Origin of the sequence: Corallococcus sp. CA049B (assembly GCF_003611685.1) — a bacterium.
Classification (GTDB): Bacteria; Myxococcota; Myxococcia; order Myxococcales; family Myxococcaceae; genus Corallococcus; species Corallococcus coralloides.
On sequence record NZ_RAWC01000017.1, the window covers coordinates 1 to 56,954 of the forward strand.

Genomic DNA, 56,954 nt, shown 5'->3' on the forward strand with positions numbered 1-56,954 from the left:
CGGGGGCGAATCTCGCCGGCCTCTATGCCCTCGTCGCCACCTGCGAGGCCAACGGCGTCAATCCCGAGGAGTACCTGGCCGACATGCTGCTGCGCGTGCAGACGCACCCGCACTCGCGCATCGGTGAGCTGCTACCTCACGAGTGGAAGCGGCGACGCGCTGCTGACCCGCCCGAGTCACCCCTCCAGCCCAGTCCCTGAACAGCTGACTCCTCGCGGCGCTCGCCGAGCACGGTCCGTGTCTGTCATCAAGCCTCCCGGCACGTCATTGGCCGGACGGTTACTAACAGAGCGGCATCCCATTCCAAGGCGGGGGTAGAGACCTGAGCAATCTCTCATTTGAAGTTTCCCCTCGGAGAACCCGTGAGCGGCCGAGCAGGCGAACTCAGAGGGAGAACTGAAAATGAGGGGATGCATCAGCCAGTGGGTGGCTATGACTACATCATGCTAATAGTAAGATTACGGGACGCCTACGGCGTGGCGGCAACTTCCGCTCGCATGGTCGGAGTGAACAATTATCAGTGCTGACGCTCGCCTACGTGCAGGCGTACTCCCGCACGGTGACGCAGTAGTCCAGTCCCGTGTAGGCGCCGAAGTTTGTGACGTCGAACCGCACCGAATTGTTCCAACTGTCGAGGTTCAGGTACGAGTTGTCGACGTACATGGTCTCAGCAAGGGTCTGGGAATTGACCTCAAGCTCGCCCCAGGGCTGCTGGCCGACGAACTGATTGTTGACGAAGACGCTCGCCATACTATCGGCGTGCACCTCGATCTTGAGCCGAATGGTGCGAATCCTGATCGTCCAACTCGCGACGTAGAAGGAGTCGAAGTAACTCACCGCAAGTGCTCGGTGTACCCGTCAGCGGGTGACCAGTCGCCGAATGTACTTCCCAAAGCGCACCGCATCGTACGATGATAAACCCCTACGCATTACCTCCCGGCGATACTGGAGGCGAAAGACTTCGGCGCGAGCCGCTTGCAGCTTGCCCTCAAGCTGACTGATGGCCTTATGTGCAACTGAGGAGGTTGCATCCATCTCCGTCTTGGCTTGAGCGAATTCAGGCGCGAATCGATCCCGCACTGCCAATTCGGCGGTTTTCAAACTCCCTTCGGCTTGGAGTTCGAGCACAGCAAGGCGTTCTCGCTCGCGCGTTACCTGAACTCGAACATCATTGACCTCATCCGCGTTCTGTTGCCACATACGGTCAAGCTCAAGCTCCAAATCGACATGGATCTTGGCGTACTTGCTGCGGATGTTCTGGGTGGTGCTCCCATCTAGCTTCGTGGGCATCATGGAGCGAGCCTGTCGCTCGACTTCTTGGCGCCAAACCCAGAGCGCATGCGCTCTGGCGGGACCGATCCCGTGCACGTGCTGCACCGCGTGCGGCGACGAAATGCTTGCCGCCGTGTAGAACCCCGCCATGTCCAACTTGTACTTCAGTGCCGCCTTGACGCCCGGGATGTCTGCGTTTCCGAGCGTTGCTCGATGTAGTGCAGTGGAAATGAACTGCTTTTGCAGAGCCCGCAGCGCATCGTCCATTTCTGATTGTTCGCTGAACGTTACTTCCGCGATCCGCTGCTGCAGGCCAGAGATGCGGGCGCCTGAGTCCCTTTGGATTATCCCGAGTCGGTCACTCTCAAAAAGGTCGGCGGCTCGCTGTTTCTGCGTAATCTGCGCTCGCTCCGACTGGTACTTTGCATTATGTCGCTCCAGTTCCTTGGCTTTCCTCTTCTGGATTGCCTCCTCGACCTTGCGATATTGCTCGCACAGTGCTGCGAGCTCACTCTTCACGTGCCTCAACTCATTCGCGAGCGACGCAATGAGTGACTCGCCTTTATGCGCCTCTTTCTCCGCTGCCTGAAGACTGCGCCGTGCCTGTGCACGAGCTTGGACGGCTGGCTCCCGACAATGCTGAAGGAGAAGAAAAAGCACAACAAGGAGCGCGACAAATGGAACGAAGAAGAGCGTCAGTGCAGGTAGCGCCGCACCAAAGACTCCGACTCCTATCACGATCGCAAAAATAACGCTGTAGGCCGTTATCACTTGCTCACGAGCCTTGCTCCCAACGAATTGAGCTGACGCTTTCGTGGGGGGCTCAACGAAGTCAAGGACCCAAGAAGCAGGAGCGCCGACCGGGGCTTGCGATGAGGGAGCAGTTGGAAACCTTGGTGCATGGGTGGACTTATGATCACCCACCCAACTTGGAATGGCGCTCAACTGAGATGTTGGCGTTGCGGTCTGAAGCAGATTGCCGTCAAGCGGGGGAACCTGACCAGCAGGGAGAGAGAGCAACGTCTTGAAGAGCGCGGTGAGCGATCGAACACCTTGCTCTCTGGAGTTCAGGAGCGTGAGCAGTACCTTCGATTTCTCAGGCTCGGCAAAGTCGCGCTTACGAAAGAGCAGGCAGTCGTCGCCGCACTTGAATTGTCCCCAGAGCTGCGGCTGGCTTGCGAGTGCCAAGATGGAAATGAGGACGACCCATGCGGAGAAGTTGTCGAGGTCCGGGCCAAAGAGGTCGCCTCGCTTAGGGTGTTGGTAGTTGTCGTGTCCACGCTCGTAACTCGTGGAGCCTGCCAACGAAGGCACGAACATACCGTCATAGTCGATAAGACGCAGTTCATCGCCGACGATGAGGACGTTCCCGTGTTGAAGGTCTCCGTGGGCGATTCCGGACTGGCGCAGCGCCCGCATCATTTCGACCCACTTGGTCGCCAGTGCAAGCAACGCCTTCGGGGAGCGCAGGTTCCGTTCAATGTGCGAGCCAAGAGACTCGCCGTTGAGCCACTCCATCTTCAGGATGGGCAACCACTGGCCCCGCACCTGAATGCCCTTTTCAATGAATGTGAAGCCCACCGCGTAGCGCAGCTTGGTGACTTCGAGATGCCTGCTTATTTCCGCGTAACGCCGCTTCTGGTCGTGGTGGATCGAACGTGTGAAGCAGCGTACTGCCCATGACTGCGTGCCGCAGTTCAGCCGGTATACTGTCGCAAAGTTCCCAGACCTTGCTTTGGGGAATGGAAGTGCCGGACTGGTGAGTTCGGGCTGCCCGGACTTCAAGTCCGAGTCGCTGAATACCTGGCTTGGGTTCTGCACCGCCTCTTGGTACTCGCTATCGGTAGGAAGGGACATTGACGAGCCTTTAGAAAACGTCAATCCGCATCAAGGTCGAGTCGTCGTTCTTGAGCGTGCCATCCCTGCGCAGTCGCGCAATCATTGCGTCAAAGGCCTCGGCTTGGTCCGTCGTGTTCAGGTCTCGGAGGACACGCCAAGGAGCGCGTCCTGCTTCATCTTCTGCCATGAACCAACAAGCAAGGGCGTCGGTCATCAGGTACAGCGTATCGCCGGGCTCGCAGGTGCCTTCTGCGATGCGGAGGTGCGCTTCGAGAGCTACCGAGTCGCCCAGATTGCTCGAAAGCAAGAAGGGTGATGAGCCGAACTCAGATGAATGCTCCAGTGGGAAGCGACACATGATGCGTTCAGCTCGCACTTGCACGAGACAAGAGTCTCCGACTGCTTGGGCGCGCCATGCCGAGTGCTCTTGCCCATCGCGACCATTCCGAAGGTGCAGGCTTAGAAACGACGCGAACGCCCCATCCTGGGCCTTGACTGCCGCGTACCATGGAAGCTCTTTCCGCCCGACCTCGGCGGCCCATAGAGGGCGTGCGCTAGCCAGTAGGCTTGGCACATCCATGGTGTCATTGGACTCGGAGAACAACGATACGAGCAGTCGTGCCCACACGCCCGAAAACGAACTCTCAGTGGCTCCGTCAGAGATTGCGAAGCGAAACGACTCGCCGGTTTTGCGCGCCGGTGCCTTCGAAGAAAACGAGTCCTCGTACTCGGCAACCGAGCTTCCGGCCTTCTGCACCCAAAAGACTTCTTCGTTGATCTCCACTCCCATGCGTCACCTACCGCAGGTTGCTGGGGCGCGTGCCAATGTTCAGGAACTTGATGACGGCCACCATGTCCGCGTTGAAGACGAAGCCGCGAGTCCCCTCGGATGTCTTGATACCCTCCTGCTCGGCGGTGGCGCGCATTCCCGGCGTGAGTTGGCTCGACATCTGAAAGAGCAGCTTGGCGAACTGGTCAGGAAGCACCACCTCGGTGTCCGGGAATTCGATCGGCGTGCTCCTTTTCGAGGAGAGATGCACGTTAAGGAAGAGAACCTCTCCGTCGCTGCTGCGGAGCTTTCGAAGAGCTTCGGCGACGGCGGTGGGGTCACCGTCGGTTGCTTCCCCGTCGGTGATGTTCACAACGATGGGAGGAAATGCATCGGGGTGTTGGCGCAGCCATCCTTCCAGAATTTCCTTGGCGCGCGTGATTGCATGACACATCGGCGTGCCGCCATTCGCGACTGGCTCAAACCAGATCGGGAACCGGATCTTCTCCTTCAGAATGCCGCCCGCGCCATCATCGCGCTCGCGGGTGCGCTCGTCGATCCGAGCGGGCGAGTTTCCGACCTCACTGATAAGCACCGTGTCACGACCCGCGAGCGAACCGCTGAACGCGGGACCGACGCTGGCTCCGTAACCGAGGACGCCGACGTGAAAGTAGTCACGGATGCCCTCCTCCTTTGCGCACTTGATGACCAGGTTCTGAAGGAGTCGGTTCGTTGCATCCGCAACGCCATCAGCCTTCTTCTTTTGCGATTCACCGCTGCCACCGAACGGGTCAGCCATTGATCCCGACTGGTCTACCAAGAACAGCAAGCACGTCGGGTTGCTTCTGCTGATTTCTGCCGAGTAGGCCACGACGACCCCCATGAAGGTTTACCGCCGAGACGGCTGCGGTCTGGTGAATTTCCCATCAATCAATGGAGCCCTCAAGAGCCGAATGGACGCCGATGGGTTCTGTCCGTCTGGGCCCAGCTCCGAACCTCACCCCGGCAGTACAGGAGATGAAGCGCATCGGCTAAACCCTCTCACACGGTCGGGTCGGGGGCCGGCGCGGTGGTGTGCAGGCTGCTCTTGGCTGTTTCCGCCGTTTCCAGCTTCGTGCCCGTGTAGAGCGGGCCATCACTCCGTCTCCAGTCCCCGCCACGTCGAACCGGACAGGCGGGTTTCCCGCATCCGGCTCACCGCGAAGGCGTCATCTCACCAGGGTTATGGTTCCGCTCGGCGGGAGGCCTGCTTTCAGGACGGCGTAGTACCTCACCCGGTAGTCATCGAAGAGCCCCCAGGCGCCGTACACGACGTCCTTACTCCACCGCTTCCAACCGAATCCCCCTCGCTTCGCTCTCTTCGCCGCGAACCGCCTCACCTTGAGCTCAACGTGGTGCTTCACCCTGTCGAGCGCTTGGTACGAGTTGCCCCACCGGAAGTAGTTCACCCAACCGCGCACGATGGCATTCACCTCCGCCACGGCTGCCTGCACCGCGAGTGCTCGGCTGTCCCGCAGGACGTAGCGCACGCGGCGTAGGACTTCGGTGACCTTCTTTCGTCGAGGATTCGTATTCGGGTACCACGTCCCCGTCTTCGGGCTCCGCTTCCATCGGAAGTCGAAGCCCAGGAACGCGAAGGAGGCGCCACGGTCGGTCATTGTCACCGTCCGCGTCTTCTCCGTATTGAGCGACACGCCGAGTGCCTCCGCCTCTCGGCGGATGCGCTCCAGCGCCCGGGATGCCCACCTCCGTCCTTTCTCGGAGTTGGGGGCGAGCACCACCATGTCGTCCAAGTACCGCGCATAGCTGAGGAAGCCTCGTCCTCGGTCCAGGGCATGGTCAAGGCCGTTCAGCGCGATGTTGGCCAGCAACGGAGACAGGGGCGAGCCCTGCGGGATTCCCCTGTCCCCCGTGCTCTTCAGGAACTGGTTCACGAGCGCCAATACCTCGCCGTCCTGGACTCTTCGGGCCACCCGCTCCAGCAGCGGCGCGTGCCGGATGCTGTCGAAGTAGGCCTTCAAGTCCACATCCACGACGTGGTGCCTGCGCCGTCGCAGCCCCTGCCGCACGGTGTCGATGGCTTCATGCGCCGAGCGCCCCGGCCTTGCCCCAAAGGAGCTGCCCGAGAAGTCGGCCTCGAAGATTGGCTCCAATACCAGCCGGAGGGCCCCTTGGACGACGCGGTCTCGAATCGCTGGAATCGAGATGACACGCACCTTGCCGCCCTCCTTCGGAATCTCTCTTCGTCGGTACGGTCTGGGGCGGTAGGTGCCGGTGCGGAGTTCCTCGGCAACCGCACCGAGAAACCCTGCCCGTCCCTCCTCCTCGATGTGCTCGAAGCTGATGCCGTCTTGCCCGGGAGCCCCGCCGTTGCGCTTGGCTTCCAGGTAGGCGGCTTCGAGAAGCTCGGGTTTGAGGACGTGGACGTACAATCCCCAGAAGCGATGCTTCGGGGCGGATTTCGCCCGATGGCCTATCCTCGCGCGGAGTTCCTGCGGACTGATGGTGGGCTTTGTCATCCCGCTCTCGCCTCGCTCCTCTGCTCGGAGTGCCTCCGGTAGGGGTCCTTCGCTCCACGGGCATTACCCCGCTTCCGCGCTACTACGACCCCATCCGCCGGGCTCTCGCCTTCGCCGGGCTTCGCCTCGTCGGCTCGCCGCGGCTACCTTGCTTCCGCGGGCTTTCTCCGCGGGGCGAGGAGCCCCTCCCTGTTTCCACTCATGTCCTTGTGCACGTGCCGTCGCCCTCTACCCCGCCGGGTGGTGCGCCCCCTCGGTCGTTCTGCGGGGACGCCCTGCTGCCTTCGCCGTAGTTGTGGCGGCTCGGCACCCGGTGGCATCAATTGACGGGGCCTCGACTGGGCGTTCACGCGTCGTTACGGCCCGCGCACTCGCTCACCCCGCTGAGACGGGGCTTTGTCGGTGGGCTTCACCGCAGGGATCTCCCCTGTCGGCGCCACCCCAGCTATGCGGCCTTGACCTGTTGCCGCCTCGGGACTTTCACCCTACGGGTCCATGAGTTCCTCCAGGCATCACACAACTGCCTTGACGCACACCGCACTCACACCAAGGCCGCGCTGTACGACGCGTCCATCAACCACGGCTTCGACGGCATGAAGGACCTCATCCGCAAGGCGAACACGGCCCTGGGCAACAGCGGACAGGTGGCGCCGGTGATTGGCTACAACGGCATCACGGAGTCAGCCTGGCTCCAGAAGTTCCTGGAGAAGCGCCGCGACGTGCTGGCGGCGGACTCCACCTGGGTGGAGGCGGTGGACCGCGTGGCCGCGTACGAGAAGCAGCGCCGCGTGGGCAACTGGGACCTGGGCACCGCCCTGCGCAACGACGTGCGCGCCCGCGACTGCTGGGGAACCACCTACCCGGCGAGCGGCTACACCGTGCGCAACATCAACCCGGACGGCACCTGGAGCACGCCGTCCTCGTACACCTATTCCTGCCAGTAGCAGGACGGTCCGGCACACGGGCCGTGACGGCGGGCGCCCCGGGATGGCATGACCTCAAGCCATGGCCCGTGACGTTTCGTTCTTCGACAAGCTCGGCTCGCTGCTCGCCCAGGAGCGCGAGGCCGAGAAGGCCCGCATTACCTCGCTCGCGCAAGGGCTCACCCTGCGCGAGCGTGAGGAGCAGGGCCTGTCCGTGCTGGACCTGGAGACCGTCGAGGAGGAGGTGGGCCTGGGTGGCCGCATCCTCCTCACGCTCGCCCGCGCGGACCGGGGGAAGCTGCCCACGCGCGTGTCCAACGGCGACCTGGTGGCGGTGCTGCCCCGCCGCGCGGAGGTGAAGGACCCGGCGAAGGCGCTCGTGTCGCGCGCCACCTCCACCCGCATCCAGCTGGCCTTCGACCGCGAGCCGCCCGCCTACCTGTCCGAAGGCCTGCTGCGCCTGGACGTCGTCCCCAACGACGTCACATATGAGCGCGTGCGCGCGGGGCTCCAGCGCGTGAAGGCGATGGACAAGGGCCAGGAGCGCCACAAGCGCGAGGTGCTGCTGGGCAACGAGCCCCCACGCTTCGACACCACCAAGGACTTCACCCCCACCCGCCCGCTCAACCCGGAGCAGCAGGACGCCGCGAAGCGCGCGCTCGCCGCGGAGGACTTCTTCCTGGTCCACGGCCCGCCCGGCACCGGCAAGTCCACCGTGCTGGCGGAGGTCGCGGCCCAGGCCGTCGCGCGCGGCGAGCGCCTGCTGTGCACGGCGGCCAGCAACGCCGCGGTGGACCACCTGCTGGAGCTGTGCCTGGAGCAGGGCCTGCGCGCCATCCGCGTGGGCCACCCCGCGCGCGTCGCCGCCCGCTTGCAGGAGCACACGCTGGACATCGTGGTGGAGGAGCACCCGGACCGCGTCGTCAGCCGCGACCTGTTCGACGAGGCCTTCGACCTCTTCGGCTACGCGCGCAGGCAGCGCAGCCAGGGCCGCAGCCGCGAGCGCTTCTCCAACGCCCGCTCCTCCACGGCCGAGGCCAAGGACCTGATGGACGAGGCGCGCAAGCTGGAGAAGAAGGCCGTGAAGGCCGTGCTCGCCCGCGCGGACGTGGTGTGCGTGACGCTCGCGAGCCTGGGCTCCGGCGTGCTCGCGGGCGAGGAGTTCGACCGCGCCCTGTTGGACGAGGCCACCCAGGCCACCGAGCCGCTGGCCCTCTTGGGCTTCCTGCGCGCGCCCAAGGTGGTGCTCGCCGGAGACCCTCAGCAGCTGCCGCCCACCGTGCTGTCGCAGGAGGCCTCCAAGGCGGGCCTGGGCGTAAGCCTCTTCGAGCGCCTGCTCAAGGACCACGGCGACGACGTGAAGCGCATGCTGCGCGAGCAGTACCGGATGAACGCCGCCATCATGGCCTTCCCCTCCCAGGAGATGTACGGCGGCGAGCTGCGCGCCCACCCGTCCGTGGCGGACCGCACCCTGAGCAGCGTGCTCGACTCCGGCTCGGGCGCGGAGGTGGACGCGCCGCCGGTGCTCTACCTGGACACCGCGGGCAAGGGCTTCGACGAAGAGGTGGAGCCCACCACGCACTCCCTCCTCAACCCGGGCGAGGCCACCTACGTCATCGCCCGCGTGCGTCAGCTCCTCTCCCTGGGACTGGCTCCACGCGAGGTCGCCGTCATCGCCCCGTACAGCGCCCAGGCCCGCCACCTGCGCGAGGCCCTGGAGGCCGTGCACCCGGAGGTGGAGGTGGACACCGTGGACGCGTTCCAGGGCCGGGAGAAGGACGCCATCCTGGTGAGCATGACCCGCTCCAACAGTGAGGGGCAGCTGGGCTTCCTCAACGACCTGCGCCGCATGAACGTGGCCCTCACCCGCGCCCGCCGGCACCTGTTCGTCGTGGGCGACTCCGCCACCCTCAGCAGCCACCCCTTCTACGCGCGCTTCATCGAAGGCACCCAGACGGACGGCGGCTACCGCTCGGCGTGGGAGTGGCCGGACCCCGCTGAACAATGATTGTCATTCCAACGACTCAGGGCTGCCCCGGAGGACTACGCAAGGAGTGCGACCCGGGCGCCCGAAATTTGTCGCCCCGCTGAACGAATTTTGTCACCTGCCTGGCCGCCGGGCGTGGGAGACGGCCGGAAATCAGGCATTTGGCTCCTTCCGCGAGGTCGGCACGAAGGATGCTTTCTCTTCTGGACACGGAGGGAATGCATGTCTCAAGCGCCTGTGGTGACCAAGGAGAATGACGTCTGGGTGATTCGGATCGACCGGCCCAACGGCAAGACCCAGGAGTACCGCTGCGCCACGGAGAGCCAGGCCCGGCAGCTGGCCCTGGTGCTCGGCAAGCCGGACACCGGCGGTCCGCCGCGCCCGGCGGCGGCGTCGACCAGCACCGTCGCGTAGGGTCGCCAGCACCCGGGGGGCCGGAGTAAGCCGGAGGGCACGAGGAGACACCCGTGCCCGCCGCCGCATTCGAATCCCTCACCGTCGACGCAGAAGGGCTGCCGCTGCACGTGCGGCAGCGTGGCCCCCAGGGCGCCCCCGCCGTGCTGCTGCTCCACGGGTGGCTGGACCATTCCCACAGCTTTGATCCGCTCTGCGAGCACCTGCCCGAAGCCTGGCGCACGGTGCTGCTCGACTTTCGAGGCATGGGCGAGAGCGGCCACGCGGGCCCCGGCGCCGCGTACCACTTCAGCGACCACCTGCTGGACGTGGAGGCCACCCTGGACGGGCTGGCCCTGCCCCCCGTGCACCTGGTGGGGCACTCGCTGGGCGGCATCGTCGCGCTCGCGTACGCCGCCGCGCGCCCGGAGCGCGTCCAGAGCCTGACCCTCATCGAGAGCCTGGGGCCTTCGGGTGGCCCGCCCACGGGCGCCGTGCAGCGGCTGCGCGGCTTCCTGGACGACGCGCGCCGGCCCCCCAACCGCAAGCGCTACCCCACCGTGGAGGCCGCCGCGGAGCGCCTGCGGCAGGCGAACCCCACCCTCTCCCCGGACGCGGCGCGGCTCTTCGCGCGCCATGGCACCCGGCGCACGCCGGAGGGCGACTTCGCCTTCACCTTCGATCCGCGCCACCGCCGCCGCTTCGGCCAGGGCTTCGACGAGGCCCAGTGGCTGGCGCTGGAGGCCGCCGTCACCTGCCCCGTGCAGCTCTTGCGCGGCACGGAAGGCCTGTCCCCCGCCCCGGAGCTGCTGGAGGCGCGGCTGGCCGCCCTGCGAACGCTGGCCGCCCCGCCCCGCTTCTTCGAAGGCGGCCACCATGTGCACCTGGAGCAGCCGGCCGCCATCGCCGCCGCGATCGCGGCCTTCGTGGCGAGCCATACCAGCGGCCCGGCGGCAGAAGCGTCCAGTTCATGACCTGAAAAGTTGGGGGTGCGGGTTGGCAAAAGGTCGGGAAAAACCTTTCACCCTCCAGGGCACCCCGGTTCCCTCCAGCGCTCACTTGGTCGCTGAAGTGTCCGCCAAGTCCTTGATTTCCGGTGGATGCGGCTCGGCGCCCCTGTCCGGCACGGGTCTTGATTAGGGGGAGCCCGAGTTGGATCACGTGTCCCGGGCATCCGTGTGCGTGTGGTGGGGAAGGGTGGGGAGCGGACAATGGTGATGGGGTGGAGGGGTCGGTTCGTCCTGCTGGCGTCGTTGGTGGCAGGGACGATGGCGTGTCACGAGGAGGACCAGACGCGCGGGGTGCAGGCCACGGCGGTGCTGGACGTGGACGCGCTCGACTTCGGCGAGGTGCCGGTGGGCGAGTGGCGTGAGAAGGAGGTCCGCATCCGCAACGTCGGCTACGTGCCCTTCTCCGCGCTGGAGGCGCTGGGGATTGGCAACAACCCGTCGTACCAGGTGGAGCTGACGGACGGCGGAGGCCGCGTGCCGCCGGGCGAGTCCCACGTCGTCAAGGTGCGCTTCCACCCGCTGGCCGAGGGGCCGGTGGAGGAGACGCTGCGCGTGACGACGGACGCCAACGTGGGCGCCCTGCAGCAGCTGCCCGTGCAGGGCCTGGGCACGCCCACGCGCATCGGCGTGAACCCGCCGGTGCTGGACTACGAGACGCTGGAGGTGGACAGCGACCGCACGCTGGAGGTCACCGTCACCAACCCGGTGGACCTGCCGCTGACCCTGAGGGTCGCGGGCGAGAGCGCGGATCCGTTCACCGCGGACACCATCACCGTGCCGCCCAACAGCACGCAGGTGGTGAAGACGAAGTACCTGCCCCGCGCGCTGGGGCAGATGGGCGCGCGGCTGGAGGTCGTCTCCTGCGAGACGTGCACCCCGTCCGTGGTGGACCTGAAGGGCAACTCCGTGGCGAGCGCCTTCGTGTTCGACCCGGCGCCCGTGCCCTTCGACGAGATTCCGGTGCACGAGCGCACCGAGTCCTTCACCCGCGCGCGCAACGTCACCTGGCGCCCGGTGACCATCTCCACGCTGGCCACCAGCGACCGGGCCTTCTCGCCGCTGTCCAAGCCGGAGGGCGCCACGGTGCAGCCGGGCGAGGTGGTGGAGATGCGCATGGAGTTCGCCGCGCGCTTCTCCGGCCCCAACGTAGGCAACCTCACCGTGGCGTACGCGTCCGACAAGGCGCGTGAGTCGCGCGTGATGCTGGATGCGCGCGGTGGCCGGCCCACGCTGGCCGTGGCCCCGGTGGCGCTGGACTTCGGCGAGCTGCCGGTGGGCGGCAAGGTGGAGCAGGTCATCCGCATCACCAACGCGGGCAGCAACGGCCCGCTCACCTTCACCGGCGTGCGCGCGGACGGCGACGCGGTGCAGTTCGACGTGGCCACGCCCACGCGCGGCACGCAGAACTACCCCTGGAAGGGCGGCACCTGGCCCACGCTGGAGGCCAACGGCCTTCAAATCAACCCGGGCGACGACGCGCTGGAGCTGAAGGTCTACTTCGAGCCCAGGAACGAGGGCACCTTCACCGCCACGCTCTACGTGCAGTCCAACGACCTGTTCACGCCCGAGCGGGCCATCACCCTGACGGGCCGCGCCCGCACGTCCGGCCCCTGCGTGTACGAGCTGTTGCCGCAGCCGTCGCTGGAGTTCGCCAACGTGGTGCCGGGCCGCGGCGCGGTGCTGGGCTTCTACTTCCGCAACCCGGGCCGGGCCGAGTGCGCCATCAAGAACGTGCACCTGTCCAATGACGGCGGCGGCGTGTTCACCATGCCGGGCGGTCCCATCACGGGCGGCGTGGTGCTCTACGACACGGCCTTCAGCTCCATGATTGCCTTCCGCGCGCCCACCACGGGCGGCGAGTTCAACGGCGAGCTGATGCTCACCGTCAACAACCCGGCCCACCCCACGGTGACGCTGCCCATCCACGCGGTGTCCAACCCGTCGTGCCTGGTGGCCACGCCGTCCTTCGTGGACTTCGGGCCCATCCGCTACGACTGCCCGGCGAAGCCGCGCAAGACGTTCCTGTCCAACCGCTGCAGCGCGCCGCTCACCGTGGGGGACGCCACCATCGGCAACGGCACGTCCAAGCAGTTCTCCCTGCTCACGCCGGTGACGGCGCCCATCACGCTCCAGCCCGGCGAGGGCTTCGAGATGGAGGTGGACTACGCCCGCAACGTGCTGGGCCAGCACTACAGCCCGCTGTACTTCCAGACGAGCACGGAGGCGAACCGCTTCCTCGTCCCGCTCCTGGCGGAGACCAACCACGAGGGCATCCAGGTGGACCGCTTCACGCAGGGCACCGACAGCCAGTTGGACGTGCTCTTCGTGGTCTCCAACACCACCACCATGGAGCCCTACCAGCAGCGCCTGCGCAACGCGATTCCCGGTTGGCTCGCGCGCGCCAAGGAGCTGAACGTGGACGTGCGCGTGGGCGTCACCAGCACGGGCCTGGTGCAGCGCCCGGGGCTGTGCGGCGGCGGCGCCAACGGCGGTGAGGCCGGCCGGCTCTTCCCCGTGGACGGCAGCCGCGCCCGCGTGGTGTCCGGCAACAGCGCCAACGCGGCGGCCACCATCCAGTCCAACCTGGACGTGGGCCTCTGCCACAACCTGGTGCAGGGCCTGGAGACGATGCGCCAGGGCCTGTCCGCCCCGCTGTCCGAGCAGGCCGATGACGTCCGCACCCCGCAGCCCAACGACGGCAACCTGGGCTTCACCCGCGCCGCGGCCCGCATGGCGGTGGTGGTGCTGGCGGACGAGGACGACCACTCCGGCTTCGAGCCCGACAGCTACATCCAGTTCCTCCAGACGCTGAAGGGCACGGGCATGTCCCAGCGCAGCAACCTGCACGCGCTCGTCCCCTCCGGGACGTCCTGCTCCACCGCCGGGTCCAGCGCGGACCGCTTCACCTCCGTGGCCCGGGGCACGGGCGGCTCCGTGGGCTCCATCTGCGAGGGGGACTACCGCGGGTTCCTGGACCCCATCATCCAGCAGGCCGGTGAGCCGCAGGCGGACTTCCACCTCACCGCGACGCCGGACGGCACCGCGGAGATGAGCGTGCGCGTGAATGGCCGCACGCTGGGTGCGGACCAGTGGACCTACGACGCGGGCCGCAACGCGGTCATCTTCGCGGCGGGCTCCGTGCCCACCCCGGGCCAGGCCGTGGAGATCCGCTACCGCAGCATCTGCGCCGCGACGCCGTAGCTTGGGAGCCGGAGCCGATACAGGTTCGTGACGCAGCGCGGCCGGGCCGGTCCCAGAGGGGGGCCGGCCCGGTTCACGTTTTTGCGGAAGCCCGGGCTTTTGAGATCCGCGCTGACGCGGCTATCGTCACGGCCGGAGTGGAAACGTTCGGCCGCTATGAATTGCTGCGCAAGCTGGCCACCGGCGGCATGGGGGCTGTCTACCTTGCACGGCAGAAGGGGCCCGTAGGGTTCCAGAAGCTGCTGGTGGTGAAGCGGCTGTTGCCCCACCTGTCGGAGGACGACGAGTTCCTCCAGATGTTCCTGGATGAGGCGCGCATCGCGGCGCTGCTCAACCACCCCAACATCGCGCAGATCTACGAGATGGGGGACGTGGACGGGCAGTACTACATCGCGATGGAGTACGTGCACGGCGAGCCGCTGGGTTCGCTGGTGCCGCGCGCGTCGGCGCACCCGGGCGGGTTCCCCCTGGGCCTGCGGTGCCGGATCATCGCGGAGGCGGCGGCGGGGCTGGATGCGGCGCACAACGCGCGCAGCCCGTCTGGCCGGAAGCTGTCGCTCATCCACCGGGACGTGTCTCCGCAGAACGTGCTGGTGGGCTTCAACGGCGGCGTGAAGCTCATCGACTTCGGCGTGGCGAAGGCGCAGGGGAAGCTGTCGCAGACGGTGGTGGGCACCATCAAGGGCAAGCACGCGTACATGTCCCCGGAGCAGGCGCGGGGCGAGCCGCTGGATGCGCGCTCGGACGTGTTCGGCCTGGGGACGGTGTTCTACGAGCTGCTGACGGGCGGGCGCCTGTTCAAGCGCGAGACGGAGATGGCCACGCTCAAGGCCGTCGTGGGTCATAAAATCGTCCCGCCGTCGGAGGCGGTGCCCGGGATCCCGAAGTCGTTGGACCCCATCGTCTTCAAGGCGCTGGCGCGCAAGCGCGACGACCGGTTCTCCACCGCGGGCGAGCTGCAGCTGGCGCTGGAGGAGTTCCTCCAGCAGGAGAAGCTGTCCGGCACCAGCGCGCACCTGGCCGCGTTCATGCGGGACGTGTACGCGGACGAGCTGGAGGAGGAGCGCTTCGCGGCCGAGCCGACGATGATCTACTTCGACCCGCGCCTGATGGCCCGGCCGGGCAGTGCCGCATCCGCGAAGGCCCCGGCCTCCGGGACGACGCAGTCCTCGGCCAAGGCGCAGGCTCCGGCGAAGACGCCGCCCCGTGCGCCGGAGCCGTCGGTGAGCCAGTCGTCGACGAAGGCCGCCGCGCGCCCGGAGGACTCGGGCGTGGGGCCTGCCGCGGAGCGGACCTCGCGCACGAAGGAGAACTCCGGCCTGAGCCGCCCGGAGGCCCGGCCCGTGAGGACGCGGGAGAACACGGGCGTGAGCCTGGCGGACACGCGTCCCCTGCACGACGAGGACTCGGGCCGGCCCACCTCGAAGCACGAGGCCATGCGCGGCGAGGCGCGTGCCTCCACCGGGAAGTTCGATGCCGTGCGCGGCGAGGACGCGGGGCCGGCGCGCGCCTCCACCGGGAAACACGAAGCCGTGCGCGGTGAAGACACGGGCCCGGCTCGCGCCTCCACCGCGAAGCATGAAGCCGTGCGCGCGGAGGCCGGCCGCTCGTCCACCGCCCAGTTCGGCGCCGTGCGCGCGGAGGGCTCGAAGCCGTCCCGTCCGCCCGAGGCCTCCACGGGAAGCCGTTCCGCGGCGAAGGCCGTGAAGGCCCCCAGTGACGCGACGGGGAGCCGCTCCGCCGCGAAGGCCGTGCGTGCACAGGAAGACTCCGTCGGAGCCAAGGCGCCCGCGAAGACGGGCCGGACCGAAGGCTCCGTGTCCTCCGCCCGGCGCCCTGCTCGCGGCAACGGACCCGACTCCGACAAGTAGTCGCCAGGAGCGCCGCGACCGGCCGCCCGGCTTTCGGGCCCAATTACAGGCCTCGCGGCGCCGGAGCCTCGCGGCCGGTTACAGGCTCGCCAGGGCCACGCGGTACAGCGCGCGGTAGCCCATGCGCGGGGCCACTTCGAAGCGCTCCGCGTTGAAGATGTCGCGCAGCAGCGCCTGCCCGTCCGGCGTGGACTGCAGCCCCAGGAGCGCCGTCTCCAGCGCCGTCACCAGAGGCGCGGGCAGCCCCATGGCCACCGGCACGCCGTCGTTGGGGGCCTCGTCCGTGTAAGCCAGGAGCTCGAACTTCGCGCCCATGCCCGGCCCCAGCACGTCCTCCACGCCCGTGGTGAACGTGAGCCCCGTGGAGGCCGGCGGACAGAAGACGCTCGTCACGTCCGCCCTGCCCTCCAGCACCGCCTCCAGCGCGCCCTGGTACGAGCCCGTGAACTGCTGCGACACGAACGCGCGCGACGGCTCCAGCCCCTGCGTCTTCAGGAACGCGCTGGGCAGGAGGTAGCCCGCCACCGAATCGCGGTCCACCCACGCCGCCTTGGCGCCCTTCAGCTTCTCCAAGGTCAGCCCGGAGCCCGCCCGCCCCACCAGCGCGGAGCGGTAGCTGGACATGCCCCGGCGCACCCCGCGCGTCAGCACCCGCACGCCCATGGCCTCCATGCGCGCGCAGACGAAGGGTGGCGCCCAGGCCGCGTCCGCTCGCCCGGACAAGAGGTCCTTGGCCAGCGTCTCGTAGCTGGTGGCGACGTTCACCTCCACCAGCTTGCCCAATGCGCGCTGCAGGAACGACGCGAGCCGTTCCGCACGATCACGCGCCGTCTCGCTGCCCAGGGACGGCGGCAGGCCAAAACGGAAGGAGTGCCGCGAACCTGAGGGGACGTGCGGGGTCATACGACTCCCGGTTTACCCCTGCTGGTCCAACCGCGCCACTTCATCGTCGGCCAGACCGAACGTCGCCTGGAGCAGATCCAGGATCCGCTGCTCCGCGGTGCTCGTCCGCCCGGACGCATGGGCGATCTTCGTGGCCAGCTGGTACGCCTTGACGCGCTGCGAATGCGTGGCCAGCCCGTGGGCCAGGACATGGAGCCGCTGGGGCAGCCCGTCCGTGGCCAGCGCCGCCACGGACTCGCTCACGAAGCCCTGGGCCCGCTCCGGGCTCACGTTCTGGAAGAGCGGGTCCGCCGCGAAGCTCTCCACCATCGCGCGCGCCTCCGCCTCCTTCAGCTGGCCGTCCGCCGCCAGCACCAGGACCATCACCTCCGCGAACAGCCGCTCCAGGGGCTCGCCCAGCGCCTCCGACAGGCTGCCCCCCTGCTCGATGACGTCGATGATCTGCGCGACCTCGTCCTCGGAGATGCCCAGCGCCGCCTGGAACGTCTTGAGCAGCCCCAGCTCCGAGCGGGTGGCCCGCTGATCCGCCAGCGCCACCGCCGCCGCCAGGCCGAAGGCCAGCATCCGGTTCTTGTGGTCCGGCAGCCGCCGGCGCAGCGAGGAGAGGACCTCCTCCAGGTTGCGCGCCTCCGCCAGCCGCACCGCGCTGGTCTCCACCAGCAGGTTCAACTCACCCGACTGCGTGCCCTCGAACTCCGGGCGCTCCAGCACTCGCGCCAGCAACGTCTGCATCTCGCGCTGGGACACGCTGCCGTCCGCCATCGCGGCCAGCAGCATGGCTTCCACCAGCGCCGCGTTGCGCTCCTTGCGCGCCTTTACTGCCTGCTCTCGAGCCATGGACTGGCGCTCCCTTGCGTGTCGGTGGTGGGGGGGGTGGCCACGGGCCCGTCTTCCGTCGCGTTCAGCGGGTCCGGGTTCAGCGTCTTGTCCAAGAGGTGCGTGGGGCGCACGTTCGACATCGCGTTGAGCAGGCTCTGGCGGACGTTGGGGATCTCCTTGCCCAGGTCCTCCACCAGCTTCTGCATCCGCTTGCGCTGCAGGTTCTCCTGCGACCCGCACAGGTCGCAGGGGATGATGGGGAACTGCTTCGCTTGCGCGAACTGGATGATCTCCTTCTCCGGCGCGTAGCACAGCGGCCGGATGACCACGTTGCGGCCGTCGTCGCTCTTCAGGAGCGGCGGCATCGCCTTGAGGCTCCCGGCGAAGAACATGTTCAGGAGCATCGTGTGGATGAGGTCGTCGCGGTGGTGGCCCAGGGCGATCTTGTTGCAGCCCAGGTGCACGGCGGCGTTGTAGAGGATGCCCCGGCGCAGGCGCGAGCACACCGAGCACTGCGTCTTCCCGGGCGGGGTCTTCTCCAGGACGATGCTGTAGGTGTCCTCCTTCAGCATCTTGTAGGCGTAGCCTTCCTTCTGGAAGTAGCCCTCCAGGATGTGGCCGGGGAAGCCCGGGTGGCCCTGGTCCAGGTTCACTGCCAGCAAGTCGAACTTCACGGGGGCTCGCCGCTGCAGCTCGCGCAGCAGGTGGAGCATCGTGTAGGAGTCCTTGCCTCCCGACACGCCCACCATGATGCGGTCCCCGGCCTCGATGAGGCGGAAGTCCGCGATGGCCCGGCCCATGTGGCCAAGCAGGCTCTTTTCAAGACGTTGGGCGTCGTTCATCGGCGGGGCCATCCTAGCGGCGGTCCGGGAAAAAACACGTCAAAGGGGCGGGCCGGTCCGCTAGCCTGCTCCCCGCGATGCCGACCTTCCCTCAGGGTGCCTTGGATGTGGTGGACCGCGCGGGCGAGGAAGCCGCCACGCGGGTGCTGGAGGCCGCGCCGGAAGTGGCGGTGGACCTGGAGGCGGACGCCATGCACGCCTTCCGCGCCCGCCTGTGCTTCCTCCAGCTGGGCACCGACACGGACATCTTCCTCTTCGACACGCTCCAGCCGGGCGTGGATCCGCGCCTGCTCTCCCCCATGATGGAGGACCCCGCGCGCACCAAGTACTTCCACGCCGCCCAGGGCGACCTGCAGTTCCTGGCGGAGGCGGGCGTGCGCGTGCGCGGCCTCTTCGACACGCACCGCGCGGTGACGCTGCTGGGGTGGCCCAAGGTGGGCCTGGCGGACCTGGCGCGCGAGCGGCTGGGCGTGGAGCTGCCGAAGGAGCACCAGCAGTCCGACTTCTCCCTGCGTCCCCTGCCCCCGGGCATGCGCGACTACATCGCCAACGACGTGCGCTACCTCTGCGAGCTGGGCCGCCAGGTGCGCGACGCGTGCCGCGAGGCGGACATCCTGGAGGAGGTGCTGCTGGACTGCGAGCGCATGTGCGCGGAGGCCGAGGCCCGGCCGGAGGTGGGCGCCGAGTACAAGCCCAAGCTGTCGCGCACCGGCCTCGGCACGGCCCAGTACGCGCTCGCGTACGCCATCGCGCAGGGGCTGCACAAGCTGCGGCTGGAGTGGGCGGAGAAGGACAACGTGCCCATGGGCCGCATGCTGTCCAACATGGCCATCACCGACCTGGCCCTGAAGCAGCCGGACACGCACAAGGACCTGGCGCGCGCGGCCGGCGTGCGGGGCGCGGTGGTGCGCGCGCACGGCGACGACATCCTCGCCCTCATCCGCGACCTTCAGCAGAAGGCCACCCGGGGCGAGCTGGACCTGGACCGTGAGCCCAAGGGTCCGCGCGACCCCCACCGGCGCAAGCGCGAGGACGCGCTCAAGGCGTTCCGCGTCGAGCAGGCCACGCTGCGCAAGGTGACGCCCAGCGTGGTGCTCACCAATCCGCTCATGGACGCGCTGGCGTCGAAGCCTCCCGCGGACGTGTCGGAGCTCTCGCAGCTGCCGTACCTCGGGGATAAACGGATCAAGCTGTACGGCGACAAGCTGGTGGCGTTGCTCAAGCCCTTTCCGGTGCTGGGAAGCTGACGTTCGCCCGCGACGAAGAGGCAACTGCTGTACGATTCGGACGAATCGTGCGCGGCGCTTCTGCATCCCTTGCCGGCTCGCTGTCCATGACCCCGGAACGCAGGTGTTGAGGTCCCATCTGCGGCTTGGGTGCTGGTTGCGAGAACGGCGTCCGTGCGTACCTTTGACGCCGCACAAAGGGAGGGCGTGGTCATGCTGGGAGCCAGGACAGGCGGGGCGCGGATCGAGGTCTCCCGGTGCATCGCCGCGAGCCTGAAGTGCCAGACGGCCTGCGAGGCCGGCATGGCGCGCCTGACGGCCCAGGGCGTCGCGGCGGATGACGACGCGGTGCGGCTGCTGCGCCAGTGCGCGGAGCTGTGCGAGCTCAACGTGCGCGCGCTCCAGAAGGAGAGCCGCCTGTCGCGCCGCACCGCCAGCCTGTGCTTCGAGCTGGGCAGCCAGGTGGCCCGCGCCGCGTGGCTGGAGGCGCAGGACCCGGATGCGCACGCGCTCGCGAGGGACGCGCTGCACCTGGCGCGCGCGTGCCGCCCGCTGGTGTTCGCGGCCTGAGGCGCTAGAGCTTGATGCCGTACAGCGCGCCGTACTTCGCGCGCAGGTACTGGAGGAAGTCCCGGTCCGTGAGCCCCTCGCCGGTGATGGCGCGCACGCGCTCCTCCGCGGGCAGCCGGAAGCCGTGCGAGTGCAGGTTCGCGCGCAGCCACCCCAGCAGGGACGACGTGTCGCCCCGCGCCAGGTCCGCCTCCAGCGACGGCAGCGCCCGGTTCGCGGCGGCGTACAGCGAGGCCGCGTACAGGTTGCCCAGCGAGTACGTGGGGAAGTAGCCCAGCTCGCCCCAGGCCCAGTGGATGTCCTGGAGCACGCCCTGCGTGTCGTCCGGGGGCGTCATCCCCAGGTAACGCCGCATGCGCTCGTTCCACGCGGACGGCAGCTCCGACACGGGCAGCTCGTCGCGCAGCATCGCCAGCTCCAGCTCGTAGCGCAGGGCGATGTGCAGGTTGTACGTCACCTCATCCGCCTCCACGCGGATGAGCGACGGCACCACGTGGTTGATGCCCGCGTGGAAGGCGTCCAGGTCCACGTCCGCCAGCGCTTCCGGGAAGGACTCCTTCAGCGCGGGGAAGTGGCTCACCCAGAAGGCGCGGCCGCGGCCCACCAGGTTCTCCCACAGGCGGGACTGGGACTCGTGCAGGCCCATGGAGGGCACGGACGCCAGCGGCGTGCGGTGGTGCTCCGGGGAGAAGCCCTGCTCGTACAGGCCGTGGCCCGCTTCGTGGAGCGTGCCGAAGAGGGCGGCCGGCGGCCACGTTGGATCCAGGCGCGTGGTGAGGCGCACGTCCTGCGCGTGCACGCTGTTGGTGAAGGGGTGGATGCTCACGTCCTGGCGGCCCGACTCCAGGTCGAAGCCCACGGCCTTGAGCAGCTGCATCGTGAACTGCCACTGCCGGCCGGTGTCGTAGGTGCGGCCGGAGAGGAACGCGGGGAAGGCCCGCTTCTGCTCACCCAGCGCGGCCACCATGGGGATGAGGGAATCGCGCAGCGCGGTGAGCACCGGCGTCAGGCGCTTCACGCGCATGCCGGGCTCGAAGCCCTCCAGCAGCGCGTCGTAGCGCTCGCCGTCGTGGCCCTGCGCGTCCGCCTGTTCGCGGCGCAAGGCCAGCAGCGCCTCCAGCGCGGGCTGGAAGCGCTCGAAGCGCTTCGTCGTGCGCGCCTCGCGCCAGGCCTGGAGCCCCTCTCCCTGCGCCTCCGCCAGCGCGGTCACCAGCCGGGCAGGCAGGCGCACCGCGCGGTCGCGCTCACGGGTGAGGACGCGCACCATGGCGCGCTCGTCGGGCGTGAGGGCCTCGAAGTCCGGGCCCCCTTCCCCGGCGCGGGCCAGGGCTTCACCCAGGCGGGGATCCACCAGCCGCTCGTGGTGGATGGCCTGGACGGTGGCCAGCTGCTGGGCTCGGGCGGAGGCTGCCTTGGAGGGCAGGTAGACCTCCCGGTCCCAGGAAGCCAGGTTGATGACGCTGTTCAGGTCGTTCAGCTCATGCATCCGTGCGCGCAGCCAGGAGTCCATGGCCTGTGTTTCTAGCGCGCTTCCAGGGTATGAGGACGCCCGCGATGGCCAACATCCTCCAATTCTTCATGGCACCCGACGACGAGGTCGCCTTCTTCCGTCACCTGGAGCGGCACGTCCTGGAGGTCTACCCCCGGCGCGTGCCGCCGGACTGGGTGCCCTTCCGGGCCACCCCGGACAACATCCCGCGCCTGCCGGAGGAGGACCTCTACCTGGTGGCCAGCGAGATTGGCCCCGCCATGGTGGACAAGGTGAAGCGCGGCCCGGACAAGGGCTTCTGGCGCATCGACGAGGTGCGCTCGCCCGTCATCTTCATCGAGCGCTCGCGCCGCAACGAAGAGGGCGAGCTGCTCAGCGGGAAGATGTGGGTGGAGCTGGAGGTGACGTCCCAGACGGGCCGCCGTGACGCGGCCCCGGACAAGTTCCGCCGCCTCTACATGGAGGTGGAGGAGTTCGTGAAGAAGACCTTCCGCCGGGGCGACCCGAAGGACTTCTTCGTGGGCAACCGCGCCGCGCGCCTCTGCAAGGAGGGGCTGGTGCTGCGCGACTCCGCCTTCCGAGGCGGCACCGTGGTGCCGCACAAGTAGCCGCTTCCGGGCCGGGGACGCTTCCCCGGCCCTAAAGCGTTCCTAGCTGCCGGTCGCGGCCGACGCGGACTGGCGCAAGAGCGGGGCCTCGGAGAGGAACTTGAGCTCCGGGTGCTTCTCCTCGGCGTGCTGGAGCGCCCAGTCGTCGCGGAAGAGCACCAGGGGCAGCCCGTCGCGGTCCTGCACCGTCTGGCGGTTGCCTTCCCAGTCGAACGACTTCGAGTCGAAGTTCTGCCCCACCACCCACCTGGCGTGGCTGAAGGGCAGCCGGTCCAGGGCGATCTTCGCGCCGTACTCGTGCTCCAGGCGGTACTGGAGCACTTCGAACTGGAGCGCGCCCACCACGCCGACGATGGGGTCCTTCATGCCCATGGCCAGCTGCTGGAAGATCTGCACCGTGCCCTCTTCGGACAGCTGCTCCAGGCCCTTCTCCATCTGCTTGCGGCGCAGCGGATCCTTCGAGCGCACCACCGCGAAGAACTCCGGGCTGAAGCGCGGCACGCCCTCGAACAGCACGTCGTGCGAGCCCTCGGCCAGCGAGTCGCCGATGCGGTACTGCCCCGGGTCGAACAGGCCGATGACGTCCCCCGGCCACGCGTCTTCAATGGACGTGCGCTCGGCGGCGAGGAACTGGCTGGGCTTGGCGAGCCGCACCTCCTTGCCCAGGCGCGAGTGGAAGGCGTTCATGCCCTTCACGTAGCGGCCGGACACCACGCGCATGAACGCGATGCGGTCGCGGTGCGCGGGGTCCATGTTCGCCTGGATCTTGAAGACGAAGCCCGCGAACTTCGGGTTCGTGGGCTCGCGAGGGCCCTGCGTGGTGGGGCGCGACGTGGGCGGGGGCGCCAGGTCCAGGAACGCGTCCAGGAAGGGCCGCACGCCGAAGTTGGTCATCGCGCTGCCGAAGAACATGGGCGACAGCTGCCCCGCGTCCGACTTCTCGCGAGTGAACTCGTCCCCGCCGATGTCGAGCAGCTCGATGTCCTCCTGGAGCTTCGCCAGCTCCGTCTCGGTGAGCACCGACTTGATTTCCTCCGAGTCGATGGACACCGAGCGCTCCGCCACTTCCGACTCGCCGTGCGAGCCCTCCGCGGAGAACACGTGCACCACGCGCGCCTGCCGGTCGTAGACGCCCCGGAACTCCGGCCCCATGCCAATGGGCCAGTTCATGGGGTACGAGCGGATGCCGAGCACCTGCTCCAGCTCGTTCATCAGCTCCAGCGGTTCGCGGCCGTAGCGGTCCAGCTTGTTGACGAAGGTGAAGATGGGGATGCCGCGCATGCGGCACACCTTGAAGAGCTTCTTCGTCTGGGGCTCCACGCCCTTCGCCGCGTCGATGAGCATCACCGCCGCGTCGGCGGCGGACAGCGTGCGGTAGGTGTCCTCGGAGAAGTCCTGGTGGCCCGGGGTGTCCAGCAGGTTCACCGCGTGGTCGCGGTAGCTGAACTGGAGCACGGAGGACGTGACGGAGATGCCGCGCTCCTTCTCCAGCTCCATCCAGTCGCTGGTCGCGTGACGACGCGCCCGCTTGGCCTTCACGCTTCCGGCCAGGTGGATGGCGCCGCCGTAGAGCAGCAGCTTCTCCGTCAGGGTTGTCTTTCCCGCGTCGGGGTGGGAGATGATGGCGAAGGTCCGTCGCCGGGCGACCTCCCTCTCGAGCTCATTGACCATGATCCGAGGCCAACTATCACGGGCGGTCGTTCCTTGCAGCTGTGCAAGCAGCGCCTGGAGGTCCGGCCGGGCTCCGGCCCTCCGGGGCAGCCCTCCCTGAGGCCCACATCGGAGCACGCCATGCAGCGCATCCTCCATGCCACCGGCACCCCCTGGGAGCCCCGGGTAGGCTACTCGCGGGCGGTGCGCACGGGCCCCTTCGTGTCCGTGTCCGGCACCACCGCCACGGACGCGGACGGCCAGCTCGTGGGTGAAGGGGACGCGTACCGGCAGGCGGCCCAGGCGCTGTCCAACATCCGGGCCGCGCTGGAGGCGGTGGGCGCCCGGCTGGAGGACGTGGTGCGCACGCGCATGTACGTCACGGACATCTCGCGCTGGGAGGAGCTTGGCCGCGCCCACGGTGAGGTGTTCGCGGCCATCCGCCCCGCCACCTCCATGGTGGAGGTGAAGGCGCTCATCGACCCGCGGATGCTGGTGGAAATCGAAGCGGACGCGGTGGTGGCCTCCGCCCTGCACTGACGGGCCCTACGCCTCGGGGGGTGGCCCCGAAAGCAACGGCATCACGTCCACGGCGTCGCACGGGAAGATCGCCATGTGCGGATGATTTTCGAACATCTTCGCCGCGGCTTCATGCGACGGCGCGCGCACGACGACGAAGACGGTCAGCTCGTTCACGACGTCCGCCACGCCCTCCAGCGACGTCCGCTTGGTTTTGCCGAGCGGGCCGCCCTCGTAGACGATGGCGTCCCGGTACTTCTCCTCCCAGGCCTTCAGGGCGGCGAAGCCTTCCTGGTCCTTCGCGCGCTTCTCGTCCTCGGACATCGCATACCAGGCCCGCCAGCGCGGGCTCGTCTTGTTGCTGAGGAAGACCGCGAGATAGGTGCCGTCCGTGCTCATGCGTGCGCCTCCCTTTGCGCTTGTGCGTGAGCCCCCCGGGCCGCACGCGGGGAGACCATATCCCTGTCGGGGCGCCTAGAACTCGGCGGTGACGTCGCCAGGCACGTCGTCCGGCGCGCCGGGGTTGCCGGGCTCGGGCGTCACGGCTTCGCCGGTGCCTTCCGGAGGCGTCACGTCGCCGCGCAGCTCCACCTCGGGGCAGGCCTGGAAGGTGCCCACGCGGCTGCCGGCCACCTCCGTGCAGTTCTCCGGGCGGCCCGAGTCCGAGCACTGGAGGAGGACGCGGTAGACCTCCTTCTCCTGCTTGTCCCAGCAGGCGCTGCCCACGTAGTAGGTGTTCGCCGCGATGTCGCCGCCCCAGGCGCGCACGTCCACGCGGCCGCCGGAGCCGGGGATGTGGCGCACGGAGGAGAGCACCTTCTCCTTCGCGGAGGTCGCGGTGCCGGGCAGGTTGTACGGGCCGAGCACTCGCACGCGGGTGACGCCGGTGGCTTCAATCTTGTGGCCCACGAAGGCGCCGGTGACGGCGTCGTGCATGGCGGGGTTCGGGGTGAAGTTGGCCAGCCGGTACGCCAGCGACTTGCTGCCCTTGCCGAAGTGGGCGAACGACATCATCAGCTTGCCCTGGCCCGCGTAGGACGGCGCCACCGCCTTGAGGTTGTCCAGGGAGATGGCCAGCGTGCCCCGGCCGCGGTGCGCATCACCGCTGCGCTTGAGCGCGCCCGCCGCGATGAGCTTGTAGGGGACGTCGTCCGCGCTGTTCAGCGGACGGGCCTCCAGCTTCCACTGGTAGCGCCCACCCGCGCCCTTGCGGATGAAGAGCTGGAAGGTGGCGTTGGCCCGGTCGGTGGGGCCATACACCAGCACGTCGCCGGGCTGCTCGTTGGCGGCCTGCTTCGCCAGCTCCGCGATGGGCACCAGCGCCTGCCGGAGCGTGTCGTTGAGCGCCTTCACCTCCAGGCGGGCGCCCTCCAGCATCGCGGCGCCCTGGCCGTCGAGCGAGGCCTCCACCTGCATCAGGTCCTGCGCCACGAGCGCGGCGCCATCCTGCGCGAGCGCGTCCGTGTTGATTTCGAGCGACGTGCCCGCGAAGTCCGGCAGGGACTCCAGCGCCTCCTGATCATCCACCCCACCGCACGCCGTCGAAAGCACCAGGGCCGCACCCACCGCCAACGTCTTGTTCCAGCGCATCGTCATCCTCCAGGTCGAACAGGTTCGCATGACTGCCTGCTGTTCCTTCCAACCCGGCGGCCCCGGTGCGGTTGCGGGGCGGGGAATTTTTCCGGCGAAGGGCCGTCATGTGCGCGGGTGTCGGCCCGCGGGGTGGTCGCCCTCCCGAGGAGCCCCTACCTTTCAGGGACCATGGGCGTCGAATGGAAGAGCAACATCGACATCGCGGACGCGCTGGAGCGGGTGGCGGACCTGCTGGAGACGCAGGACGCGATGCCCTTCCGGATAGGGGCCTATCGCAAGGCAGCGGCGACCATCGGGAACTGGCCGGACTCCGTGGCGCAGGTGCTGGCCGCGGAGGGCGAGGCGGGCCTGCGGGCGTTGCCCGGCGTGGGCAAGAGCATCGCGGGGACGGTCGCGGAGCTGGTGCGCACGGGACACGTGGGGCTGCTCGAGCGGCTGGAAGGTGAGGCTTCCCCCGAGAGCCTGCTCGCCAGCGTTCCTGGTATCGGACCGGAGCTGGCCAGGCGCATCCACGACGCGTTGGACATCTCCACGCTGGAGGCGCTGGAGCTGGCCGCGCACGACGGGCGCCTGGAGCGGGTGGAGGGTTTCGGGCCCCGGCGCGCGGAGCAGGTACGCGAGGTGCTGGCGGCGCGGCTGGGGCGCAACCGGCGCGAGCGCGAGCGGGCACGCTCTCACGGGGGTGAGGACGGGCCGCGCCCGTCGGTGGCGCTGCTGCTGCGCGTGGACGCGGACTACCGGCGCAGGGCGGAGGCCGGGGAGCTGCGCCGCATCGCGCCCAAGCGCTTCAATCCCTCTGGCGAAGCCTGGCTGCCGGTGATGCGCGAGCACGTGGACGACTGGAACTTCCGTGCGCTGTTCTCCAACACGGCGCTGGCGCACCAGCAGGACGCCACGGATGACTGGGTGGTCCTCTACTACGACCAGGACGACGTGGAAGGCCAGTACACCGTGGTGACCTCCCACGCCGGCCCGCTCAATGGCAGACGCGTGGTGCGCGGGCGCGAGAACGAATGCCTCGCGTATTACTCCCGCAGGGACGCGGCGCACGAAGCACCGCACGCGGGGGCCTGAGTCCCCAAGCGACACGGGGCAGGCGTTGCAGGAGCCCGCCCCGTGCGCCCCGGCTCAAGGCGCTGGTGTGTACACGTCGACGGCCGAACGCGCGCCGCCGCTTCCACTGCCGCCCGCGACCAGCACGCGGCCCGAGGGCATCAGGGCCAGTCCGTGGTGCGTGTTGCGCGTGGACAGGGTGCCCGCGGGCATCCACGCGTTCATCGCGGCGTCATACACCTCCGCCGAGTCGAGCACGCCCAACCCCGAGCCGCCCTCCCCCGTCACCACCAGCACGCGGCCCGTGGACAGCGCCGTGGCGTGCGGCAGGTAGCGCGGCGTGTTCATCGACGCCACCGTCTTCCACGTGCCGCTCGCCACGTCGTAGAGCTCCGCAGAGCGCAGCGGTCCATCCACGCCCCAGCCGCCCGCCACCAGCACCTGGCTGCCATTGCCCAGCGGCACCGCGATGTGGCCGTAGCGCGCCACCGCCATGGACGCCGTGGGCCGCCACGTGCCCGTGGCCGGATTGAACAGCTCCGCGCTCGCGGTGATGGCGTCCGCCCCGGTGGAGCTGCCGCCCATCACCAGCACCTCGCCCGAAGACAGCGGCACGGCCGCGTGGTACGTGCGCGCGTGTGCCATGGCGCTCGTGGAGCTCCAGGTGCCCGTGGCCGGGTTGAACAGCTCCGCGCTGGCGAGCGTGGAGGTGGTGCTCGCGCCCGACGCGCCGCCCGCCACCAGCACCTGCCCGGAGCCCGGGAGCAGCGTCGCGGTGTGACGGGCCCGTCCCGTCTCCAGGTCTCCCATTTGCGTCCAGGTCCCCGTGGCCGGCGCGTACACCTCCGTGGCGGACAGCCAGGTGGAGGCGTCCCGCTGCCCGCCGCTCACCAGCACGCGGCCGTCACCCAGGGGCGTGGCGGAGTGCAGGAAGCGCGCGGTGCGCAGCGAGCCGGTGTCCTGCCAGCTGTTCGTCGCTTCGTCGTACAGCACGGCGCTCACGAGCGCCGCGCCCGACGAGGACGCCCCGCCCGCCACCAGCACGTCGCCCGTATTCAGCCGGGTGGCGGTGAGCTGCGAGCGCGCGGAGCCCAGGCTCGCGGCCGTGCTCCACGGCAGGGCGGACGGGCGGTAGCGCTCCGCGGTCGCACTGAGCGTTCCCGCCTGGGGCACGCCGCCCAGCACGAGGACCTCTCCCGACGGGAGCAGCGCGGCGGCGTGGCTGATGCGGCGCGAGGACATCGTCGCCGTCGCCGTCCAGGCACCGGTGGCCGGCGTGTAGAGCGCGGCGCTGTCCAGGTAGGGCTGGCCGCCCGTGGAGCCGCCCGCCACCAGCACCTGCCCGGAGGTGAGCAGCGTCGCGGAGTGGAAGACGGACTGGGACGGCAGCAGGCCCTGGGGCGTCCAGGTGCCGGTGCCCGGGTCGAACAGCTCGGACGTGTTCGTGGCGAGGCTGCCCGCGAAGCCGCCCGCCACCAGCACCTGCCCGGACAGCAGCAGCGTCGCCGTGTGCCCCGTGCGCTGCGTGACCATGCGGCCCACCGCCGTCCACTCGCCCGTCGCGGGGTCATAGCGCTCCGCCGTCGCGAGCACGTTCCCGTTGGCGCTGTCCCGGCCGCCCGTCACCAGCACCTGCCCATCCGGCAGCAGCGTCGCCGCGTGGCCCAGGCGGGCCGCGCTCATCCGGCCGGTGACGGACCAGGAGTGGGTCTCAGGGGAATAGATCATCACGCTGGACAGCGCGTTGCCGAAGCCGCTGTCACCGCCCACCACCAGCACCCGGCCGTCGGGGAGCAGCGTCGCGGTGTGCTGGGAACGGGGCAGGTCCAGTCCCGTCGCGGCGGACCAGCTGTTGGTGACCGGGTCGAAGAGCTCCGCGCCGGCCGAGGCCAGCACGGAGGTGCCTCCGCCCACCACCAGCACCTTGCCGGAGGCCAGCAGCGTCGCCGTGTGGCGCTGGCGGCTCGTGGCCATGGCGCCCAGCGAGAACCAGCGGCCGGTGCGCGGCTCATACAGCTCCGTGGCGGACGTGCCCCCGCCCGCGACAAGCACATAGCCATTGCGCAGCAGGGTGGCCGTGGCATCCACGCGCGCGGAGGCCATGGTGCCAGCGCCGCCCCACGAGGACGCGTCCAGGCGCGAGGTGGAGGTGGAGGTGGAGGGAGCGGCAATGAAAGACGAAGCTTCGGGGGCACAGGCTGTCGCGAACGCAAGCGCGAGCGCGGCCAGCAGGCCGTGAAAACGGATACGGGTCATCGAGGGGGACTTCCTTCACTTCATGGGGGATGCGGCTTTCGCCGCTGGGGGGGGGCGGCCCCTTAACCCAGACGAAGGGAAGACAACAGCGGAATTCCTATCAATCATCACCAGCGGGTATCATCGGGATTCATGAGAATGATTCTCGCCACCGCGCTGGCCTCCCTCCTGTGGGGCTGTGGCGCGACCCAGCCCGTCGTCGAGACCCACTACCGCTCCCGCTCCCTCCAGGAGCAGGGCGACCTCCGGGTCGGCGAATACATCTCCTCCCAGTGGTCACTCCAGACCGCGTCCTATTGGATTGAAGGTCCGGAGGGCCTGGTCCTCATCGACACGCAATTGCTGCCCTCCGCGCTGCGCAAGGAACTGGCGTTCGCGAAGGACGTCACCGGCAAGGAGGCGAAGCTCGCCATCGTCCTCCACGCGAATCCGGAGAGCTTCAACGGCACGGCCCTCCTCAAGGAGCTGGGCGTCCCCGTCGTCACCTCCGGACCGGTGCGCGAGCGCATCCCCGCGGTCCACGAGAAGTGGGCGCCCTCCCTCTTCAAGCAGTACTGGAACGGCCGCTATCCGCGGGAGCTCGCGCTCGCGGACAGCTTCGGTGACAGCACCCGCGAGCTGCGCGCGGCCGGCCTCACGCTGAAGGCCCATGTCCTGGGGGCGGGCTCCAGCGCGGCCCACGTCGTCGTGGAATGGGAGGGTCACCTCTTCACCGGCGGCCTCGTCGCGCGGGACACGCACACCTGGTTCGAAGGCGGCGACACCACCGGGTGGCTCCAGCGCCTGGACGAGCTGCGCGCCTTGAAGCCGAAGTGGATCCACCCGGGGCGTGGCCTGCCCGGCGGCCCGGAGCTGCTGGACGCGCAGACCGCCTACGTCCAGGCCGTGCGCGAGGAGGTGACCCGCGAGCGGCGCGCGGAGCACCCCAGCGCGGATCCGCTCGCCGCGGTGGAGGCGAAGCTGAAGGAGCGCTACCCAGGCTACGCCTACGCGAAGCTCCTGCCCCACGTGGTGCGCGCGGAGTGGGCCCGGCAGGCGCCCCGGCCCTGAAGCCTCAGCTGCTCGCGGACGTGTAGTGGCGGATGGACATCAGCCACACCCACCGCGCCATCGCCGCGAACGCCACCGCGCCCACCACCGCGCCCACGAGCCAGGTCCACGGCAGCCGGCCCAGCAGCGCGAGCGCTGGGAAGGTGGTCATCAGCGCCAACGGGATGATGAAGGTGAACACCCACGCCAGCGAGCCCCGGAACACCGAGGACGGCCAGCGGGCCGCGTCGAAGATGGACGTGAACAGGTACGTGAGGTTGTCCACCTTCACCACGAAGAAGGCCGCGCTCACCACGAGGATCCACATCGAATACAGGATGAGCATGCTCGTCCCGAGCAACACCAGCGACGCGAACACGCCCGGCAAGGACGGCCAGCGCCCCAGTGAGATGAACGCGTAGACGAACAGCCCCACGCCGGACAGCACGTTCACCGCGCGCCACGGCAGGAAGCGCTGCGTGGACACCAGGAACTGCGCGTCCGCGGGCTTGAGCAGCACGAAGTCCAGCGTGCCCTTGCGGATGTGCTCCACCATGCCCGTGAGGCTGGGGCTGATGGCGCCCTCCAGCACACCCTGGAGCAGCGTGAACCAGCCCACCACCAGCAGCGACTCCTGGAACGTCCAACCCTCGATGCTGGGCCGCGTGCCGAAGACGACGAACAGCGGCGCCAGCGCGGTGAACGTCCACGCCAGCGACGTGAGCCCCTCCGCCAGGAAGTCCGCGCGGTACTGCAACGCCAGCAGGCCGGAGGCCTTCAACTGCACGCCCAACAGCCGCAGGTAGCGCTTCGCGTTCACCACCGCCCTACCCTCCGAACGCCGCGAAGCGCGCCAGGCCCCGCCGCCAGACCGTCAAGGACACCACGCCCAGGCCCAGCACCCATGTCCACTGCGCGGCCAGCAGCGCCCACGCCTCCTTCGCCGCGTGCGCCCCCGTCAGCAACTCCACCGGCAGCCCCATCTGGTAGCGGAACGGCAGCCATTCCATGACCGTGCGCACGCCGGGCGGGAAGAACTCCACCGGGAACATGTACCCGGAGCAGACGAAGAACAGCACCATGTAGACTTCCATCAGCTTCTGGCTGCTCTCCAGGAACAGGCTCAGCGTGCCCAGGAGCACGTTCAGATAGAACGTGATGAGCCACGCGCCCGTGATGCCCAGCGCGAACAGCCCCCAGCCTCCCAGCGACGTGGGCACGGCGCGCTCGGCGCCCGCCACCCACAGGCTGATGCCCAGCACGGGCAGGACGATGGCGACGCGCAGCGGGATGCCCGCCAGCACCTCCGTCGCGTACGCCAGCAGCGGGGAGATGGGCCGCAAGAGCCGCATCGCCAGCGTACCCTGCTTCACCTCGTAGCTGACCAGCCACGCCACCCAAGAGCTGGTCATCTGCCGCACGCAGAAGGCCGCGAGGAAGTAGCCCGTGAACTCCGCCTGCCCGAAGCGGCCCACCGGCCCGCCGCGCGCCACCGCCGACCACAGCGCCAGCATGATGAGCGGCATGGTGGTGGCCAGCACCCAGATGATCATCTCCGCGCGGTAGGCCACCGCCTCGGAGAAGCCGATGCGCAGCATCGTGGGCAGCGCCTTGAGGGCCGTGCGCAGGCTCATGCGGACGCCGCCTCCCGGGCGGCCTCCGCCCGGCGCGCCTTGCCCTCCTGGAACAGCTCGCTCATCACCTCTTCCAGGGGCGCGTTCTCCACCGTCAGGTCCGTCACCGGCAGCGTGGACAGCGCGCGGCCCACCGTCGCGTTCACCGCGTCCTGCTGGACCTGGAGCACCGCCGAGCCCGGCTCGTGCGACACCACCTTGCCCAGCGCCGTCAGCAGGGCCGCGTCCACCGGCTGGCCCAGCCGCAGCACCACGCGCTTCTCCGGGCGCACGCGCTGCACCAGCGCGTCCAGGCTGCCGTCGTAGGACAGCTGCCCCTTGTCGATGACGATGACGCGCGGGCAGAGCGCCGCCACGTCGTCCATGTAGTGGCTGGTCAGGATGAGCGTGGCGCCCGTCTGCTCGTTGTAGGCCTTGATGAACGCGCGCATCGTCACCTGCATGGACACGTCCAGGCCGATGGTGGGCTCGTCCAGGAAGAGCACCCGGGGGCGGTGGATGAGGGCCGCGGCCAGCTCGCACTTCATCCGCTCCCCCAGGCTGAGCTGCCGCGTGGGCTTGCCGATGAGGTCCCCCAGCTCCAGCAGCGACACCAGTTCGTCCAGCGTCTGCTTGTACTGGAGGCGGGGCACGTCGTAGATGGCGCGGTTGAGTTCGAACGTCTCCGACGGAGGCAGGTCCCACAGCAGCTGCTGCTTCTGCCCCATCACCAGCATGATCTTCTTGAGGAACGCCTCCTCGCGGAAGCGGGGCACGTGGCCATCCACGGTGACTTCACCCTCGGACGGGTGGAGCAGGCCGGCGAGCACCTTGAGCGTCGTCGTCTTGCCCGCGCCGTTGGGGCCCAGGAAGCCCACGCGCTCCCCGGGCTTGATGTCGAAGGAGATGCCATCCACGGCCTTGACGGTCGTGTAGCTGCGGTGGACGAGCGAGCGCAGGGCCGCCTTCAGGCCAGGCGGGCGCTTGTGGACCTGATAGTGCTTGCGCAGTCCGCGGACGGAAATCATGGCGGGATGGGTTTAACGCGGTCGCCTCCGGGTGGCGACCCCTGATGTGAAGGCAACGATGAGCAACGCATACAGCAAGGACCTGGAGCGATGGCTGCCCCGGCTCATCTCCGTGTGGCGCGCGTCCCGAGGCCGGGGGGACGGGCCGGAAGGCCGCCTCACGCCACAGGAGGTCAAGGAGGTGGGCGCGGGCGTGAAGCAGCTGTCCCACGGCCTCACCCGCGAGCGCCAGCTGGCCGGCGCCCGGTACATGGACGACCCGCGCCTGTTGGGCGCCTACCTCCTCTTCTACTGGCCGGTGTCCTACGCCCAGGCGCGCCAGGTGCTGGGCGAGCTGCCGAACCGCCCCCGGCAGGTGCTGGACCTGGGCAGTGGCCCGGGCCCCGTGGCCTTCGCGGCCATGGACGCGGGCGCCAGCGAGGTGACGGCCGCGGACCGCAGCAAGCCGGCGCTGAACCTGGCGCGCGAGCTGGCCACGGAGGCCGGCGAGGCCATGGCCACGCGCGAGTGGGATCCGCTGAAGAAGAACGCCACGCTGCCGGAGGGCCAGTTCGATCTCATCACGATGGGGCACGTGGTGAATGAGCTGTACGGCGCGACGGACGAAGCGCTGAAGCCGCGCGCGGCGCTCTTGGAGTCGGTGCTCGCGAAGGTGAAGAAGGGCGGCAGCCTGCTGGTGATGGAGCCCGCGCTGCGCGAGACGAGCCGCAACCTGCTCAAGGTGCGCGACCTGATGGTGGAGCGCGGCTACGCCATCCGCGCGCCGTGCCTGTATCGCGGCGCGTGCCCCGCGCTGGTGAAGGAGACGGACTGGTGCCACGCCGAGCGCCCGTGGCCCATGCCCCGCGTGGTGGAGGAGCTGGCGCGCGCGGCGGGCTTCCACAAGGAGTCGCTCAAGATGAGCTACCTGCTGCTGGCGCCCAAGGGCGAGCCGTGGCCGGAGCCGCCGCCGGGCCGCCTGTTCCGCATCGTCAGCGAGTCGCTGGAGGGCAAGGGCCGCCAGCGCTACATCGGCTGCGGGCAGGAGGGGCGCGTGGGCCTGGCGATGCAGGAGCGGCACCGCTCGGAGAAGAACGAGAAGTTCTTCCACCTCCAGCGCGGCGACGTCATCGAGGCGACGGACCTGGAGACGAAGGGCGACGGCTTCGCGCTCGGGGAGAACGCCGAGGTGCGCATGGTGGCCCAGGCCGGACGCGGCGTGCCTCCCGCGCCCAAGCCGCCGGAACCCCCGAAGCCCTGAGCGGAAGACGACCCGGGCACGGCGGCCGCTCCTGCGTGAAATTTTCCAGGAGCGCGATGGCGGCGCGCAGCAGCGCGGCACCACCGTCGAAGGAGGACCGTGGCGACGCGTTCTCGGGCTGACGTGGTATTTCTGAACGGCTCGCCCCGCCGGCGCCGTCTGTTGTTAGGTTGCGCGGCACCTCATTCCCCAGGAAGGAACCCCGTGCCCGCACCCACGCCGCCGCGCACGCTCTATCCCCCCATCGAGCCCTACCGCACCGGCCAGCTGAAGGTCACCGGGGGTCACTCGCTGTACTTCGAGGAGAGCGGCAACCCGAAGGGCAAGCCCGCGGTGTTCGTGCACGGCGGCCCCGGCGGCGGCACCGACCCGAAGCAGCGCCGCTTCTTCGACCCCAGCGTGTACCGCATCATCCTCTTCGATCAGCGAGGCTGTGGCCGCAGCACGCCGCACGCCAGCCTGGAGGAGAACACCACCTGGGACCTGGTGGCGGACATGGAGCGGCTGCGCGAGCACCTGGGCCTGGAGCGCTGGATGCTCTTCGGCGGCTCGTGGGGCAGCACCCTGTCGCTCGCGTACGCGGAGGCCCACCCGGAGCGCGTCACGGAGCTGGTGCTGCGCGGCATCTTCCTCTTGCGCAAGCAGGAGATCGACTGGTTCTACCAGCGCGGCGCGGGCGCGATGTTCCCGGACGCGTGGGAGCAATTCCTCGCGCCCATCCCCGAGGACGAGCGCGGAGACCTGCTCCAGGCCTACGCGAAGCGGCTGATGGGCGACGACAAGCATTCGCAGCAGGAGGCCGCGAAGGCGTGGAGCGTGTGGGAGGGCCGCACCAGCTGCCTGTACCCCAACGCGGAGCTCATCGCGCGCAACGCGGGCGACGACTTCGCCATCGCCTTCGCGCGCATCGAGTGCCACTACTTCCTCAACCGGGGCTTCCTGCGCACGGACACCCAGCTGCTGGACGACGTGCACCGCATCCGCCACATCCCCGCAGTCATCGTGCAGGGCCGCTATGACGTCGTGTGCCCGCCGGAGAGCGCGTGGGCCCTGCACCGCGCGTGGCCGGAGGCCCAGTTCGTGATGGTGCCGGACGCGGGCCACTCCGCCAACGAGCCCGGCAACACCTCCGCCCTCATCGAGGCCACGGACCGCTTCCGCGGCCTCTAGGGTCCGCCCTTCAGCCGCGAGGGGTCAGCGACTTCGCCAGCTCCTCGTAGAGGTGGATGGCGGAGCGGATGGCCTTCTCCCAGTCGCCCAGGTGCAGGCTCTCGTTCTCCGAGTGGGCGTACGTGTACGGGTCCTCCACGCCGATGAGCAGCGCGGGCACGCCGCCCAGCTCCTTCGCGAACGGCTCCACGAACGGGATGGAGCCACCGCACCCGATGGTGACCGGCTTCTTCGCGTAGCCCTTCTCCAGCGCGCGGAACGCCGCCTGGAACGCCGGGTGCGACGAGTCCGTGTACCACCAGCCGGACGACTGGTCCTCGCGGATCTCCAGCTCCAGGCCCCACGGGCACACCTTCTTCAGGTGCGCCACCAGCCGGCGCTGCACGTCCTCCGGATCCATGTCCGGCACCACGCGGATGCCCACGCGCGCCCACGCGGACTCCACGACGATGTTGCGCGCGTCCTTGCGGCTGCTGGCCTGGATGGCGTTGATGGCCAGGCTCGGCTGGCGCCAGTTCGTCTCCCAGGGGTGCCGCCCGCCGCCCAACAGCTGCACGCCCTCGCGCAGGCCCACCTGCTCGCGGAAGGTCGCGTCGTCACCGGGCAGCGCCTGGATGCTCTGGCGCTCCGCGTCCGTCAGCGGCTTCACCTGCTCCATCACGCCTTCAATCGCGATGGAGCCATCCGCGTGCGTCAGCGACGCCAGCATCCGGCACAGCGCCATCGCCGGATCCGGAATGGGCCCACCCCACATGCCGGAGTGCACCGCCTGGTGCAGCCCCCGCACCTCCACGTCCACCGTCACCAGCCCGCGCAGCGCCGTGGTGATGGACGGCAGGCCCGTGTCGAAGTTCGTCGTGTCCGTCAACACGATGGCGTCCGCCGCCACCAGCTTCGCGTGCTTCTGGAGAAATGCACCCAGGTGGTCACTGCCTGCCTCCTCCTCGCCCTCGATGATGACCTTCACATTGAGTGGGAGTTGGCCGGTGCTCTTGAGCCACGCGTCCACGGCGGAGGTGTGCACGACGATGCCCGCCTTGTCGTCCGCCGCGCCGCGTCCGTACAGGCGGCCGTCGCGCTCCTCGGGCTCGAAGGGCGGGCTCTTCCAGGCCGCTTCGTCTCCCGCGGGCTGCACGTCGTGGTGCGCGTAGAGGAGGAGCGTGGGGCGGCCCGGCGCCTTGAGCACCTCGCCATAGACATACGGGTGCGCACCCTCGATTTCGAGCAGCTGAACGTTTTCAAAACCACGGTCCTTCAACAGGGCCGCGGTGGCCTCCGCGCTCTTGCGCACGAGGGCGGCGTCGAACCCGGGAAAGGACACACTGGGTATGCGTACGAGGGCCTTGAGGTCCTCCAGGTACGCGGCCTTGTGGGACTCGAAATGGGACAGCGCGGGAAGGGTGGACATGCCCACCCCTTAACCCAAAAGCCGAGCAGGCACGTGGGATGCGCGCGCCCAAACGTCGCGCGTCTTATGTATCCTGCCGCCCATGCCTGGACTACCTACCCTGCTGTTGGTGGATGACGACAGCTTCGTGCGTCGCATCCTCAAGGACGTCATCGCGGACACGGGGATCGACCTGCGGCTGCTGGAGGCGGCGGACGGGGAGGAAGGGCTGGCGCTGGCGGAGAAGGAGCAGCCGGCGGTGATGTTCCTGGACCTCTTCATGCCGAAGAAGAGCGGGCTGGAGGTGCTGGGCGCCATCAAGAGTGTTTCACCGGAGACGCGCGTCCTGGTCATCAGCAGCATGGACGCGGAGCCGGTGGTGGAGCAGGCCATTGCCGCGGGGGCGATGGGCTTCGTGGGCAAGCCCTTCCATCCCCTGGAGATTGCCGCCGCCGTACGCCAGGCGCTCGCGTCCTGATTCCACCGAGGTCCCCGTGTCGTCATCCGTTGCCGGTTACTGGGTGGGAGATTCGCTCGGCCGCGTGCTGGGCCCCCTGCAACTGCAAGCCTTCCGCGACCTCATCGCCTCGGGTCGCCTGAAGACGGCCGTGCGCGCGTCGCGCGACGGCACGAACTGGGTCGCGCTCCAGGAGCTCCCGGAGGTGCGCGACCTGTTCACCACCGCGGCGCCCACGTCCTCCCTCGAGAACCAGCAGGCCGAGCGCCTGCGCAACCAGCTGCGCGGCCTGCTGCACCTGCCGCCGCACGAGGTGTTCGGGCTCAAGCCGCAGGCGTCGCTTGATGAGTTCCGGCTCGCCTTCTTCCGCATGGCGAAGCGCTTCTCACCGGAGCACCTGTCGCCGGATCTGCACCCGGAGCTGCGCAAGGTCTCCGTGGAGATCTTCGACTTCCTCTCGCGGCGGATCCGCGAGGCGGAGACGCTCTTCCTCCAGGGCGCGATGCATCCGCCCGCGCCCCCGCCGCCCCGGTTGGACCTGAGCGGCGCGCTGCCCTCCGCGCCGCTGCCGCTGAGCGGAACCGCGGTGCCCGCGCGTCCGCCGCCGGTGATGACGCCGCAGGCCGCCGCGATTCCGCCGACGCCTGTTCCGGGTTCGCTGACGCGTCCGGTGGCCGCCTCCATCCCGCCGACGCCTGTTCCCGGCAGCATGACGAGGCCGGCGGCTGCCTCCATTCCGCCGACGCCTGTTCCCGGCAGCATGACGAGGCCGGCGGCTGCCTCCATTCCGCCGACGCCCGCTCCGGGCAGCATGACGCGTCCGGTGGCTGCCTCCATCCCGCCGACGCCTGTTCCCGGCAGCATGACGAGGCCGGCGGCTGCCTCCATCCCGCCGACGCCCGCTCCGGGCAGCATGACGCGTCCGGTGGTTCCGCCCGCGCCGCCCCGGCCTCCGCCGGTGATGACGCCCTCGACGCGTCCGGTGACGCCTCCTCCGCCCGCGCCGGCTCCCGCGCCGCCGCCGCCCTCTCCCGTCCGGCGCCCCATGGCCGCCCCCACGCCCTCGTATTCGAGCGCCGAGTTCGTGGGCCTGGAGCGCCGGTCGGACGACCGGCTCCACGCGGACGTGAAGGTGTCGATGAAGAACACGGGCATCTTCACCGACCACCGCATCATCAACCTGTCGTCGGGCGGCCTGTTCATCGGCACGGACCGGCCGCTGCGGTTGGGGACGCAGGTGGAGCTGACCTTGCGCTTCGATGATCCGGAGCGCGTGATGACCCTGCGCAGCTCCGTCATCTGGGAGAACTCCCTGGACGACGGCAAGAACCCCCGCGGCTACGGGTTGCGCCTGAGCGCGCTGCGCGCGGAGGAACGGGACTTCATCCAGCAGTACGTCCGCCGCACCAAGAAGCCCTGACAGGTTCCCGGGCGGGCGATTCCGCTCGGGACTAGAGCAACTGGCCCAGGAAGACCGCGCTCATCGCCACGAAGGCGACCCACACGGCCATGACGGACTTCAACTCCAGGTCCCGGCGGTCCAACTCGTTCGCGAAGTTCATGGTGTTTCCTCCAGTGCTCAACGCCTTCATCCCTTCCTACGGCGCACCCGCGCGGCGATTGCCTCCAGGCCGCCGTTCCCCTGGAACGCGAGGGCGGCGATGAGCGTCTCCGGCCCTCCCGGCACGCTGGATGGCCTGCTGCCCGCGCTGCCGGTGCCGCTGTTCGTGATTCGCGGCGACCGGCTGGTGTTCACCAACACCGCGCTGCGCACGCTGCTGGGCCTGCGAGAGGACGAGCTGCCGTCGCTGCTGGAGCTCGCCGCGCGCTTCGGGCCGGAGGAGCGCTCCTGGGTGGAGCCCCTGTGCGAAGCGCTGATGCGCGGCGAGCAGCCCACGCCGGTGCGGCCCGCCTGGGTGCGCGTGCGCGGCGCGGACGGACGCCAGCACGTGCTGTCGCCTGTCACCGCGCCGGGCCGCGTGCCGGAGGAGCAGCTCGTGCTGCTGCTGGACGCGGAGGGCGGGGACGCGGTGCGCACGCTGTCCACCATGCTGGTGGCCACCGCGGCGGAGCTCCTGCGCTGCCGCGACGAGGGCACGGTGCTGGAGCTGGCGGTGGAGTCCCTGCACCGGCAGGGCTTCTACGTCTCCGTGATGCTGCTGGAGGGGGACTTCCTGCGCCACGGGCCCATGCGCCAGGAGGCGGAGAGCCTGGCGGCGGCGTCGCGGCTGTACGGGCAGGACGTGCACGCGGTGCGCTTCCCCCGCTCGGGGATGCCGCACCTGGAAGAGGTGCTCACGAGCCGCCGGGCGGTGTTCCATCCGGACGCGTTCAGCATGGCGCGGCGGCTGCACTCGCCGGAGGTGGCGGACACCATCCAGCGCATCTACCCGCCGGGCTCACGCGCGCTGGACGCGCCCATCTTCGTGGGGGACGAGCCCTTCGGCGTGCTGGCGGTGCAGTCCACCACGCTGACGCCCGCGAACGCGGGAGCGCTGGAGCTGTTCGCGCAGTTGATTGGCGGCGCGCTGGAGAACGTGCGGCACCACCGCGCGGCGGAGGCGCGGCTCGCGGAGGTGTCCCGCCTGCAGAACGAGCTCATCGCCAGCGAGCGGCTGACGGCGCTGGGCGAGGCGGCGGGCGTGGTGGCCCATGAGGTCCGCAACCCCCTGGGCGCCATCCTCAACACGGTAGCGGTGCTCAAGCGTGAACCCCGCCTGGGGCCCGCAGGCGCCTCCGCGGTGGAGATGCTGGAGGAGGAGGCCATCCGGCTGGAGGACATCGTGCGCGACCTGCTGGACGCGGTGCGCCCGCTGGAGCCCCGGCCGCGCCCCGTGTCGCTGGGCGAGCTGGTGCACCGCGCGCTCGCGCAGCTGCTCCATGGCCGGGAGGAGCTGCCCAAGCCGCGCGTGGCGTTCGACGAGGCGCCGGACGTGCCGGAGCTGTCCGGCGACGAGACGCTGTTGCAGCTGGCCGTCACGCACCTGATGCGCAACGCCATCCAGGCCTCGCCGAGCGGAGGCACGGTGCGCGTGGAGGTGCGCCGCGTGCCGGACGGTGTCTCGCTGAGCGTGGAGGACGAGGGCCCGGGCATCGCCGGGTTGGATCCGCAGCGCGTCTTCGAGCCCTTCTTCCTCACCCGGGCCAACGGCCGCGGCCTGGGCCTGGCCATCGTACGGCGCGTGGTGCTCGCGCACGGAGGCAGGGTGCGCGCGGGCGCGCGTCCCGAGGGCGGCGCGCGCTTCGAGCTGGTGCTCCCGCTCTAGCTCAAGCGCCCGCTAGCAACAGCAGACAGCGCAGCCCGCCGTTCTTCACCGGGAGCTGCCGCGCGCCCTTCAGGCCCAGCGTCGCCACCAGCTTCGGCTCCTCGGGGACGATGAGCGCCTTGCGCCAGTCGCGGAACGCGCCGTTCAACGTCGCGCCCAACGCGCGGTAGAGGTCCGGCAGGTCCTCCGCTTCGCCCACGCGCTTGCCATAGGGCGGGTTGGCCACCACCAGCCCGGGGGCGTCCGGCGGGGCCTTCAGCGTGCGCAGGTCATGCCGCTCCAGCGTGAGCGTCACGCCCGCGCGTCTGGCATTGCGCCGCGCCGTGCCCAGCGCCCCCGCGTTGAGGTCGTATCCGCGCATGGGCGCGCGAGGCTCCGGCAGCCCCTCGGCTTCCGCTGCCGCGCGGCGGTGCGCCCAGGCGGCCTTGTCGAAGGACGGGAAGGACTGGAACGCGAACGTGCGCAGCAGGCCCGGTGCGCGGCGCTGGGACAGCCAGGCGCCCTCCACCAGGAACGTGCCCGAGCCGCACATCGGGTCCACCAGCGGCACGTCCCCCGCGTAGCCCGCGAGCCGGAGGATGCCCGCGGCCAGCGTCTCGCGCAGGGGCGCGCGCCCCACCTCCTGCCGGTAGCCGCGCTGGTACAGGGGGGAACCGGACGTGTCCACGCTCACCGTCCAGCGCTCTCCTTCGCCGCGCACCAGCAGCGTGAGCTCCGGCCCCCCGCCCTCTTCGTCCAGGTGTCCCGCGACCGTCACCTCGCACGGGTCCCAGGCCACGGCCGCGGACTCCAGCACCACGGCCGGCCCCGGGGCCACGGAGCGGTGCAGCGTCACCGACAGCCGCAGCGGCACCTTGCCGTCCCAGACGCCCGCCATGGGCAGCGCTCGCAGCCCCTGCACCAGCGCGTCCGCGGTGGGCGCCACGAACGTGCCCAGGCGCAGGAGCACGCGGCTCGCGGTGCGCAGGTGCAGGTTCGCCGTCTGGTGCAGGCCCGCCGGGCCCTCGCACTCGATGCCGCCCTCCGCGCGCCGGAAGGACAGCCCCCGCTCGCGCGCCTCCGACTCCAGCGCGGGCTCCAGGCCCGGCAGCGTGGACACGTAGAGGGTTTCGCCCGTCCGGGCCCGAGCGTCCGTCACGCCGACCGCGTCCGCGCGGAGGGACCCGCGTCCATGGCGGCCTGCTCCAGCGCGCGCTCCATCTGGTTCAGGTCATACGGCTTGGGCAGCAGCACCACACGCTCCAGCGCCTGGCCGTCCTCCGCCGCCACCGCGCGCGAGTCTCCGGAGGCAATGATGATTCGCAGTGCTGGATACCGTTGCACGGCCTCGCGCGCCAGCACCACGCCGGACTTGCCCGGCAGCGTCACGTCCGTGAAGAGCAGGTCGAAGGCCCCCTTCGCCAGCGCCTCGCTCGCCGCCTCCGCGCTCTCCACCGCGAGCACGGTGTGCCCCAGGTCCGTCATCAGCTCGGACGCGGACTCGCGGATGTCCGCGTCGTCCTCCACCAGGAGGATGCGCAGCGCGCCCTTCGACGGCGCCTCGGCGGGCGTGGGCGCGCGGTACGGCTTCGCCGCCAGCCGCGGCTCGCGTCCGCGCAGGAGCGCGCGGATCTTCCGCGCCAGGTCCTCGCGCCGGTACGGCTTGGACAAGAGGCTCACGCCGGGGTCCAACCGGCCGCCGTGCACGATGGCGTTCTCCGTGTAGCCGGACGTGAAGAGCACCTCGAGGTCCGGCAGGTGCGCCTTCGCCTGCCGCGCCAGCTCCGGGCTGCGCACCGGCCCCGGCATCACCACGTCCGTGAAGAGCAGGTCCACCGGCAGGCCGCTCTGGATGACCGCGAGCGCGCTCTGGCCGTCGTGCGCCTTGAGCACGCGGTAGCCCAGCTCCGTGAGCACCTCCACCACCGTGGCGCGCACCGCGGCGTCGTCCTCCACCACGAGGATGGTCTCCGTGCCGCCCTCCACCTGCCCCGGTCCCGTCTCCGCCGGCTGCACCGCCGCCTGGAAGGTGCGCGGCAGGTAGATCTTGATGGACGTGCCGTGGCCCAGCTCGCTGTAGATTTTGACGTGGCCGCCGGACTGCTTCACGAAGCCATACACCATGCTCAGCCCCAGGCCCGTGCCGCGCCCCTCCGGCTTCGTGGTGAAGAACGGCTCGAACGCGCGCTGCATCACCTCCGGCGTCATGCCGGAGCCCGTGTCGGAGATGGCCAGGAGCACGTACTGCCCCGCCGTCACCTCCGGGTGCAGCATCGCGTAGTGGTCATCCAGCATCGCGTTGCCCGCTTCGATGGTCAGCTTGCCCCGGCCGTCCATGGCGTCGCGCGCGTTGATGGCCAGGTTGAGGATGACGTTCTCCAGCTGGTTGCGGTCCACGGACGTGTTCCACAGCCCGCCCGCGATGACCGTCTCCACCTCCACGTCCTCGCCCAGGGCGCGGCGCAGCAGGTCGTCCATGTCGCGCACCAGCCGGCCCAGGTTGAGCGCCGTGGGCGCCAGGGGCTGCCTGCGCGCGAACGCGAGCAACTGCGACGCCAGCCGCGCCCCGCGCTCCACCGCGCCCAGCGCCGTCTCCAGGCGCCGCTGCGCGCGCAAGTCACCCACCGTGTCGCGCTGGAGCAGCTGGAGATTCCCGCTCACCACCTGGAGCAGGTTGTTGAAGTCATGCGCCACGCCGCCGGTGAGCTTGCCCACCGCCTCCATCTTCTGCGCCTGGAGCAGCGCGGCCTCCGCCTGCCGGCGCTCCGCCTCGCTCTCCTCCAGCGCCCGCGTGCGCTCGCGCACCAGCTCCTCCAGGTGGTCGCGGTGGCGCGCGAGCTCGTCCTCCGCCCGCTTCTGCGCCGTCATGTCGTGGCCCTGGACGAAGATGCCGCTGACGCTGCCGTCCGCCTCGATGACGGGCTGGTAGACGAAGTCCAGGAAGGCCTCCACCAGCGGCCCCCCGGGCTCGCGCTGCAGGTGCAGCCCCATGTTGTGCCCGACGAAGGGCTCGCCCGTCGTGAACACCCGGTCCAAGAGCTCGAAGAAGCCCTGCCCGGCCACCTCCGGCAGGGCCTCCCGCACCGTCTTGCCCAGCAGGTCCCGGTGCCCCACGAGCTGGAGGTAGGAGCGGTTGGCCAGCTCGAACACGTGCTCGGGCCCCCTCAGCGAACACATGAAGCCCGGCGCCTGTTCGAACAGGCGCCGCAGGTGCCGGCGCTCGTCGTCCAGCACCCGGTTGGCCTCCTGCACCGCCTGCGCGCGCGCGAGCACCCCGCCCATCAGCTGCGTCCGGGGCCCCGCGTCCTGTGGCACCTCCGCGTCACGCACGGCCTGCTTGAGCTGATGAAGCTCCGTCACGTCCATCGTGTGCTGGAGGATGAAGGCCACCTCGCCCCGGCCATCCAGGAGGGGCGTGTGCGTGGCGCTCCAGTAGCGCTCCTCCACCACCACGCCGGACGCCGTCTCGCGGGGCACCCGGTAGGGGATGAGCGCCAGCGTGTCCAGCCGCCGCTCCGTCAGCACGCGGGAGAACGAGTCGCGCAGCATCCGGGAGCTGGCGTTGTTCGGGTCGTCCGGGTCGTGCGGGAAGGCCTCGAAGATGGTGCGCCCGACCAGCTGCTCCAGCCGGCTGGCGGTCACCCGCAGGTAGGCCGTGTTCGCCGTGACGTACCGGAGCTCCCGGTCCACCAGCATGTAGGGATTGGGCGACAGCTCGAAGAGCTTCTGGAAGTCGAAGGGTGCCTGCATCCATTCACGGGGAGGTCCAGCAACCTCCCCTCCTTTCCTTTGGGCCGCCGCGAACGCGGAAAGGGGTTCCCGTCCAGTGTACGGACATCCCCCTCCATCGCACCCGCCAAAAGGCCCGGGGCCGCCGTCTTCACGAACGCCAGGCCTCCCCGGGGGCAACCTTCTGGGCACCACTCAACACAAGCCTTTCACTGCCACCCCTTGGGCCTGCCACGTCCGCCCTGGCTGTAAGACTGAGCGGGTCTTTCCGACCTCTGAATTCCTGTGATATGAGATTATTACCGCCAAGGCGGTGCAGTCCCACATGACCGGGGTGTGCGGCAGGGGGTCGCCTTGGACGGGGGAGGAAACGACCTCCCGGCCCTCCGCCAGAGCACTCGCGCCCGGCAGGAGGTCTGTCCCCAGATGCTCGCCGTTCCAGAACCGTTGTCGCTGGATGACTCGGAAGCGGTCACCTCCCGTGCGTTCGACCGTCGCGCCTTGACGGCGTCGGTGAGGGAGCTGTCGGTGGTGACCAACGCGCGCGGCCTGTGGGCGGTGACGCGCCAATGGCTCATCATCGCGCTGTCGGTGGCGTTCGTGGTGCAGGTGGACCGGTGGTGGGCGTGGGTGCTGGCCGCGGTGGTCATCTCCTCGCGGCAGCACGCGCTCTTGAGCCTGGTGCACGAAGCCTCGCACTACCACCTGCTCACGAACCGCAAGGCCAGCGACGTCCTGTCGGACCTGCTGTGCGCGTTCCCCATGAACATCACCACGGAGGGCTACCGCAAGGAGCACGCGGAACATCACCGCTACGTCAACACGGAGAAGGACCCGTACTGGCGCACGGCGCAGCGCGACCACGCGTGGATGTTCCCGCGCACGCGAGGGGGCATGGCGCTGGTGCTGCTGGGAGACCTGGTGGGCTTCTTCACCCCGTCCCACGTGCGCATCATGATTCCCTGGTCCTATACGGGCCGCGCGCTGGGCAAGGGCGGCTCGAAGCCGTCCCGCGCGGAGCACCTCCGCTACGCGCTGTGGCTGACCGGCTTCATCACCTTCCTCACGCTCACGGGCGGTTGGCTCCACTACCTGCTGCTGTGGTCCCTCCCGTCGCTGACGCTGATGATGATGGCCTTCCGCATCCGCGCGGTGGTGGAGCACCCCTTCACCCCCGCCACCCCGGATGAGACGCACGAGACGCGGGACGTGGAGGCGGCCACCTGGTTCGAGCGCTTCTTCATCGCGCCCTTCAACGCCAGCTACCACCTGTCCCATCACCTCTTCCCGTCCGTGCCCTACTACCACCTGCCCGCGCTGCACGAGCGGCTCAAGCAGACGGAGCTCTACCGCCCCGGGGAGAACCACTTCCAGACGTACCTGGGCGGGGAGCAGAGCGCGTGGAACTTCCTCACGTCGTTGGGCCGGAATAAAGGCCGTGATACATTGCCTGTGAATGATTGAAGCTGGATGCATCCCGGCCTGACTGGCTTTCCCCTGGAGGCGCCCCCGTGGCGCCTCCAGGCGTGGGAAGCGCCCGCCCGTCTCAGTCATCACCAGGCATATTTCGCTCTGAAGCCAGACGCTCGCCACCCCGCTGATACAGCGGCCTGGCGTCCTCGCAACGTGCCGAAATAGCCCACCCCGTGGCTTGAACACAGACGAAGTTTCGCGGTGTTTCTCTGCCTGCGATTCGCCAGGTCCCCCCTCCCCCGCCCGCCAATTCCGGCGCGGCGACAGGGCGACCGGGGGACCCCTGCCACGCGCCGCGGGCAGGGGGATGCGGTTCTCCCGGCCCGCCCTTTTCACCTGGCCGCAGGAGAGAACTTGAGAAGGCAGCTCATTGGGTTCCTCGTGGCGTTGGGCGCCATGCACACCGGCTGCGGTGGCGCGCCGGACTTCACGTCCACCGCGGGTGACGACGACTCGCTGGGGATGTCCGGAGACGCGCTCGCGAGCGCGACCACGATGTTCGACGACGCGCTCGGCTCGGGCTGGCAGGACTGGTCCTGGGCGACGCACAGCCTCAGCGCGACGCGGCCCGTGTACGCGGGCACCCGCTCCATCTCCGCGACGTTCGGCCCCTGGACGGGCCTGTACTTCCACCACGCGGGCGTGCCCACCACGGGCCAGGGCTTCGTGGAGTTGCAGGTGAACCCCGGCGCGACGGCCAACCCCGCCATCGCGCTCTACGCGAGCGTGGGCGGCGTGGCGAAGCCGCCCGTGGCGCTCAACCCCACCTGCGCGGGCGGCACCCTCAGGGCCAACGCGTGGACGCTGTGCCGCATGCCGCTGTCCACGCTGGGCGCGGCGAACACCACCCTGGATGGCCTGGTGGTGATGGAGAACGCGGGCCGCAGGCTGGCCACGGTGTACTTCGACAACGTGCGCCTGGCGGCGAGCACCACCGCCCCTTCCGCGCCCGCCGCCCTGCAGGCCACGGGCTCCACCACGGACGTGGCCCTCTCCTGGGGCACGGTGACGGGCGCCACGGGCTACCACGCGTATCGCGCCACGTCGCGGACGGGCACGTACACGCGGCTCACCTCCACGGCGCTCACCGCCGCGTCCTACAGGGACACCAGCGCCGTCGCGGGCACGACGTACTGGTACGCCGTCACCGCGCTGAACACGGCCGGTGAGAGCGCGAAGTCCACGGCGGTGTCCGGCATGCGGACCTCCCCCACGGGCGTGAGCGTCAGCGTCACCCCCACCACCGCGACGCTGTCCCTGGGCGGCATGCAGACCTTCACCGCGACGGTGACGGGCAGCACCCAGACGGCCGTGACGTGGAGCGTCCTGGAAGGCGCCGCGGGCGGCACCGTCACCTCCAGCGGCACGTACACCGCGCCCCGGACGGCGGGCACGTACCACGTCGTGGCCACGAGCAACGCGGACACGACGAAGAAGGCCACGGCGGACGTGGTGGTGACGGGCCCGGTGGGCAACACCAACAAGTGGGTGTCCGGCTACTACACGGGCTGGAACGCGGATGACTACCCGCCGGAGAAGGTGGACTTCAGCGCGCTCACGCACATCATGGTGGGCCGCGTGACGCCGAACACGGACGGCACGGTGGACGCCATCTTCGATAACTCGAACGGCTCCGCCATCGCGAAGACGCTCTCCACCCGCGCGCACGCGGCGGGGCGCAAGGCCATCATCATGGTGGGCGGCGCGGGCGAGCACGCCAACTGGGTGGGCGCGGCCTCCTCCGCGAACCGGGAGAGGTTCGTCCAGAACCTGCTCAAGACGATGGACGACCACGGCTACGACGGGCTCGACATCGACTGGGAGCCGGTGGAGGAGGTGGACAAGCCGAACCTGCTCGCGCTGGTGCAGCGGCTGCGTCAGGCGCGCCCCAACATGCTGCTGACGTTCCCCATTGGCTGGATCAACAACAACTTCGCCTCGGACGCGTCGCTCAGGTGGTACCCGCAGCTGGCCCAGTACCTGGACCAGGTGAACGTCATGTCCTACGAGATGATTGGCGTCTGGGACGGCTGGGATTCGTGGTTCACGTCCGCGCTCACGGGCGAGTCCGGCACCCACCCGACGTCCGTGGAGTCCAGCCTCAAGGCCTGGGTGGCCGCGGGCATCCCCAAGGAGAAGCTGGGCATGGGCATCCCGTTCTACGGCCTCGCGTGGCGGCACATCACCGGCCCGCGCCAGCCCTTCACCAACTGGTCCGACTACGTGGGCGGCGACAACTCCTTCACGTACAAGAAGATCCTGGAGCTCTCCAAGACGGGCAGGCTCCAGTGGGACGCGGCGGCGCAGGCCAACTACGTCACGTTCGACACGCCGGTGGAGGACGGGACGGTGCGCTGGATTACGTATGACGGTCCGGAGGCCATCCAGGCCAAGGGCCAGTACGCCAAGGCGAACGGCTACGGCGGCACCATCATCTGGACCATCAACCAGGGCTGCATCGACCGCGCGACGGGCGACAACCCGCTGCTCACCGAGGTCAAGAAGGCGTTCCTCCAGTAACCGGGACGGCTTGAAGCCAGACGGCCGCGTGGGCACCCGCCCGCGCGGCCGTTCGCGTTCGCGGCGCTCAAGCGGAGGGCGGCACGGCGGAGGGCGGCGCCGCGGGGGCCACCGGCTCCGGACCGCCGGCGTAGACGCCCTGGTAGGCGGGCGGCAGCAGCGCGGCCACCCGGCGCATCATCGCGTCCACCAGCGCCTGGCGCGCGTCGGAGGAACCGGACACCTCCGGCTCCAGGTCCTCCATGCGGAAGGCGGGCCCGAAGGTCACGGTGACGTCGGCGTGGAAGAGCCGCTCGCCGCCCATGTCGGAGTCGTTGATGGGCATCAGCTTCTCCGTGCCCGTGAGCGCCACCGGGACGATGGGCACGCCCGCGCGCTTGGCGATGAGCCCCACGCCCTTCTTCGCCTGGAGCAGGCCCGCGGAGCGGCTGCGGCCCCCTTCCGGGAAGATGAGGACGGACTGGCCGCCCTTGAGCAGCTCCACGCAGCGGCGCAGCGCTTCGATGTCCGGCGAGTTGGGCGTGATGTCGATGGTGTCCATCGTCTCCGCCGCCAGCCGGGTCATCACGGTGCCGTGCAGCTTCACGCCGGCCAGGAAGACGACGCGCCGGGGACGCAGCGCCCGGTAGAGCGTGAAGCCGTCCGCGTTGGACAGGTGGTTGCAGATGAAGAGGCAGGGGCCGTCCGGCAGGTCCTTCAGCCCGTACACCTTCGCGTGGGACAGCCGGCCCCACACCCCGTGCATCAGGCCGCGCACGACATGGCGGCGCAGCCCGTAGGGGAGCAGCGACATCAGGGCGAAGAGGAGTCGAAGCACGGGCCGGCCCACATCCTTTCCGGAAATGCCCCTGGTCACCAGGGGAAGCGATGGCTGGACGTCCTTCTGGAAGATGTAGTCCCGCCCGGTGGGGTGGGTCAGCGGTCCTCCGGGAGCGCCAGGCCGCCCGCCTGCCCTTCCGTCATCCAGCCAACGAAGCGCCCACCCCGGGGTCCGGGTGCGGAAGGGCGCGCCGTGGCGCGAGCACGTCCGCGCGGCCCCGTACCCTGCGTGTTATGGGGAGGCACATGAGCGCCGAAGCCACGCCCTCCCGAGCGAAGCGGCCCGTCGAGTACGAGGCCACCGTCACCGACCTCCGCATGGAGACCCACGACACGGCGACGCTGTGGCTGGAGCTGGACGCGAGCGCGGGGCCGCTCGACTACAAGGCAGGCCAGTTCATCAACATCGACCCGCACCAGTTCCGGTCGCTCGCGCAGCAGTGCGCGTACCTGCAGGAGCAGAAGGGGCGCAAGGAGCCGCCGCGCTCGTACTCGCTCGCCTCCGCGCCGCACGAGCGGCACGTGGCCATCACGGTGAAGGACGAGGAGTTCATCCCCGGCGTCACGCGCTACCCGCCGCTCCTGTCGCCCCTGCTGGTGCACGGGCGGCTGGTGGGCGCGAAGCTGAAGGTGACGGGCTTCATGGGGCCGTACGTGCTGCCGGACGACGTGGCGGAGCGGGCGGACCACGTGCTGCACGTGGTGGCGGGCTCCGGCGCGGTGCCCAACTTCGCCATCGTGAAGGACGCGCTGCACCGCGGGCTGAAGCTGCGGCACACGTTCCTCGCGTCCAACAAGACGTGGGCGGACATCCTCTACCGCGAGGAGCTGGCCGCGCTGGAGCGGGCGGCGCCGGACCGCGTGCGGGTGGTGCACACGCTCACGCGCGAGACGGATGAGGCGAAGTATGGCCCCCAGGTGCGCAAGGGCCGCGTCGCGGAGGCGCTGCTGCGCGAGCTGCTTCCCGCGCCCGACACCTGCCTCGTGTACGTGTGCGGACCCGCCATCACGCCGTGGGACCGGCGCAAGGCGCTGGAGACGCGCACACCCGCCACGCCGCGCTTCATGGAGGCGGTGCTGGGCCACCTGCACGAGCTGGGCATCCCGGACAAGCGCATCAAGCGCGAGGCCTACGGCTGACCAGGCCTCAGTGCGGGGTGACGTCCACGGGAGGCAGCTGGTCCAGGAACGTCAGCACGTGCTCGGCCGTCTCGCGGGGCTTCTCCATGGGGAACAGGTGCGAGGCGAGCGGCAGCGTGTCCACGCGCGTGCGCTTCATCTCCCGCTCCGCTCGCGCCAGCGCGTCGGGCAGGAGCGTGTCGGAGCGCTCGCCGCGCAGCACCAGCGTGGGCGCCGTGTTGGCGCGGATGAGCGACCAGGGATCCGCGGGGAAGGTCTCGAAGATGCGGGCCTCCCACTCGCGAGGGAAGCGCAGGCGGAAGTCGCCCGCGTCCGTGGGCACCAGCCCGTGCGTGATGTAGTCGCTGAAGCAGTCCGCGTCCCAGTCCTTGAACAGCGTGCGCTGGCGGTACGCGGCGGCCGCCTCCTCGCGCGTCGCCCAGCGCTCCCTCCGCCGCAGCGCGCCCCGCACGATGGGGGTGCGGTCCATGCGGCCCAGCAGCTTCATCAGGCGCAGCGCCCACAGCCGGGACCCGGTGATGAGCACGGGGTCCAACGCCACCACCGCGCGGAACAGCCCCGGGTTCGCGGCGGCGGCCATCAACGTGCTCGTGCCGCCCACGCTGTGCCCCACGCCCAGCACGCCCGAGCGCCCCCGCGCCTTCAGTTCGCGCGCGAGGTCCTCGCCCAGCTCCTTCCAGGTCGTGAGCGCCTTCGGGTCCTGGCCCGGCACCAGCGGCCGCATGCGCAGCGACACCACGTGGTAGCGGGTCGCGAGCCGCGCGAAGAGCTTCCGGTACGTCTCCGGAGGAAAACCGTTCGCGCAGGCGAAGTGCAGGAGCGGCCCGCTCCCACCCCAGTCATCCAGCTCCAAGGCCATGCCCCTTCCATCAACACCCTCCACCGCGCCGCGGCGGAGGGACTTCACGGCTCGCCCCACTCGTCTCCGGTGCCCTGACGGCCACCGGCCGGCCCCAATCCCGGGACGAGACTGCGTACCCCGACATTCAGACACCGCGAACGCCGCCCTGGGTCCTGCCGCCGAGCCCGACCTCCGGCATCGACGCCAGCATGACCGGGCCCCCTGACGTGCCCACGTCCTCCGACATCCTCCCGGAGGCTTCCTCAAGGAAACCGGCCCCCTGGAATGTCTTCGCGTGCGCATCGCACGGACGGAGGGCATGTAACGCCTGCCCGGCCGCCTCGCACGGCCGGAAGAAGGCGCGGCCCTGCCGGTGCGGGGCACACGCCGCCCCCGCCCGTCAGGTCACCTGCCCCACCCTACGGTCCAGGTGGGGGCCCGCTTTCGTTCAGGGTTCGGACGGCGACGCGGGCGCCGCGTCCGGCGTGGGCGCCGCGTCCGGCGTCGCCTCCGAAGCCGGCTCCAGCGCCGGCTCCGACTCCGCGTCACCACCGGCCGCGCCCGCGGGCGTGATGCCCAACAGCCGCGTCAGCCGGGGCTGCACGCCCGTCTCCGCGAGCAGCGCCTGGAGCTGCAGCCGCGCGCGCCGGTTGTCCCGGTGCACGCGCCGCCCGAGGATGAGCTCGTTCTTCAACGAGTGCTCCCACCCGGTCAGCTCCGTCACCGTCACCTGGTAGCCGTACGCCTCCAGCGTCAGCGCGCGGATGACGTTGGTCAGGTGCGAGCCGAACTCGCGCCGGTGCCACGGGTGCTGGAAGAGCAGCGACATGGAGCCGGCCGGCTTCGCCTTCTTCTCCTTCAGCTGCGCGGCCACCTCCGCCTGGCAGCACGGCACCACCGCCACGTGGTCCGCGCCGTGCTTGATGGCCGCCACCAGCGCGTCGTCCGTGGCGGTGTCGCACGCGTGCAGCGCCATCAGCACGTGGATGCGCTCCGGGTACTCCGCCGCGTCGATGTGCGCCGTCTGGAAGCGCATCCGGTCGAAGTGCAGCCGCTCGGCGCGGCCCTTCGCGCGCTCCGTCAGGTCCGGCCGCCCTTCGATGGACAGCAGCTCACCGCCGCTTGAGTCCTTCAGGAACAGCTCGTAGACGACGAAGCCCAGGTACGCGTTGCCGCTGCCCGCGTCCACCACCAGGGGGTTCGCGTGGCGCGTCTGCACGTCCTCCATGGCGGGCCGGAGCAGGCCCACCAGGTGGTTGACCTGCTTGAGCTTGCGCAGCGCGTCCGCGTTGAGGTTCCCCTCGCGCGTGAGCAGGTGCAGCTCCCGCAGGAGCGCGGGGGACTGGTCCGGGAGCAGCTCCTTGCGGACCTGCGGCGCCTTGACGTTGCGTCTCAGACGGACACCACTTCGGTGACCTCCGGGATCATCTCCCGGAGCCGGCCCTCGATGCCCATCTTCAGCGTCGCCGTGGACGACGGGCAGCCCGCGCACGAACCCTTCATGTGCAGGTACACGATGCCGTCCTCGAAGCGGTCCAGCGTGATGTCACCGCCGTCCTGCGCCACGGCCGGGCGGATCTCCTCGTCCAGGATGACCTGGATGCGCTGCTCCACCGTGCCGTCCGCGGACACCGTCTGGCGCGCCGCCGCGACGGCCGCCTCGTCCACCACCGGCAGGCCCTCCGACAGGTGCGTGTCCAGCGTGGACATCACGGAGTCGTTGAGCTCGTCCCATTCGCCGGACTCGCCCTTCGTCACGGTGACGAAGTTCGTGCCCAGCATCACCGCCGTCACGCCCTGGATGTCCATGAGCCGGAGCGCCAGGGGCGACTTCGCCTGCGCGTCGTCCCGGTTGGTGAAGTTCACCGCGCCACCGCCCAGCAGCTTGCGGTCCACCACGTACTTCAGCGTGCTGGGGTTGGGGGTCCACTCGAGCTGGATGTTCACTGACATGCTGTTCTCCCTACGAAAGTCCGCTTCCTCTAAAGGGCGCCGGGCCCCATAGCAACCTGTCCGGCTGTCAGGCAAACGCCCCGCGCCATCCATTCACTCCGGATGGAGCCAAGGCCCGTCACCGATGTAAGACACGGCCCCATGCCCTACCCGCCCCGCCTCGCCCACCTGGCCACCAAGGCCGTGGTGGTGGCCAAGCTGAGCCCCACCTACGCGGACGCCCACCGGGTGGACGCCGAGGAGGCCTCCCAGCGCCTCTCCACCGCCCTCTCCGGGCGCCTGTTGACCTCCCTTCTGGAGGCCACCTGGACGCAGATGCTCGGGAGCACGAAACGTCTCAAGGAAGAAGGCCTTTTGGAGAAGGTGGCCGCCACCCTGAGCGACCGGCCCCAGCGGCCGGGCAAGGTCGCCACCGTGACGGCCGGGTGGAGCGCCTTCCTCATCCTGGTGGACCTGGAGGTGGGCACCGCCAGCGACGCCGCCCGCCGGGTCATGGAGTCCGACGAGGGCCGCAAGCGCGCCGCCGCGGGGCTCACGGAGGTCGCCGGCTTCCTCGCCCAGGAGCTCACGCGCGGCAAATAGGGCGGCCCGCCGGTCGTGGCGGCAGCCGCCACCCGCCGTTATAGGCTGGCGCTCGGCACGTCCATGTCCGCCCCGCTCCCCACCACGCTGCGCCTGCTCACGTCCATCACCGACGTTCCCGCGTCGGCCTGGGACGCGCTCGTGGACCCGGGGTCGGTGCCGTTCCTGGAGTGGGGCTTCCTGGCCGCGCTGGAGGAGAGCGGCAGCGTGGTGCCCGAGCGCGGCTGGCACCCGCGCCACCTCACCCTGTGGCGGGGCTCACGCCTGGTCGCCGCCGCGCCCGCGTACCTGAAGGACGACAGCCACGGCGAGTTCGTCTTCGACGCCGCGTGGGCCACCGCCGCCGAGCGCGCGGGCATCCGCTACTACCCCAAGCTCGTCCTGGGCGTGCCCTTCACGCCCGCCACCGGCCGCCGCGTGCTGGTGGCCCCTGGCGAGGACGCCCCGTCCCGCGAGGCGGAGCTGTACAACGCCGCGCTGGAGTACGCGCGCGCGCAAGGGCTCTCCAGCGTCCACGTCCTCTTCCCCACCCCGGAGGAGCTGCCGGTGCTGGAGGCGCAGGGCTACGCGCTGCGCCTGGGCGTGCAGTACCTGTGGCGCAACGCGGGCTACCGGACGTTCGAGGACTTCCTCGGCCGCTTCCGCTCCAAGCGGCGGCACCAGATTCAGCGGGAGCGGCGTCAGATGGAGGACCAGGGCATCACCCTGCGCACGCTCCGGGGAGACGCGCTGGCGGAGGTGGACGCGGCCTGCGCCCACCAGCTCTACGTCTCCACGGTGGACCGCTACCCCTGGGGCGTGCGGTCGCTGACCGAGGACTTCTTCGCCCGCCTGCTCGCCGGCTTCAAACACCGATGCGAGTTCGTGGAGGCGCGGCGGGAAGGCCGCAGGGTGGCGGGGGCGTTCAACTTCACCGGGGCGAGCACGCTGTACGGCCGTTATTGGGGTGCGTTCGAGGAACATCCGTTCCTGCACTTCAACGTGTGCCTCTACCACCCGGTGGAGGACTGCATCGCCCGGGGCCGCGAGCGCTTCGAGCCCGGAGCAGGCGGCGAGCACAAGCTCACCCGGGGTTTCGAGCCGCACCTCACGTACAGTGCGCATCTGTTCCTTCACCCCGGCCTGGACCGGGCGGTGCGCGGCTTCCTGGCGCACGAGCGGGCGGCCGTCGAGAGCGGCCTGCCGCTGTGGTGGGCGGAGACGGGTTTCAAGGAGCGGGTCTGAAGCGGTTTCAAGCAGGGCCCGCCAATGGTTCGCGAAGCGAAGGCAAGGGAGTCCGCAAGCCCATGGCTCAGAAGCACCAACACGATGACGGCCAGGTCGTCACGGAGGCCGTCCCCAAGCAGAAGCTGAAGAGGCCGACGCTCTACAAGGTCCTCCTGCACAACGACAACTACACCACGCGTGAGTTCGTCGTGGCCGTGCTCAAGGAGATCTTCCACAAGTCGGAGACGGATGCCGTGCAGATCATGATGCACGTTCATTACAACGGCATCGGTGTGGCGGGCGTTTATACCTACGACGTCGCCGAGACGAAGCTCAAGACAGTGGAGGCCGCGGCGAGGGACAACGGGTTCCCCCTGCGGCTGTCCATGGAACCCGAGGAAGGCTGAACCGTGGCGGGACCATCGATTGCCAAAGAATTGCAGGCCAGCTTCCGCACCGCGCTCGACGAGGCGCGGAAGATGCGTCACGAGTACCTGACCCTGGAGCACCTGCTCCTGGCCCTCACCCGTGAGTCGCGCACCCGCGAGGTGCTCAAGGGCTGCGGCGCGAACGTCAAGCGCCTGCAGGAGAACCTGACCTCCTTCCTGGAGGAGACGGTCGAGCGCCTGCCTGACGACGTGGACGCCGAGCCGCAGCAGACCATCGGCGTGGAGCGCGTGCTCCACCGCGCCGCCATGCACGCGCTGTCCGCGGAGCAGAAGTACATCGACGGGGGCGACGTGCTGGTCGCCATGTTCCGTGAGGAGGAGAGCCACGCGCTCTACCTGTTGCAGCAGGAGGGCGTCACCCGCCTGGACCTGCTCAACTTCATCTCCCACGGCACCACCAAGGACGGCGAGTCCGAGGGCGAGCCGCGCGCCACGCCCGCCGGGGATGACGAGGACGGCGAGTCCCAGAAGAAGAGCCCGCTGGAGGCCTACGCCGTCCAGCTCAACAACGAGGCCAAGGCGGGCCGCATCGACCCGCTCATCGGCCGCGACAAGGAGCTGGAGCGCACCATCCAGGTGCTCTGCCGCCGCCGCAAGAACAACCCGCTCTACGTGGGTGAGGCCGGCGTGGGCAAGACGGCCATCGCGGAGGGCCTGGCGCTCTACATCACCGAAGGCCGCGTGCCGGCCGCGCTCAAGGACGCGGTCGTCTACTCGCTGGACATGGGCGCGCTGCTCGCGGGCACCAAGTTCCGCGGCCAGTTCGAGGAGCGCCTGAAGGGCGTGCTCAAGGCGCTCCAGGAGCTGCCGGACGCCATCCTCTTCATCGATGAAATCCACACCATCGTCGGCGCCGGGGCCACGAGCGGCGGGTCCATGGACGCGTCCAACCTGCTCAAGCCGGCGCTGGCTTCGGGCCGGCTGCGCTGCATCGGGTCCACGACGTTCCAGGAGTTCAAGGCGTCGTTTGAACGCGACCGCGCGCTGTCCCGCCGCTTCCAGAAGATTGAAGTGGACGAGCCCAGCGTGGAGGACACCGTCAAGGTGCTGGAGGGCCTGCGCAGCCGCTACGAGGAGCACCACCACGTGAAGTACGGCGAGGGTGCGCTCCAGGCGGCGGCGGAGCTGGCGGCCAAGCACATCAACGACCGGTTCCTGCCGGACAAGGCCATCGACGTCATCGACGAGGCCGGCGCCGCGGAGCGGCTCAAGCCGGAGGGCGTGCGCACGGGCGTCGTCTCCGCGCACGACGTGGAGCAGGTCGTCTCCAAGATGGCCAAGATTCCGGCCAAGAGCGTGTCCGCGAGCGAGGGCGTCCAGATTCAGAACCTGGACAAGGAGCTCAAGGGCGTCATCTACGGGCAGGACAAGGCCATTGAAGAGATGGTGGGCGCCATCAAGCTGTCGCGCTCCGGCCTGCGCGCGCCGGAGAAGCCCATTGGCAGCTTCCTCTTCTCCGGCCCCACGGGCGTGGGCAAGACGGAGCTGGCGAAGCAGCTGGCGCAGAGCCTGGGCGTGGAGTTCCTGCGCTTCGACATGAGCGAGTACTCCGAGAAGCACACGGTGAGCCGCCTCATCGGCGCGCCTCCGGGCTACGTGGGCTTCGACCAGGGCGGCCTGCTCACGGACGCCGTGCGCAAGCACCCGTACGCGGTGCTGGTGCTGGATGAGATTGAGAAGGCCCACCCGGACCTCTTCAACATCCTGCTCCAGGTGATGGACCACGCGACGCTCACGGACAACAACGGCCGCAAGGCGGAC

General features: G+C 69.6%; 48 protein-coding genes (1 of these 48 running past the window's edge). 25 read left to right on the plus strand and 23 right to left on the minus strand.

The genetic code is table 11. The annotated features are described in order from the left end of the window. Positions 1–200, plus strand: a 200-nt coding sequence (locus D7W82_RS06070) for a transposase domain-containing protein (protein ID WP_147439237.1), incomplete at its 5' end; no start/stop codon positions are given. 334 nt (positions 201–534) lie between these two features. Here the strand turns inward: D7W82_RS06070 and D7W82_RS06075 are convergent. From D7W82_RS06075 to ltrA, 5 genes are all read right to left on the minus strand, one after another. Then, positions 535–837, minus strand: coding sequence for a hypothetical protein (locus tag D7W82_RS06075; RefSeq protein WP_120617426.1), 303 nt, complete (start codon positions 835–837; stop codon positions 535–537). A 21-nt stretch (positions 838–858) separates the two neighbouring features. Next, positions 859–3,129, minus strand: coding sequence for a hypothetical protein (locus tag D7W82_RS39975; RefSeq protein WP_147439238.1), 2,271 nt, complete (start codon positions 3,127–3,129; stop codon positions 859–861). A gap of 10 nt (positions 3,130–3,139) precedes the next feature. Then, entirely contained in the window at positions 3,140–3,901 is a 762-nt protein-coding gene (locus tag D7W82_RS39980) for a hypothetical protein (protein ID WP_158617599.1), read from the minus strand. Between the two features lie 7 nt (positions 3,902–3,908). Beyond that, on the minus strand, positions 3,909–4,751 hold the full coding sequence (locus D7W82_RS06090) for a vWA domain-containing protein (protein ID WP_120617469.1): 843 nt from the start codon (positions 4,749–4,751) through the stop codon (positions 3,909–3,911). 337 nt (positions 4,752–5,088) lie between these two features. Next, positions 5,089–6,399, minus strand: a complete 1,311-nt coding sequence (ltrA, locus tag D7W82_RS06095; protein WP_233587332.1) for a group II intron reverse transcriptase/maturase — start codon at positions 6,397–6,399, stop codon at positions 5,089–5,091. Between the two features lie 455 nt (positions 6,400–6,854). Here ltrA and D7W82_RS06100 point away from each other — a divergent pair, with 455 nt between their 5' ends. The 6 genes from D7W82_RS06100 (at position 6,855) to D7W82_RS42310 (ending at position 15,784) form a co-directional block, all read left to right on the plus strand. Beyond that, a complete protein-coding gene (locus tag D7W82_RS06100; RefSeq protein ID WP_255417093.1) occupies positions 6,855–7,343 on the plus strand; it encodes a chitosanase in 489 nt (162 codons plus the stop codon). A 61-nt stretch (positions 7,344–7,404) separates the two neighbouring features. After that, positions 7,405–9,330 (plus strand): AAA domain-containing protein, encoded by a 1,926-nt coding sequence (locus D7W82_RS06105; RefSeq protein WP_120617429.1) that lies wholly within the window; start codon positions 7,405–7,407, stop codon positions 9,328–9,330. A gap of 201 nt (positions 9,331–9,531) precedes the next feature. Then, complete coding sequence (locus D7W82_RS06110) at positions 9,532–9,723, plus strand: hypothetical protein (RefSeq protein WP_120617430.1); 192 nt, start codon at positions 9,532–9,534, stop codon at positions 9,721–9,723. Between the two features lie 53 nt (positions 9,724–9,776). Then, on the plus strand, positions 9,777–10,676 hold the full coding sequence (locus D7W82_RS06115; RefSeq protein ID WP_120617431.1) for an alpha/beta fold hydrolase: 900 nt from the start codon (positions 9,777–9,779) through the stop codon (positions 10,674–10,676). Positions 10,677–10,913: 237 nt separating this feature from the next. Beyond that, the gene (locus tag D7W82_RS06120) at positions 10,914–13,913 is read left to right on the plus strand and encodes a choice-of-anchor D domain-containing protein (protein WP_120617432.1); all 3,000 of its coding nucleotides are present in this window, start codon (positions 10,914–10,916) and stop codon (positions 13,911–13,913) included. 137 nt (positions 13,914–14,050) lie between these two features. Next, entirely contained in the window at positions 14,051–15,784 is a 1,734-nt protein-coding gene (locus D7W82_RS42310; protein ID WP_304988724.1) for a serine/threonine protein kinase, read from the plus strand. Positions 15,785–15,862: 78 nt separating this feature from the next. On the opposite strand, the gene D7W82_RS06130 is transcribed toward D7W82_RS42310, so the two are convergent. The 3 genes from D7W82_RS06130 to ttcA are packed head-to-tail and all read right to left on the minus strand — an operon-like array spanning position 15,863 to position 18,360. Next, positions 15,863–16,687, minus strand: a complete 825-nt coding sequence (locus D7W82_RS06130) for a phosphate/phosphite/phosphonate ABC transporter substrate-binding protein (RefSeq protein WP_120617433.1) — start codon at positions 16,685–16,687, stop codon at positions 15,863–15,865. Positions 16,688–16,699: 12 nt separating this feature from the next. After that, complete coding sequence (locus D7W82_RS06135) at positions 16,700–17,524, minus strand: tellurite resistance TerB family protein (protein ID WP_120617434.1); 825 nt, start codon at positions 17,522–17,524, stop codon at positions 16,700–16,702. Then, positions 17,503–18,360: a tRNA 2-thiocytidine(32) synthetase TtcA gene (ttcA, locus tag D7W82_RS06140; protein WP_120617435.1), complete on the minus strand. Its 858-nt coding sequence runs from the start codon at positions 18,358–18,360 to the stop codon at positions 17,503–17,505. The genes D7W82_RS06135 and ttcA overlap by 22 nt, the downstream gene beginning before the upstream one ends. A gap of 65 nt (positions 18,361–18,425) precedes the next feature. Here ttcA and D7W82_RS06145 point away from each other — a divergent pair, with 65 nt between their 5' ends. Then, positions 18,426–19,595, plus strand: coding sequence for a ribonuclease D (locus tag D7W82_RS06145; protein WP_120617436.1), 1,170 nt, complete (start codon positions 18,426–18,428; stop codon positions 19,593–19,595). Positions 19,596–19,787: 192 nt separating this feature from the next. Next, entirely contained in the window at positions 19,788–20,144 is a 357-nt protein-coding gene (locus D7W82_RS06150; RefSeq protein WP_120593081.1) for a hypothetical protein, read from the plus strand. 4 nt (positions 20,145–20,148) lie between these two features. Here D7W82_RS06150 and D7W82_RS06155 read toward each other — a convergent pair whose 3' ends face one another. Continuing rightward, on the minus strand, positions 20,149–21,654 hold the full coding sequence (locus D7W82_RS06155) for a carboxypeptidase M32 (protein ID WP_120617437.1): 1,506 nt from the start codon (positions 21,652–21,654) through the stop codon (positions 20,149–20,151). Between the two features lie 44 nt (positions 21,655–21,698). On the opposite strand from D7W82_RS06155, the gene D7W82_RS06160 reads away from it, so the two are divergent. Further along, complete coding sequence (locus D7W82_RS06160; protein ID WP_120617471.1) at positions 21,699–22,241, plus strand: hypothetical protein; 543 nt, start codon at positions 21,699–21,701, stop codon at positions 22,239–22,241. 42 nt (positions 22,242–22,283) lie between these two features. Here the strand turns inward: D7W82_RS06160 and D7W82_RS06165 are convergent, their stop codons facing one another. After that, a complete protein-coding gene (locus D7W82_RS06165) occupies positions 22,284–23,912 on the minus strand; it encodes a peptide chain release factor 3 (protein WP_120617438.1) in 1,629 nt (542 codons plus the stop codon). A 120-nt stretch (positions 23,913–24,032) separates the two neighbouring features. On the opposite strand from D7W82_RS06165, the gene D7W82_RS06170 reads away from it, so the two are divergent. After that, positions 24,033–24,431, plus strand: a complete 399-nt coding sequence (locus tag D7W82_RS06170; RefSeq protein WP_120617472.1) for a RidA family protein — start codon at positions 24,033–24,035, stop codon at positions 24,429–24,431. A gap of 6 nt (positions 24,432–24,437) precedes the next feature. On the opposite strand, the gene D7W82_RS06175 is transcribed toward D7W82_RS06170, so the two are convergent. Together D7W82_RS06175 and D7W82_RS06180 are read right to left on the minus strand one after the other, a co-directional pair. Further along, complete coding sequence (locus tag D7W82_RS06175; protein ID WP_120617439.1) at positions 24,438–24,809, minus strand: hypothetical protein; 372 nt, start codon at positions 24,807–24,809, stop codon at positions 24,438–24,440. Positions 24,810–24,884: 75 nt separating this feature from the next. Beyond that, entirely contained in the window at positions 24,885–26,030 is a 1,146-nt protein-coding gene (locus D7W82_RS06180; protein ID WP_147439240.1) for a hypothetical protein, read from the minus strand. A gap of 141 nt (positions 26,031–26,171) precedes the next feature. Here D7W82_RS06180 and D7W82_RS42315 point away from each other — a divergent pair, with 141 nt between their 5' ends. Continuing rightward, positions 26,172–27,077 carry a helix-hairpin-helix domain-containing protein gene (locus tag D7W82_RS42315; protein WP_120617441.1) on the plus strand — a complete coding sequence of 302 codons (906 nt, stop codon included), beginning with the start codon at positions 26,172–26,174 and terminating at the stop codon, positions 27,075–27,077. Positions 27,078–27,131: 54 nt separating this feature from the next. Here the strand turns inward: D7W82_RS42315 and D7W82_RS06190 are convergent, their stop codons facing one another. Continuing rightward, the gene (locus tag D7W82_RS06190) at positions 27,132–29,312 is read right to left on the minus strand and encodes a kelch repeat-containing protein (protein ID WP_233587334.1); all 2,181 of its coding nucleotides are present in this window, start codon (positions 29,310–29,312) and stop codon (positions 27,132–27,134) included. Positions 29,313–29,450: 138 nt separating this feature from the next. On the opposite strand from D7W82_RS06190, the gene D7W82_RS06195 reads away from it, so the two are divergent. Continuing rightward, positions 29,451–30,362, plus strand: a complete 912-nt coding sequence (locus D7W82_RS06195) for an MBL fold metallo-hydrolase (RefSeq protein ID WP_120617442.1) — start codon at positions 29,451–29,453, stop codon at positions 30,360–30,362. Positions 30,363–30,366: 4 nt separating this feature from the next. Here D7W82_RS06195 and D7W82_RS06200 read toward each other — a convergent pair whose 3' ends face one another. From D7W82_RS06200 to D7W82_RS06210, 3 genes are read right to left on the minus strand one after another with little or no spacing between them, the layout of a single operon-like run. Continuing rightward, entirely contained in the window at positions 30,367–31,161 is a 795-nt protein-coding gene (locus D7W82_RS06200; RefSeq protein ID WP_120567470.1) for an ABC transporter permease, read from the minus strand. A 7-nt stretch (positions 31,162–31,168) separates the two neighbouring features. Beyond that, positions 31,169–31,975, minus strand: coding sequence for an ABC-2 family transporter protein (locus tag D7W82_RS06205; protein WP_120617443.1), 807 nt, complete (start codon positions 31,973–31,975; stop codon positions 31,169–31,171). Beyond that, positions 31,972–32,982: an ATP-binding cassette domain-containing protein gene (locus D7W82_RS06210; RefSeq protein ID WP_120617444.1), complete on the minus strand. Its 1,011-nt coding sequence runs from the start codon at positions 32,980–32,982 to the stop codon at positions 31,972–31,974. Before D7W82_RS06210 ends, D7W82_RS06205 begins: the two co-directional genes overlap by 4 nt. Positions 32,983–33,040: 58 nt before the next feature. Between D7W82_RS06210 and D7W82_RS06215 the strand changes: the two genes are divergently transcribed. After that, positions 33,041–34,222: a small ribosomal subunit Rsm22 family protein gene (locus D7W82_RS06215; RefSeq protein ID WP_120617445.1), complete on the plus strand. Its 1,182-nt coding sequence runs from the start codon at positions 33,041–33,043 to the stop codon at positions 34,220–34,222. Between the two features lie 204 nt (positions 34,223–34,426). Further along, on the plus strand, positions 34,427–35,392 hold the full coding sequence (gene pip, locus D7W82_RS06220; protein WP_120617446.1) for a prolyl aminopeptidase: 966 nt from the start codon (positions 34,427–34,429) through the stop codon (positions 35,390–35,392). Positions 35,393–35,402: 10 nt separating this feature from the next. Here the strand turns inward: pip and D7W82_RS06225 are convergent, their stop codons facing one another. Continuing rightward, on the minus strand, positions 35,403–36,800 hold the full coding sequence (locus D7W82_RS06225) for a M20/M25/M40 family metallo-hydrolase (protein WP_199727691.1): 1,398 nt from the start codon (positions 36,798–36,800) through the stop codon (positions 35,403–35,405). A gap of 82 nt (positions 36,801–36,882) precedes the next feature. Between D7W82_RS06225 and D7W82_RS06230 the strand changes: the two genes are divergently transcribed. From D7W82_RS06230 to D7W82_RS06240, 3 genes are all read left to right on the plus strand, one after another. Further along, positions 36,883–37,257, plus strand: coding sequence for a response regulator (locus D7W82_RS06230; RefSeq protein WP_014399331.1), 375 nt, complete (start codon positions 36,883–36,885; stop codon positions 37,255–37,257). 16 nt (positions 37,258–37,273) lie between these two features. Beyond that, a complete protein-coding gene (locus D7W82_RS42155) occupies positions 37,274–38,656 on the plus strand; it encodes a TIGR02266 family protein (RefSeq protein ID WP_120617474.1) in 1,383 nt (460 codons plus the stop codon). Between the two features lie 241 nt (positions 38,657–38,897). Then, positions 38,898–40,502, plus strand: coding sequence for an ATP-binding protein (locus D7W82_RS06240; protein ID WP_120617448.1), 1,605 nt, complete (start codon positions 38,898–38,900; stop codon positions 40,500–40,502). A 1-nt stretch (position 40,503) separates the two neighbouring features. Here the strand turns inward: D7W82_RS06240 and D7W82_RS06245 are convergent, their stop codons facing one another. Together D7W82_RS06245 and D7W82_RS06250 are read right to left on the minus strand one after the other, a co-directional pair. Then, on the minus strand, positions 40,504–41,640 hold the full coding sequence (locus D7W82_RS06245) for a class I SAM-dependent RNA methyltransferase (RefSeq protein ID WP_120617449.1): 1,137 nt from the start codon (positions 41,638–41,640) through the stop codon (positions 40,504–40,506). Continuing rightward, positions 41,637–44,231, minus strand: a complete 2,595-nt coding sequence (locus D7W82_RS06250) for a response regulator (protein WP_120617450.1) — start codon at positions 44,229–44,231, stop codon at positions 41,637–41,639. Before D7W82_RS06250 ends, D7W82_RS06245 begins: the two co-directional genes overlap by 4 nt. 405 nt (positions 44,232–44,636) lie before the next feature. Here D7W82_RS06250 and D7W82_RS06255 point away from each other — a divergent pair, with 405 nt between their 5' ends. Both D7W82_RS06255 and D7W82_RS06260 read left to right on the plus strand, forming a co-directional pair. Beyond that, positions 44,637–45,674 (plus strand): fatty acid desaturase family protein, encoded by a 1,038-nt coding sequence (locus D7W82_RS06255; RefSeq protein WP_233587335.1) that lies wholly within the window; start codon positions 44,637–44,639, stop codon positions 45,672–45,674. A gap of 363 nt (positions 45,675–46,037) precedes the next feature. Then, entirely contained in the window at positions 46,038–48,203 is a 2,166-nt protein-coding gene (locus D7W82_RS06260) for a glycosyl hydrolase family 18 protein (RefSeq protein ID WP_120617451.1), read from the plus strand. A 67-nt stretch (positions 48,204–48,270) separates the two neighbouring features. On the opposite strand, the gene D7W82_RS06265 is transcribed toward D7W82_RS06260, so the two are convergent. Further along, the gene (locus tag D7W82_RS06265) at positions 48,271–49,020 is read right to left on the minus strand and encodes a 1-acyl-sn-glycerol-3-phosphate acyltransferase (RefSeq protein WP_120617476.1); all 750 of its coding nucleotides are present in this window, start codon (positions 49,018–49,020) and stop codon (positions 48,271–48,273) included. 248 nt (positions 49,021–49,268) lie between these two features. Between D7W82_RS06265 and D7W82_RS06270 the strand changes: the two genes are divergently transcribed. Next, positions 49,269–50,162, plus strand: a complete 894-nt coding sequence (locus tag D7W82_RS06270) for an oxidoreductase (RefSeq protein WP_120617452.1) — start codon at positions 49,269–49,271, stop codon at positions 50,160–50,162. A 7-nt stretch (positions 50,163–50,169) separates the two neighbouring features. On the opposite strand, the gene D7W82_RS06275 is transcribed toward D7W82_RS06270, so the two are convergent. The 3 genes from D7W82_RS06275 to D7W82_RS06285 all read right to left on the minus strand — a co-directional run bounded on the left by D7W82_RS06275 (position 50,170) and on the right by D7W82_RS06285 (position 52,956). Then, positions 50,170–51,021: an alpha/beta fold hydrolase gene (locus D7W82_RS06275; protein ID WP_120617453.1), complete on the minus strand. Its 852-nt coding sequence runs from the start codon at positions 51,019–51,021 to the stop codon at positions 50,170–50,172. Between the two features lie 430 nt (positions 51,022–51,451). Continuing rightward, positions 51,452–52,231 carry an SAM-dependent methyltransferase gene (locus D7W82_RS06280; protein WP_233587337.1) on the minus strand — a complete coding sequence of 260 codons (780 nt, stop codon included), beginning with the start codon at positions 52,229–52,231 and terminating at the stop codon, positions 51,452–51,454. Positions 52,232–52,395: 164 nt separating this feature from the next. Then, positions 52,396–52,956: a NifU family protein gene (locus tag D7W82_RS06285; RefSeq protein WP_014399344.1), complete on the minus strand. Its 561-nt coding sequence runs from the start codon at positions 52,954–52,956 to the stop codon at positions 52,396–52,398. A gap of 141 nt (positions 52,957–53,097) precedes the next feature. Between D7W82_RS06285 and D7W82_RS06290 the strand changes: the two genes are divergently transcribed. The 4 genes from D7W82_RS06290 to clpA all read left to right on the plus strand — a co-directional run. After that, positions 53,098–53,538, plus strand: a complete 441-nt coding sequence (locus tag D7W82_RS06290) for a hypothetical protein (RefSeq protein ID WP_120617454.1) — start codon at positions 53,098–53,100, stop codon at positions 53,536–53,538. A 63-nt stretch (positions 53,539–53,601) separates the two neighbouring features. After that, positions 53,602–54,762, plus strand: a complete 1,161-nt coding sequence (locus D7W82_RS06295; RefSeq protein ID WP_120617478.1) for a GNAT family N-acetyltransferase — start codon at positions 53,602–53,604, stop codon at positions 54,760–54,762. Positions 54,763–54,824: 62 nt separating this feature from the next. Beyond that, entirely contained in the window at positions 54,825–55,151 is a 327-nt protein-coding gene (locus D7W82_RS06300) for an ATP-dependent Clp protease adaptor ClpS (RefSeq protein ID WP_014399347.1), read from the plus strand. Between the two features lie 3 nt (positions 55,152–55,154). Then, on the plus strand, positions 55,155–56,954 hold the 5' portion of the coding sequence (gene clpA, locus D7W82_RS06305; RefSeq protein ID WP_120617455.1) for an ATP-dependent Clp protease ATP-binding subunit ClpA. 483 nt of this gene lie beyond the right edge of the window; only the first 1,800 of its 2,283 coding nucleotides appear in the window; its start codon is at positions 55,155–55,157; its stop codon lies off the right edge, out of view.

What these genes read in the sequence shown, in the direction of transcription:
- D7W82_RS06300 (WP_014399347.1), top strand. Translation starts at nt 54,825, where the DNA reads ATGGCTCAGAAGCACCAACACGATGACGGCCAGGTCGTCACGGAGGCC.
- D7W82_RS06285 (WP_014399344.1), bottom strand. Translation starts at nt 52,956, where the DNA reads ATGTCAGTGAACATCCAGCTCGAGTGGACCCCCAACCCCAGCACGCTG.
- D7W82_RS06155 (WP_120617437.1), bottom strand. Translation starts at nt 21,654, where the DNA reads ATGGACTCCTGGCTGCGCGCACGGATGCATGAGCTGAACGACCTGAAC.
- D7W82_RS06275 (WP_120617453.1), bottom strand. Translation starts at nt 51,021, where the DNA reads ATGGCCTTGGAGCTGGATGACTGGGGTGGGAGCGGGCCGCTCCTGCAC.
- D7W82_RS06280 (WP_233587337.1), bottom strand. Translation starts at nt 52,231, where the DNA reads ATGGAGGACGTGCAGACGCGCCACGCGAACCCCCTGGTGGTGGACGCG.
- D7W82_RS06145 (WP_120617436.1), top strand. Translation starts at nt 18,426, where the DNA reads ATGCCGACCTTCCCTCAGGGTGCCTTGGATGTGGTGGACCGCGCGGGC.
- D7W82_RS06255 (WP_233587335.1), top strand. Translation starts at nt 44,637, where the DNA reads ATGCTCGCCGTTCCAGAACCGTTGTCGCTGGATGACTCGGAAGCGGTC.
- D7W82_RS06110 (WP_120617430.1), top strand. Translation starts at nt 9,532, where the DNA reads ATGTCTCAAGCGCCTGTGGTGACCAAGGAGAATGACGTCTGGGTGATT.
- D7W82_RS06210 (WP_120617444.1), bottom strand. Translation starts at nt 32,982, where the DNA reads ATGATTTCCGTCCGCGGACTGCGCAAGCACTATCAGGTCCACAAGCGC.
- D7W82_RS06215 (WP_120617445.1), top strand. Translation starts at nt 33,041, where the DNA reads ATGAGCAACGCATACAGCAAGGACCTGGAGCGATGGCTGCCCCGGCTC.
- D7W82_RS06150 (WP_120593081.1), top strand. Translation starts at nt 19,788, where the DNA reads ATGCTGGGAGCCAGGACAGGCGGGGCGCGGATCGAGGTCTCCCGGTGC.
- D7W82_RS06230 (WP_014399331.1), top strand. Translation starts at nt 36,883, where the DNA reads ATGCCTGGACTACCTACCCTGCTGTTGGTGGATGACGACAGCTTCGTG.
- ttcA (WP_120617435.1), bottom strand. Translation starts at nt 18,360, where the DNA reads ATGGCCCCGCCGATGAACGACGCCCAACGTCTTGAAAAGAGCCTGCTT.
- D7W82_RS06295 (WP_120617478.1), top strand. Translation starts at nt 53,602, where the DNA reads ATGTCCGCCCCGCTCCCCACCACGCTGCGCCTGCTCACGTCCATCACC.
- D7W82_RS06165 (WP_120617438.1), bottom strand. Translation starts at nt 23,912, where the DNA reads ATGGTCAATGAGCTCGAGAGGGAGGTCGCCCGGCGACGGACCTTCGCC.
- ltrA (WP_233587332.1), bottom strand. Translation starts at nt 6,399, where the DNA reads ATGACAAAGCCCACCATCAGTCCGCAGGAACTCCGCGCGAGGATAGGC.
- D7W82_RS06160 (WP_120617471.1), top strand. Translation starts at nt 21,699, where the DNA reads ATGGCCAACATCCTCCAATTCTTCATGGCACCCGACGACGAGGTCGCC.
- D7W82_RS06195 (WP_120617442.1), top strand. Translation starts at nt 29,451, where the DNA reads ATGATTCTCGCCACCGCGCTGGCCTCCCTCCTGTGGGGCTGTGGCGCG.
- D7W82_RS06120 (WP_120617432.1), top strand. Translation starts at nt 10,914, where the DNA reads ATGGTGATGGGGTGGAGGGGTCGGTTCGTCCTGCTGGCGTCGTTGGTG.
- D7W82_RS42315 (WP_120617441.1), top strand. Translation starts at nt 26,172, where the DNA reads ATGGGCGTCGAATGGAAGAGCAACATCGACATCGCGGACGCGCTGGAG.
- D7W82_RS39975 (WP_147439238.1), bottom strand. Translation starts at nt 3,129, where the DNA reads ATGTCCCTTCCTACCGATAGCGAGTACCAAGAGGCGGTGCAGAACCCA.
- D7W82_RS06130 (WP_120617433.1), bottom strand. Translation starts at nt 16,687, where the DNA reads ATGACCCCGCACGTCCCCTCAGGTTCGCGGCACTCCTTCCGTTTTGGC.
- D7W82_RS06105 (WP_120617429.1), top strand. Translation starts at nt 7,405, where the DNA reads ATGGCCCGTGACGTTTCGTTCTTCGACAAGCTCGGCTCGCTGCTCGCC.
- D7W82_RS06240 (WP_120617448.1), top strand. Translation starts at nt 38,898, where the DNA reads ATGAGCGTCTCCGGCCCTCCCGGCACGCTGGATGGCCTGCTGCCCGCG.
- D7W82_RS06135 (WP_120617434.1), bottom strand. Translation starts at nt 17,524, where the DNA reads ATGGCTCGAGAGCAGGCAGTAAAGGCGCGCAAGGAGCGCAACGCGGCG.
- D7W82_RS06205 (WP_120617443.1), bottom strand. Translation starts at nt 31,975, where the DNA reads ATGAGCCTGCGCACGGCCCTCAAGGCGCTGCCCACGATGCTGCGCATC.
- D7W82_RS06225 (WP_199727691.1), bottom strand. Translation starts at nt 36,800, where the DNA reads ATGTCCACCCTTCCCGCGCTGTCCCATTTCGAGTCCCACAAGGCCGCG.
- D7W82_RS06175 (WP_120617439.1), bottom strand. Translation starts at nt 24,809, where the DNA reads ATGAGCACGGACGGCACCTATCTCGCGGTCTTCCTCAGCAACAAGACG.
- D7W82_RS39980 (WP_158617599.1), bottom strand. Translation starts at nt 3,901, where the DNA reads ATGGGAGTGGAGATCAACGAAGAAGTCTTTTGGGTGCAGAAGGCCGGA.
- D7W82_RS06180 (WP_147439240.1), bottom strand. Translation starts at nt 26,030, where the DNA reads ATGCGAACCTGTTCGACCTGGAGGATGACGATGCGCTGGAACAAGACG.
- D7W82_RS06190 (WP_233587334.1), bottom strand. Translation starts at nt 29,312, where the DNA reads ATGACCCGTATCCGTTTTCACGGCCTGCTGGCCGCGCTCGCGCTTGCG.
- D7W82_RS06270 (WP_120617452.1), top strand. Translation starts at nt 49,269, where the DNA reads ATGAGCGCCGAAGCCACGCCCTCCCGAGCGAAGCGGCCCGTCGAGTAC.
- D7W82_RS06250 (WP_120617450.1), bottom strand. Translation starts at nt 44,231, where the DNA reads ATGCAGGCACCCTTCGACTTCCAGAAGCTCTTCGAGCTGTCGCCCAAT.
- D7W82_RS06170 (WP_120617472.1), top strand. Translation starts at nt 24,033, where the DNA reads ATGCAGCGCATCCTCCATGCCACCGGCACCCCCTGGGAGCCCCGGGTA.
- D7W82_RS06290 (WP_120617454.1), top strand. Translation starts at nt 53,098, where the DNA reads ATGCCCTACCCGCCCCGCCTCGCCCACCTGGCCACCAAGGCCGTGGTG.